General features: G+C 44.1%; 43 protein-coding genes. 36 read left to right on the plus strand and 7 right to left on the minus strand.

Annotated features, from left to right (window positions below; translation table 11 throughout):
- From FYJ84_RS11055 to FYJ84_RS11065, 3 genes are all read right to left on the minus strand, one after another.
- Positions 1-889 (minus strand): hypothetical protein (locus FYJ84_RS11055; RefSeq protein WP_205764219.1); only part of this gene is annotated, 889 nt, incomplete at its 3' end.
- Between the two features lie 51 nt (positions 890-940).
- Positions 941-1894 (minus strand): ATP-binding protein, encoded by a 954-nt coding sequence (locus tag FYJ84_RS11060; RefSeq protein ID WP_154407669.1) that lies wholly within the window; start codon positions 1892-1894, stop codon positions 941-943.
- A gap of 4 nt (positions 1895-1898) precedes the next feature.
- A complete protein-coding gene (locus tag FYJ84_RS11065) occupies positions 1899-2174 on the minus strand; it encodes a hypothetical protein (protein ID WP_154407670.1) in 276 nt (91 codons plus the stop codon).
- A gap of 623 nt (positions 2175-2797) precedes the next feature.
- On the opposite strand from FYJ84_RS11065, the gene FYJ84_RS11070 reads away from it, so the two are divergent.
- From FYJ84_RS11070 to FYJ84_RS11100, 7 genes are all read left to right on the plus strand, one after another.
- Positions 2798-3202 carry a helix-turn-helix domain-containing protein gene (locus FYJ84_RS11070; protein ID WP_154407671.1) on the plus strand — a complete coding sequence of 135 codons (405 nt, stop codon included), beginning with the start codon at positions 2798-2800 and terminating at the stop codon, positions 3200-3202.
- Between the two features lie 114 nt (positions 3203-3316).
- Entirely contained in the window at positions 3317-4156 is an 840-nt protein-coding gene (locus FYJ84_RS11075; protein ID WP_154407672.1) for a Wzz/FepE/Etk N-terminal domain-containing protein, read from the plus strand.
- Positions 4157-4195: 39 nt separating this feature from the next.
- Complete coding sequence (locus tag FYJ84_RS11080) at positions 4196-5566, plus strand: sugar transferase (RefSeq protein ID WP_154407673.1); 1371 nt, start codon at positions 4196-4198, stop codon at positions 5564-5566.
- Positions 5567-5596: 30 nt separating this feature from the next.
- Positions 5597-6409, plus strand: a complete 813-nt coding sequence (locus FYJ84_RS11085; protein WP_154407674.1) for a glycosyltransferase — start codon at positions 5597-5599, stop codon at positions 6407-6409.
- A 107-nt stretch (positions 6410-6516) separates the two neighbouring features.
- On the plus strand, positions 6517-7599 hold the full coding sequence (locus FYJ84_RS11090; protein WP_154407675.1) for an EpsG family protein: 1083 nt from the start codon (positions 6517-6519) through the stop codon (positions 7597-7599).
- A 113-nt stretch (positions 7600-7712) separates the two neighbouring features.
- Positions 7713-8846: a glycosyltransferase gene (locus tag FYJ84_RS11095; protein WP_154407676.1), complete on the plus strand. Its 1134-nt coding sequence runs from the start codon at positions 7713-7715 to the stop codon at positions 8844-8846.
- 37 nt (positions 8847-8883) lie between these two features.
- Complete coding sequence (locus FYJ84_RS11100; RefSeq protein ID WP_154407677.1) at positions 8884-9945, plus strand: glycosyltransferase family 4 protein; 1062 nt, start codon at positions 8884-8886, stop codon at positions 9943-9945.
- 94 nt (positions 9946-10039) lie between these two features.
- On the opposite strand, the gene FYJ84_RS11105 is transcribed toward FYJ84_RS11100, so the two are convergent.
- Complete coding sequence (locus FYJ84_RS11105) at positions 10040-10399, minus strand: hypothetical protein (RefSeq protein ID WP_154407678.1); 360 nt, start codon at positions 10397-10399, stop codon at positions 10040-10042.
- 114 nt (positions 10400-10513) lie between these two features.
- Positions 10514-11017 carry a PD-(D/E)XK nuclease family transposase gene (locus tag FYJ84_RS11110; protein ID WP_154407679.1) on the minus strand — a complete coding sequence of 168 codons (504 nt, stop codon included), beginning with the start codon at positions 11015-11017 and terminating at the stop codon, positions 10514-10516.
- A 397-nt stretch (positions 11018-11414) separates the two neighbouring features.
- On the opposite strand from FYJ84_RS11110, the gene FYJ84_RS11115 reads away from it, so the two are divergent.
- From FYJ84_RS11115 to FYJ84_RS11155, 9 genes are all read left to right on the plus strand, one after another.
- Positions 11415-12275 (plus strand): glycosyltransferase family 2 protein, encoded by an 861-nt coding sequence (locus FYJ84_RS11115; RefSeq protein WP_154407680.1) that lies wholly within the window; start codon positions 11415-11417, stop codon positions 12273-12275.
- Between the two features lie 562 nt (positions 12276-12837).
- Positions 12838-14577 carry an ABC transporter ATP-binding protein gene (locus tag FYJ84_RS11120; protein WP_154407681.1) on the plus strand — a complete coding sequence of 580 codons (1740 nt, stop codon included), beginning with the start codon at positions 12838-12840 and terminating at the stop codon, positions 14575-14577.
- A gap of 74 nt (positions 14578-14651) precedes the next feature.
- Positions 14652-15371, plus strand: coding sequence for a hypothetical protein (locus tag FYJ84_RS11125; protein WP_154407682.1), 720 nt, complete (start codon positions 14652-14654; stop codon positions 15369-15371).
- A gap of 118 nt (positions 15372-15489) precedes the next feature.
- Positions 15490-16689 (plus strand): nucleotide sugar dehydrogenase, encoded by a 1200-nt coding sequence (locus FYJ84_RS11130; RefSeq protein WP_455423410.1) that lies wholly within the window; start codon positions 15490-15492, stop codon positions 16687-16689.
- A gap of 30 nt (positions 16690-16719) precedes the next feature.
- Positions 16720-17700, plus strand: a complete 981-nt coding sequence (locus tag FYJ84_RS11135; RefSeq protein WP_154407683.1) for a glycosyltransferase — start codon at positions 16720-16722, stop codon at positions 17698-17700.
- 47 nt (positions 17701-17747) lie between these two features.
- Positions 17748-18836 carry a DegT/DnrJ/EryC1/StrS family aminotransferase gene (locus FYJ84_RS11140; protein WP_154407684.1) on the plus strand — a complete coding sequence of 363 codons (1089 nt, stop codon included), beginning with the start codon at positions 17748-17750 and terminating at the stop codon, positions 18834-18836.
- 24 nt (positions 18837-18860) lie between these two features.
- Complete coding sequence (locus FYJ84_RS11145; protein WP_154407685.1) at positions 18861-19475, plus strand: NeuD/PglB/VioB family sugar acetyltransferase; 615 nt, start codon at positions 18861-18863, stop codon at positions 19473-19475.
- 49 nt (positions 19476-19524) lie between these two features.
- A complete protein-coding gene (locus FYJ84_RS11150; protein ID WP_205764220.1) occupies positions 19525-20763 on the plus strand; it encodes a glycosyltransferase in 1239 nt (412 codons plus the stop codon).
- A 50-nt stretch (positions 20764-20813) separates the two neighbouring features.
- The gene (locus tag FYJ84_RS11155) at positions 20814-21671 is read left to right on the plus strand and encodes an AraC family transcriptional regulator (protein WP_154407687.1); all 858 of its coding nucleotides are present in this window, start codon (positions 20814-20816) and stop codon (positions 21669-21671) included.
- A gap of 153 nt (positions 21672-21824) precedes the next feature.
- Here FYJ84_RS11155 and FYJ84_RS11160 read toward each other — a convergent pair whose 3' ends face one another.
- The gene (locus FYJ84_RS11160) at positions 21825-22538 is read right to left on the minus strand and encodes an Rpn family recombination-promoting nuclease/putative transposase (RefSeq protein ID WP_154407688.1); all 714 of its coding nucleotides are present in this window, start codon (positions 22536-22538) and stop codon (positions 21825-21827) included.
- A 183-nt stretch (positions 22539-22721) separates the two neighbouring features.
- Between FYJ84_RS11160 and ftsZ the strand changes: the two genes are divergently transcribed.
- From ftsZ to FYJ84_RS11205, 9 genes are all read left to right on the plus strand, one after another.
- Complete coding sequence (gene ftsZ, locus FYJ84_RS11165) at positions 22722-23888, plus strand: cell division protein FtsZ (RefSeq protein WP_328596386.1); 1167 nt, start codon at positions 22722-22724, stop codon at positions 23886-23888.
- Positions 23889-24021: 133 nt separating this feature from the next.
- Positions 24022-25068, plus strand: coding sequence for an ABC transporter substrate-binding protein (locus tag FYJ84_RS11170; protein WP_277007568.1), 1047 nt, complete (start codon positions 24022-24024; stop codon positions 25066-25068).
- A gap of 118 nt (positions 25069-25186) precedes the next feature.
- The gene (gene rimO, locus FYJ84_RS11175) at positions 25187-26515 is read left to right on the plus strand and encodes a 30S ribosomal protein S12 methylthiotransferase RimO (RefSeq protein ID WP_154407689.1); all 1329 of its coding nucleotides are present in this window, start codon (positions 25187-25189) and stop codon (positions 26513-26515) included.
- A 104-nt stretch (positions 26516-26619) separates the two neighbouring features.
- Positions 26620-27369, plus strand: a complete 750-nt coding sequence (locus FYJ84_RS11180; RefSeq protein WP_154407690.1) for a hypothetical protein — start codon at positions 26620-26622, stop codon at positions 27367-27369.
- Between the two features lie 207 nt (positions 27370-27576).
- A complete protein-coding gene (gene htpG, locus FYJ84_RS11185) occupies positions 27577-29532 on the plus strand; it encodes a molecular chaperone HtpG (protein ID WP_154407691.1) in 1956 nt (651 codons plus the stop codon).
- 514 nt (positions 29533-30046) lie between these two features.
- Complete coding sequence (locus FYJ84_RS11190; RefSeq protein WP_154407692.1) at positions 30047-30520, plus strand: hypothetical protein; 474 nt, start codon at positions 30047-30049, stop codon at positions 30518-30520.
- Positions 30521-30605: 85 nt separating this feature from the next.
- A complete protein-coding gene (locus FYJ84_RS11195) occupies positions 30606-31367 on the plus strand; it encodes a hypothetical protein (RefSeq protein ID WP_154407693.1) in 762 nt (253 codons plus the stop codon).
- A gap of 158 nt (positions 31368-31525) precedes the next feature.
- A complete protein-coding gene (locus tag FYJ84_RS11200) occupies positions 31526-32431 on the plus strand; it encodes a substrate-binding domain-containing protein (protein WP_205764221.1) in 906 nt (301 codons plus the stop codon).
- 58 nt (positions 32432-32489) lie between these two features.
- Positions 32490-34181, plus strand: a complete 1692-nt coding sequence (locus FYJ84_RS11205) for a Na/Pi cotransporter family protein (RefSeq protein WP_154407694.1) — start codon at positions 32490-32492, stop codon at positions 34179-34181.
- A gap of 203 nt (positions 34182-34384) precedes the next feature.
- Here the strand turns inward: FYJ84_RS11205 and FYJ84_RS11210 are convergent, their stop codons facing one another.
- Positions 34385-35227, minus strand: a complete 843-nt coding sequence (locus tag FYJ84_RS11210) for an AraC family transcriptional regulator (RefSeq protein WP_154407695.1) — start codon at positions 35225-35227, stop codon at positions 34385-34387.
- A 203-nt stretch (positions 35228-35430) separates the two neighbouring features.
- On the opposite strand from FYJ84_RS11210, the gene FYJ84_RS11215 reads away from it, so the two are divergent.
- The 11 genes from FYJ84_RS11215 to FYJ84_RS11265 form a co-directional block, all read left to right on the plus strand.
- Positions 35431-35775 (plus strand): hypothetical protein, encoded by a 345-nt coding sequence (locus FYJ84_RS11215; protein ID WP_154407696.1) that lies wholly within the window; start codon positions 35431-35433, stop codon positions 35773-35775.
- Between the two features lie 600 nt (positions 35776-36375).
- Positions 36376-37869, plus strand: a complete 1494-nt coding sequence (locus FYJ84_RS11220) for a putative sulfate exporter family transporter (RefSeq protein WP_154407697.1) — start codon at positions 36376-36378, stop codon at positions 37867-37869.
- 83 nt (positions 37870-37952) lie between these two features.
- Positions 37953-38144, plus strand: a complete 192-nt coding sequence (locus tag FYJ84_RS11225; protein WP_154407698.1) for a hypothetical protein — start codon at positions 37953-37955, stop codon at positions 38142-38144.
- Between the two features lie 320 nt (positions 38145-38464).
- Positions 38465-38953, plus strand: coding sequence for a 5-(carboxyamino)imidazole ribonucleotide mutase (gene purE / locus FYJ84_RS11230; RefSeq protein ID WP_154407699.1), 489 nt, complete (start codon positions 38465-38467; stop codon positions 38951-38953).
- A gap of 157 nt (positions 38954-39110) precedes the next feature.
- Positions 39111-40553 (plus strand): amidophosphoribosyltransferase, encoded by a 1443-nt coding sequence (gene purF / locus FYJ84_RS11235; protein WP_154407700.1) that lies wholly within the window; start codon positions 39111-39113, stop codon positions 40551-40553.
- An 88-nt stretch (positions 40554-40641) separates the two neighbouring features.
- A complete protein-coding gene (purM, locus tag FYJ84_RS11240; protein ID WP_154407701.1) occupies positions 40642-41691 on the plus strand; it encodes a phosphoribosylformylglycinamidine cyclo-ligase in 1050 nt (349 codons plus the stop codon).
- On the plus strand, positions 41684-42298 hold the full coding sequence (purN, locus tag FYJ84_RS11245; RefSeq protein ID WP_154407702.1) for a phosphoribosylglycinamide formyltransferase: 615 nt from the start codon (positions 41684-41686) through the stop codon (positions 42296-42298). Before purM ends, purN begins: the two co-directional genes overlap by 8 nt.
- 36 nt (positions 42299-42334) lie before the next feature.
- Positions 42335-42928 carry an IMP cyclohydrolase gene (locus FYJ84_RS11250; RefSeq protein WP_154407703.1) on the plus strand — a complete coding sequence of 198 codons (594 nt, stop codon included), beginning with the start codon at positions 42335-42337 and terminating at the stop codon, positions 42926-42928.
- Positions 42928-44208: a phosphoribosylamine--glycine ligase gene (purD, locus tag FYJ84_RS11255; RefSeq protein WP_154407704.1), complete on the plus strand. Its 1281-nt coding sequence runs from the start codon at positions 42928-42930 to the stop codon at positions 44206-44208. Before FYJ84_RS11250 ends, purD begins: the two co-directional genes overlap by 1 nt.
- 787 nt (positions 44209-44995) lie before the next feature.
- Positions 44996-45298, plus strand: a complete 303-nt coding sequence (locus tag FYJ84_RS11260) for a type II toxin-antitoxin system MqsA family antitoxin (RefSeq protein ID WP_154407705.1) — start codon at positions 44996-44998, stop codon at positions 45296-45298.
- A 36-nt stretch (positions 45299-45334) separates the two neighbouring features.
- The coding region (locus tag FYJ84_RS11265) for a helix-turn-helix domain-containing protein (protein WP_154407706.1) at positions 45335-45542 on the plus strand (208 nt) is incomplete at its 3' end.

Raw genomic sequence — 45542 nt, forward strand, 5'->3', positions numbered from 1 at the left:
TGCCGTATTCAGCCAGGAAGCGGAGCAGCTTCACCTTGTCCGCAGAAGGGGGCTCTCGTTTGAAGTAGTCCATGTAGGCATCCTGGCAGAGCTGGTAATCCCCGCTGTTCTGACAGAATTCATTGACAGTCATAGGCACTTTTGCATTAGCCATATTATTGCCAATGCTATGGCAATTGCTATTACTGCTGCCGTTGTTTATATTTTTCTTTTCTGCCTGATCTGTCACTGTAGTAACGTGGGTAGTATTTCTTTTCTTTTCTTCTTCTTCTCTTATAGGGGAGTTTTCAGTTTTGTTTTCACTCAGTGAACACTCAACTGAAAACTCGGCTGAATTTTCAATTTTTGAATATTCATTTTCTGAAAACAAAACAGGTTCAATATGGTGATTTTCCAGGACTTTTGGCTGGGATTTTGCCTGCGAGTTTTCACTATCTGAACATTCAGTTATTGAACGTTCATTTTTTGAATATTCATTTATTGAATGTTCACTGGCTGAATGTTCATTATTTGAATGTTCAGTTATTGAATATTCACTGACTGAATGTTCATTAGGTGAAAAGCTGGCAGCTGCATTGCCGGGCAGGGGCAGCAGGCGGTATTCGGTCTGGCTGCGGTTGCCGTTCTGTGCCGGGCGGTAGTCAATATACCCAAGTTCCTTCAGGAGGCGGCGCATGTTGTACACGGTGTTGGGGCTGCCTACGTTGGCAAAAACCATCAGCTGCTGGATGGTGAATTTCAGCCATTCCTGCCGCCAGCAGGTACGGTTGAAGCTTTTGAACAGCATCAGGTAGAGCATCACGGCATTGGCCGGCAGAGTATCCTCGCTCATGCGGTCCAGGAAGCCGTTCATCTGGTTGATATAAGAAATTTTCTGCATAGTCTGCATAGTGATATTATCTCCCTTCTATGGCACATGGTATATGTCACATGTCACATATCATGCGATAACTGAAAATACATTCTTTCCCCGCAGGCTGGCGCAGTTGTGCTCCAGCACCAGGCAGCGTTCCCGGAGCCGTTCCATGATGCGGCCCGGGTACAGCTTGGCAAGCCCGGCAGGGGACAGGTTGGTGGTGATGATGAGGGCTCTGCCGTTGGCATGGCGCTGGAAGATAATCTGCTCCAGCTTGCTGCGGACGAAATCCGCATGGTGCCCCTCTGCCCCCAGGTCATCCAGCACCAGTATAGGCACGCTGCACAGCTTCTGCATGGTGCGGCAGTATTCGTCCTTGTTGCTCTTTTCCAGCATTACCAGCTTGTCCAGCATGCTCATCACCAGCTCAAACCGTGCCTCGATGCCGTGGGCAAAGGCTTCCAGCATGATGCTGCAGGCAAAGGTGGTCTTCAGGGTGCCGCAGGGACCGGTGAGAATCAGCCCGGTGCCCAGGTCGCAGCATTTTTCGATATTTTCCAGATAGCTGCATATCCGCATCCGGGGATATTCCAGTGCTTCCGGCAGTCCCTGCCGGATGATGTTCTCCATGGTGGCTGAATGAAACAATCTTGGGATGCCTGCCTCGGTGAGCCCCTGCTGGCACAGGAATTTCTTCTTGACCGCTTCCCGGTCACGCCGTGCCTGTTCCGCCATGGCAGCTTGCAGGTTTTTGGCATTCCGTTCTTCTACGGCATCATGCGGAGTTTTTACACCCAGCAGCTTGTTCAGCTCCCTGGTCTCTGCCTCCTGCTCCCGTTCCTGCTGGCGGCTGTGGATGTTCCTGCGGAGCCGGAGCAGGGCATCCCGTAGCTCCGGCGCCATTTCCTGCAGCCTGCGTACCTCATCCTGTGACAGTCCGTCATAGCTGCTGTCGGCATTGGCTGCATGTTTTGTGCTGTTCTCCGTAAGGCTGTCATCATAGCCCTTTTGGTTGGTAATAGAATTTTCTGTGTTCATGCTTTCATCCCCTTGTATTGCTTGTATTTTCTGTGTTATTCATGTTGCGGATATTGCTCATATTGCTTTTGGTATCCTGTGCGGTTGTAGCTGCAACCAGGTAATGCGCCCTGCGGTTAGGGTGGGTGACTATCAGGCGGCGGTCATCAACCAGTATCTTCCGCAGCTGGCAGAACTGCCCGTGGGAAATGCCCATGTGGCGGAGAATATGGTGCTCCGCCAGCTCTCCCTGTCCCAGTTCCCTAATAGCGTTCAGTAAATCATCGGGTGTGGCCTTCATAAAATCCCTCTCAATCTTTGTTTTCAATGTCTTTTAGTTTTTTACTTTTGCTTTGCCAATCCAGCTCAATCAGGTTGTAAAGGGGCTGAATTGTGCCTGTTTTTACGGAATTGGCGTCAATCAATACCCGAAAAACGTTAAAATACTGCCGAAATATGAAATTTTGTTCAATGCCTATTCAAACCTCCTCAATTTTGCGAATATTTTTCATAGCAGCAACAGATTGCATTTTACAGCGTATTGGCAAAAAAGTAAAGAGCAAAACTAAAAAATATGCCAATTCGATAAAATTTGCGAAAAAAGTTTTCAAGAATAGCTGATAATATTTATATAAATTAATATATCAATATAAATATATATATTTATATATAATGGCGTACTATAACCGGCAGGGAAAATGCATATACGTACCCGGCATGAGCTGTGTTTCGGGTTTTAGGAGATTCTTTAACGATTTAGAGCGAATAGAGCAAATGGTAACTTCCGCAAGACATGAGGGCCCCCGAAAAATTTTAATTTTTTGGGGTTAAATGTCTTGCGGGGGGGGGCGTTTGTGGTACTATAATGGACAGGAGAGTTACCAACAGGGTTAATTTGATTTAACAGGAGCGTGGGGATAGATCATGACTAGGTTCAGGGAGCTGCGCCTGCAGAAAGGATATACCCAGGAAGCCTTTAGAAAGATTTACAACGAAAGGTATAACAGGAACTATACATCGGCGGCTATATCCATGATAGAGCATGGGAAAAGGATGCCGGAGCTAGGGGCGCTGATAGATTTTGCAGATTTTTATGATGTGAGCTTGGATTATTTGCTGGGCAGGGATATGCCAGGCAATCAGGATCGCCAGATTTACAGGCAGCTGCGGGATATTATGGAGCGGCTGGACAGCATCAGGGTGGATGAAGGCAAGTCGGAGCTGCCCGTGGTGAAGGAGGATATTGAGATGCTAGGGTGCCTTTTGCAGCAGTCGGCTGTACTGGCAAAGCGTGTGGAGCTGGAGGACAACGCCTGGTACAGGTTTTAGCTGATGCGGTATGGCTATGGAGCGTGCATTGCAAGGCTGATTTATGCATAATGCGTTATGTGTTGTGGATTCTGTGCTATGTGTTGATTATGTTGTGTGTGTAAGGGAGAGCTTATGAAACAGGAAGATGTAAGGCAGGAAGATGCTATTGATTTGGGCAGGCTGCTGTCCATTGTTGTTGCCAAGAAAAAGGTTGTGGTGTGCATTGTTGCAGTGTGTACGGCAATAGCGGCCATAGTAGCCTTTGCTTTGCCTAAGGAATATACGTCTCAGGCGACAGTGCAGGTTGTGGACTGTGATATGGGACTGGGGAAAACAGCGGGTATTAATATTTCGACCGATATGGAGCTGGCAAAAAGCAATGAAGTGCTCAAGCCTGTTATAGAGCAGGTATTTACTGATTTAAATCCTGAGGACAGGCCTAATGTGGAAAATTTTGTCAAAAAGTATCTTGAGGTTACAAATCCTAAGGGAACTAGAATCATAAAAATAGTAGCAAGGGGGCGTACACCGCAGGATGCAAAGTATATAGCAGAAAATGTGTCAGCTAATTTTGTAAAGATTAAGGCTAAATCCAATGAGGATAAGAAATCTGTAGTTGTGGCTGCCTTTGACGAAAGCATAAAAAATGCAGTGAAGGAATCAGATGAGGCAACTGCTGCTATGGGAAAGTACATTGCTGAATATGGAAATAATACTGATGCGCTGGAATATCAGAGGCTAATCCGGGAAGTGGAAGCAAAGAAGGCAGCTTACGAAGCTTTGGTGGTGCAGGCGGAACAGGCAAAAATCCAGCAATCTGGTAATGTTATCCAATTGGTGGATGCAGCAAATATGCCGGATGAAAATAATCTGTCCGGCCCTAAAAGAAAGCTGATTATAGCTATCGGCTTTGTGATTGGCTGCATGATTGCTCTAGGATATGGGTTGCTGCTTTACAAGAAGGATGCATAATGGATTGGATGATTTTGGGAAATGGGTAAGGGTGGTTCAATGCATGCAAGTAATTTCAAGACATCTCGTAAGGCTATGATGCTGCTGGGGGATATTGTACTTATCAGCATGGCATATATATTGGCTACAGCCATGTTTTTCAACAGGGTGGCGGCCGTGGAAAATGTTTTTCTTTATAATGGCCTGCTGCCGTTACTGCTGGTTATTACAGGACTTCTGCTGAACGTTAATGGCTTGTACAGCATCATATACAAGAAATTTGCCGAGGTGTTGCTGGGGCTGCTGGTTACTCATGCGTGTGTGCTGATACTGGTAATGTCCCTGAGCTATTTGGCAAAGGATTATACCTATTCCCGCTGGGTGCTTTTGATTGCCTTGATTTTACAGTGCATATTCCTGACGGCATGGCGATTTCTTTCATGGTACATGGGAAGAAGCATCCTGAACAAGAGAAGCATTCTGCTGGCTGGTTCTGAGGCAGAATGTAACCATGTATATAACAGGCTCAGGAGGCAGCCACAGCTGAACATGCAGCTGAAATATGTCTGCACGGATGTGTCAAACGGCTCCTGGCGAGAGCCCGCCGACAAGGTGGACATGGTGATGGTCTGTGCAGGCATGTCGCATCAGGAAAAGACAGATATTGTGAATTACTGCTATGGCCATGGCAAGGAAATAATGCTTATACCGAAATCTTTTGAGATTTTTTGCAGCGGGGCAAAGCTTGACAAGATAGACGATATTCCTGTGTTCAGGTTTCAGAGACTGCAGCCTTCCTTGGAGGTACGCATTATGAAGCGTACATTGGACATTCTGGTGGCTCTTATAGGTTTTGTTTGTGCTCTGCCGTTTATGGCAGTTACGGCTATAGCCATCAAGCTTGGAGATCCCGGGCCGGTTCTGTATAGCCAGGTGAGGACGGGCAGGGATGGCAGGGAATTCAGGATTTATAAATTCCGTACCATGCGGGTGGATGCGGAGAAGTACAGCGGTCCCATGCTGGCACAGGAACATGACCCGCGCATCACCAGGCTGGGAAGGTTTCTACGGGCAGTGCGCTTTGATGAGCTGCCTCAGATATGGAATGTGCTGAATGGTGACATGAGTATCGTAGGGCCGAGGCCTGAAAGACCGTTCTTTGTGGAGCAGTTTGTACAGAAAATGCCTGAGTATGCCTACAGGCACAATGTCAAGCCGGGAATTACTGGCCTTGCACAGGTCTACGGCAAGTACAATACCACCCCCTTTGACAAGCTGGTGTATGACCTGATGTATATTCAGAATTGCAGCCTGAGGACGGATTTGACCATTATTATTCAGACTGTCATGGTGCTGTTTACCAGGAGTGCTACTGAGGGAACCGGGATAAATCAAAAGTATATTAATTTTGATAAGTATAATGTGAATTAGTTTTAGTTTATGAAATGGGTATGGTAAATAGTGAAATTTTCAGTATTGATGTCAGTGTACAAAAATGAAAATCCAGAATGGTTCAGGGAGTCTGTAAAAAGTATTGTAGAGCAGACTGTAAAACCTGATGAAATATTGATCGTGCAGGATGGAATGTTAAATGATGACTTATATTCTGTATGTGATGAATTAAAACAATGCTATCCTGAGATTCGGTATTTGAAACTTGATAAAAATTATGGGTTAGGTATGGCACTGCATTATGGTGTAAAAGCTTGTAAAAATGAGTTGATTGCTCGTATGGATACTGATGATATCGCTGTTGAAAATAGATTTGAATTGCAATTACAGCAATTTTTAGAGCAGCCAGATTTATCTATTTGCGGTGGGAATATTGTTGAGTTCAATCACAATGTTGATGATATAGTTTCCATGCGTACTGTTCCATATAGCATGAAAGCTATTGTGGAATATTGCAAATCTAGAAATCCTTTTAATCACATGACAGTCATGTTCAAGAAAAGTACTGTATTAGCTGCTGGAAACTATCAGACATTTCATCTTATGGAAGATTATTATCTTTGGTATAGGATGATAAAAAATAATTGTCAAATGTGTAATTTGGACACTGTTTTAGTAAAAGTCAGGGTTGGCAATGGTATGTATGACAGGCGGGGAGGGTTTAGTTATTTTTTGAATGAAAGAAAATTGTTTACTGTTATGTATAAGGATGGATTTATCAGTATCAGTAAGTTTTGTTATGTAACACTTGTAAGAATGGTTATGAGAATATTACCAGATAAGTTCAGAAAAGTTATATATACATTTGCTTTACGAAAATAAGATTTCTTTCATAAAGGTAGAGCATAATGCAAGATTATTTTATGAAAAGTAATATTTTTGTGTGAGCGATATTGGTTTGTACATCCATATTATATTTAGGAGAAAATATGATATTAGAAATGTATTGGTTGTATTATCTAATCTTTTTGTGGAGTATATTATCTTTTTTGGTTATGAAGTATGTTCATATTTCTAATTGTATCAAATACTATTTAGCTATTAATTATATTCCACTAGCCTTTATTCTTGCTTATAGAGCTCCAAGCGTTGGAGCGGATACATGGGCATATATAGAGGCATTTAACTATCTGTCTGTAACACCTATTGACGGTTTTTTTGTAGAGAGTTTTGAATGTGGTTATGTTTTATTAAATAAATTAGTTTATGTTCTTGGTGGTAATGGTGTTGATGTGATAAAAATTGTGGCAATTTTGAGCGTAAGTCTTTTAGCTGGATTTTTTTATAAATATTCTAAAAGTGTCGTTTTGTCTACTGTAATTTTTATCGGATTTGGAATGATGTTTCCAATGATGAATCTGATACGTCAGGTTCTTGCTGCTGTTATAGTACTGTGGGCTATGGGAAAACTCAGCGAGAATAAAAGAACTTGGTCTGTAATATTGATTTTCTTGGCATCTACTATTCATGTTACCGTTTTTCCTTTCATTGTATTTGTAATTTTACATCCATTAAATGTGAAGAAAATATTGCTAGCAGTTACTTTAGGTATTATGTTGGTATGTGTTATAGAGGCAAATGGGTTATTTTTTTTGCTGGATTTTTCTCTTCTCAATGAATCGAAATATATAAGTTATATTGGTAGTGAATTCGATGTTTCGAAAGAGTATGGTGCATTAGTTATATGTGCATTGTTTTGTTTTTGCTTGTTTGCAAGTGGATGCTACAAATATATTTACAAGTCTTCCAATGAGCAGTTATTAGCTATATCAACACTGGCTATGTATATTTCAGCCATAGTGATTTTGCTAGGTTACAAAGTGGACATACTGGGACGATTTATATATCCTTATTTTCTGTATCTTTGTATTTTGTTGCCAGCCTTTTGTAATTTGAAGCATGGTATAGGCAAAGTATGTGTTTATGTAATTGTAGTTGTGGCTGCATTTGTGTATTTTACAAAGTCATTAGGTGTGTTACGTGACGGTTATATTTATAATTTAGGTATTTGATATGAAATTGTATGTTTTAAATTGAATAAATGTAGGATGCAACGAAAATTATTAATGAGTTACATGGTGTTTTAAATTTTTTGTAACGTTAAAACAATTTTTGGGGTAATAATATGAAAAAAATACTATATGTTATATCGTCACTAGAAAATAGTGGTCCAGTAAAGGTTTTATACAATCTCATATTTCATCTTAATAAGCAAAAATATGAGGTAAGCGTGTTAGCGTTGTCTTATGCTAAAAAGAATGATTTAACATCTGTTTTTAAATCGTTGGGGATAAATGTATATGTTTTAAATCTTTCGAGATTAATGTTTTTTATAAAAGGGAGAAGGGAGTTAAGCAAGTTTATGTGCTATATCAAGCCTGATATAGTGCATACGCAGTGCTTTAGATCAACCCTCTTTATGCAATATTTTGCCACAAAAGTTAACCTGTTCACAACGATACATTGCGTATTTTATCAAGATTTTGTATTTTCTTACGGGTATTTTCTAGGAAGTTTAATGATAAGATTGTATATAAATGCCTTAAAAAAATATGACATATGCATAGCTTGTTCTGAGACAGCGAAAAGATTACTTTTAGAAAAATATAAATTAAATTTAACATATGTAAGGAATGGTACACAAATTCCTAAAGCAGAACATATAAAAGATGAATTGTTGTTGACAAAAAAACGTAATGCACTGGGGATAACAGGATATAAGAAAGTATTTATTTGCACAGGTCGTATATGTATTGGAAAAAATCAGGCTCAAATATTAAGATGCTTAAGGAAAATCGATAATATTTGTGTAATATTTTTAGGAAATGGACCTGATTTTGAAAAATTACGCAAAAGTGCTCCTAAAAATGCTATTTTTCTTGGGAACGTAAACAATGTTTATGACTATTTATCAATGGCTGATGGGTTTATATCTGCGTCGTTTTCTGAAGGTATGCCAAATGCAGTATTGGAAGCGTTAATGATGGGATTACCTTGTATTTTATCTAATATAGAACCGCATTGTGAAATAAAAAAACTTTATCCGGAGGCATGCGATTTATATAAAGTTAATGATGATGATGATTTAGTTGCATGCTTTTGTGAAGTGATAAAGAGAGAGTTTTCCTGTGATTCATATGAAAATATATCAAGTAAATCTAGAGAATTATTTTCCAGCAGTGTTATGAGCAGAAAGTATCAGAATATTTATGATGAGTTTAGTTTGGTAAATAGTCTTAGTGTATTAGAAAAGATATAGTAAAGTTTATTGAGTAGTTATTATTGAAGAGGTTACTATGAATCTATCTATTTGTATGTCAGGGCGTAATGCTGTAGGTGATGGTTATAGGGATATAATGAATAATATAGTGAATCCTGAAGATTATATTGTTATTATTCCTAGAGGTTATAAAAAAGAAGAATTTAATAAAAATTTTCATAAAGTAATAACAGATGATGTTACAAAAACTACCTTCCAATATTTTAATGCTATTAGATTTGCTTTCAGACTTCGTGTAATGATACGTAAGGAAAAAATCAAAAATATATTTATATATTTTGATAATCAATGGTTCATCCCTATTTTTAGATGTTTTTTAATTGGCTTAGATGTCAAGTTATTATGTTGGATACATGATCCAACATTGCATATTGGCGTAAACAAAAAAGATAGATTAATTAGATGGCTGAATAAGTGTTTTTTATTTAACAGAGTTAATTTATTTATAGTTGCTTATACTGAAGGATTTGATGTTTTGGTAAGTGAGTATAAAATTCCTCATAATAAAATAAGATGTATTTATTTACCTGAAATGTCATCAATGGAGTTTCCAGATATTGCTGAGTCTAAAGAAAGTATAAAATATGACTTTATATTTTGGGGAAGGATTGAAGCATATAAAGGTATAGACAGAATTATAGATTTGTCAAAAGCTATGCTGGATAAAAAGTTTTTGATAATAGGTTGTGGAAAATGTGAGGCTATGGTTAAGGAAAAATGTTTAAATTTACACAATATCTATTTTATAAATGAATATGTAAGTGATTATGACTTGGCAAAATATATCAAAGCTTCAAAATATGTTTTGTTACCGTATATTGCTACAACTGGTTCTCAAACCGTTAGTATTGCTAATTATTATGGTAAACCTGTAATTGCTTCCAATACAGGTTGCTTTAAAGATTATATAACAGATAATATCAATGGAATAAAGCTTTCTTTTGACAAAGAGGAAGATACTATTGGCATTATCAGAAATTTGGATAATATACATTTTGATGAAAAAGTAATAAGACGATATTGTAATAAAAATTTTTCAATATATAGTATTGTAAATAGTATTGCAAATAGTATATAAGTGTCAGAGTTTATCCGGGCAAGCAGGATATCTGGCACAAAAATCAGCCAGTGCTAATCTGCGTTAGCACTGGCTGATGCGAGTGAGGAGATGGTTAATGCAGGCTAGCGGCAACCGCTGAAAGTTCTTCAGCAGTGTAGCGGCCAGTGGCCTTGAGTGCTTCGATATTAGTGAAACCATCAATTATCATATTGCGTATGGTTTCTAATTTTCCTTTGCGCTCTCCTTTGCGTTCTCCATCGAGAAATCCTTTCTCACGGATACCTGAACTTAAATTGCACATATCGTTCATCTCCTTTTCTAGTTTGATAGTCATAGGAAGATTATGTTCTTCCTGTAATTTCTTTTTCTTGGTTTCTGTATCCATCCTGGCGAGTAAGGTGTCCAGCATGGAAATGAACTGGTGGTGGCTGTGGTCAGGCTTGCCGCTGAGATGGATGAAGGTGATATTCATCAGGTCACAGTTTTTGTATAGCTTCAGTTTATCGTTGCTCTGATAGATGATATGGGGCTCAAAGGAATAATTGATGATTGAGTCCTTCTTGTCCTCGGGGCAGTCCATGCAAATCTAGATACTGTAGACCTTTTTCATATTGTCGTACTGCTCTTGGTCTGAGCCGTCGTTGGTAAACTCCACGGAAAGCTGGGCTGAAATAAGCCGGGCTGCGTAGAAGATACCGCGGTTCAGGAGGCTGTAGCCGGGATTGCTTTTCTGCTGGGCTTCGATGTTGATGATGATTTTGCTCTTGCTGCCGTCAGGCAGGGTGATGGTAAAGCGGATATCAAAGATAGCTCGGCCTTCGCCAGGAATTTTGCTTTCCAGTTCGTCATTGACGATTTTTCTGTTGGTTAGCCCCGGTTCCACAAATACTTGGCTGATTTTGATTGAGTCTGCATCAATGCATTGTTCAATCATGGGAATGGAAAAGTTTTCTAATTCCTTGACTGTGTATTTGGTAATGGGGGCCAGCAACGGGATATTGCCAAGGACACGCTTGACGCTCATGTCGTAGCGTATGTCGAGATTTTCTGCCTCAATGTCACTGGCGAGGATAGTTTTGATATCTGGCAACGTACTTCCTCCTTCATTATACCACAAAGTGATATGGATTTGTATGTGTGCAGGCCTGCATTTTCAGATAGATAGATTTCTCATATAGAGTCATATGAAGTCATACAGATAAGAAATTTCTTAACTTAATTTTATAACAATTTGTGCGTATTGCATAGCTTTAACGCATTAGGTATGAAGAAATTTTGCTAAATTTCGCGAATCTTTTTAAGTATTATATGAAATCTTGCCAATAAAATGGAAAAAGACACTGTGTGCAGATGATTTTACTTTGTATGGATACGTTTATGTCAGTGGTATTGGATTGAAGTCAGGTTCTATCAGTATTTATGAGGATATGAGATATATAGTTCCTGAGCGTTCATAAAAATATTTTATATTGTGGGGAGGAAAATGGATGTATAGACCTAAAATTACAATTATTACAGCCGTATACAACCGCGTTGATAAAATTGAGCAATGTATATCCAGCGTTGTCAATCAAACATATAGTAACTTGGAGTATATAATTATAGATGGTGGTTCAACGGATGGTACTGTAGATGTTATAAAAAAATATGCTGATAAAATTGCATATTGGTGCAGTGAGCCGGATAAAGGTATATACGATGCCTGGAATAAAGCTTTACAACATGTAACGGGAGATTATGTATTGTTTATGGGTTCCGATGATGCACTTTGTGATTATCAAACTATTAGTAGAGTTGTTAGTGAATTAAATTGCGATGTAGATATACTAAGTGGGTGCTTTTATACAGTTGTTGAGAAGGAAAATATGGATGTATATTCTACAAATGAGTACATGTTAGAACAAAAGTCGTTTCCGGGATATGGTATTCCAACTCAAGGTTTATTTATAAGAAGCAGTTTATTTCATGAAAATGAATTTGATATATCATACAAAATTGCAGCAGATTTTAAATTTACTGTAAGACTATATTATGATTCAAATGTTAAGTTCAAATATATCACACAGCCAATTCAATTTTTTGAAGATGGTGGGATTAGCAGCACTCAGGCAACAGCTTGTCGTAACGAATATGAACGGATTTATCAAGAACTTGGGTTGGTACAGTTTTTGAAGACTAAAAGAAAAGCTTCATATAAAAATAGAGTAGTTAATTGCGCTAAAGATTTTTGTAAAATGCTTGGGATATTTGATGCAATAAAAAGATTTTACCATATAACTATAAAAGGAGATTGGAAGAAGCATCATTGCAATAATAAAATATGTCGCTGGTGTGGAAGATATGAATAATAGGTATATGGCATATATTTCTTAATAAAAAAAGCCGCAGGTTTGCGGCTTTGAGACATATTTTATATTAGATTAGTTGTAGAGCAAAGCAAGATAGCGGGGGTATTCGGAGTTTTCAATGCCCATAGTAGCCATAGCTTCTTCAGCAGACCAACACTTGTTTTTCATGAGGTTTTTGATGATACTGATAGTGCCACGTTCCTCGCCGAGTTAGATGAGGGATTTTCTTTCCTCGTCTTTGTTATATTCGAACCCAAACATGTTGATAACCTCGCTTTCGTTGTCAGTAAGATAGTCAGTCATAATGTCATTTTTTAGGCAGTAGTCGATGGCCATACGGCCTGAATCATTTGTTGAATTGTTCTGACTGCGATATTCCTTTAATTTATTGGAGAATTTCTAGGGTAGGCATGTAAACCGGAATGCTACAACATAAAAGTTTTTATACATTAATTTTATAACACTTCTAGTGAAAAAGATAGATTGAAGCACTTTAATTATGAAGGAATTTTCTAAGTTTGATTGGATTTCTTTAATACGAAATATTTTATAAGGAGGAAAAATGGAGTCTATATTGCAAATATTTACGATATTTACACCTAAACAGCTAAGGTATTGCGGATTCATTGTTTTTACTATGATAATTGGTGCCATTCTGGAAGCGGTGGGCATAGGAGCTATTTTGCCGCTGATATCTGTTATGGGACAACCTGATTTTCTGCAGAGACATGGCGAGATTGCTAACATTACAAGTGAAATTGGTATTGTGGATCATAAAGGTTTTATAGTATTTTGTGCCTGTGGGCTAATTTTGTGGTATTTACTAAAAAACATGTATATCGCTTGGCAGACTAAATTGCAGATTGATTTCTCCATGCATAATCAGTTGAAGTTTTCAAAAGATCTAATGGAAAATTATCTGACTAAGCCATATGTTTTTCACTTAAATCATAACTCTGCGACGCTTTTGAGAAATGTAACTAATGTCGGGCTAGTAATATTTGCTGGTATGCTGGTACAGACTTTTACACTGGTGACAGAAATGATAACAGTTATTATCATTTGGTTAATGCTGGTGATAGTTGATGCTTTTACGGCGATTGTTGTTGCTGGTGTTATGGGAGCTATGATGTATGGCATTATAAAGTCATTTCGCAAGCGTATCTCCAAGCAGGGACAGGTGCAAAATCAATACTCATCACAGTACATCAAGTGTGTCAAGCAAAGCTTGGGTGCCATAAAAGAAACAAAAGTGTTATGTAAGGAGGCATCCTTCTTAAGTGAATTTGATAGGACATATACGCAGTATGGCGAGGCTAATCGCAAGTTCATGTTCCTCAATCAGGTTCCACGCATGATGATTGAAACATTGGTAGTTAGTGGTTTGCTGGTCTTAATTGTGGTGAAGTTGTTGATGGGAAACAGCCCTATGGATATTGTTCCGTTGCTAGGAGTATTGGCTTTAGCGGCATTCCGGCTCATGCCTAGTGCTAATCGCATTGTTAATCTTTACAACAGCATCAAATTTCAACAGCCTTTCTTTTATGAATTGTATCCTGAACTGATGGACATAAAGGAAAGAGCAATAAAAAAGCAGGATTCTTACTACCTGAGTGAACAGCCTAAATTGGAATTTTCAAATTGTATTCAGATAGACAACCTGCATTTTTCTTATCCAGAGAGCAAGGATGAAGTTTTGCATGGTGTTTCATTTGAGATAAGAAAAGGTGACTTTGTCGGGATAGTAGGAGCATCCGGTGCAGGCAAGACTACATTTGTGGATATTATGCTTGGACTCTTACGGCCAACGGCTGGATATATAAGCGTGGATGGCAAGGATATTTTTCAGAATATTCGTAGTTGGCAAGCGAATTTGGCTTATGTCCCTCAAAGTATCTACCTTGTTGATGGCACAGTGAAGGAAAATATCGCACTTGGGGAGTCGTTGCAGGATATTGATATCAACAGGATGGAAAAAAGCCTGAAGATGGCAGAGCTTTATGACTTTGTTATGGATATGCCTGATGGATTGGATACCATAGTTGGCGAAAGGGGGGTGAAGCTATCTGGTGGACAGCGGCAGCGTATCGGTATCGCCAGGGCATTATATCAGCAGCCGGAGGTGCTTATACTAGATGAGGCTACCTCGGCATTGGATACTGAAACAGAGAAAAGTATTACAGACACTACACTGAAATTCAAAGGACATATTACGATAATTGCTATAGCTCATAGGTTGAGTACATTGGCAGAGTGTGATTATAAGATTGATTTTAAGGATGGTTTGGCTAATAGGCTGTGAACGTAATATTTTTATATGTATTTAGTAAGTTACGTTATTATGCTCATTAAATTATGATTACAAGGAGTGTTTTTATGTTTAAAAAAATAAGAAATTTTAAAGGATATTTAAAAAGTTTAGGAGGGGTAAGCAGGGAACTTTTGTGGGCTCAGATATGGCATGATACTGCAAAGGGATGTGAATGGCTTGGAGAAGATTTTGGCGTTTCGCCTGGTAGATGGGCTGTTGGATATGATTATTTATATGTAATGACACGAGTACTAGAAGAACTTAGACCTAAAAATGTATTAGATATAGGTTTGGGAATTTCTACATCTTTGCTCTCAAGGTATTTTGATTATTATAAATATGATAATGGTAAGCATGTTGTTATAGAGCACGATGAAAGCTGGATTAATTTTTATACACAGAGGCATAAAATTTCCGATTGTACACAGATAAGCAATAGTCCTTTAATAGAAAAAAACGTTGAAGGTTATAATTTTAAAGCATATAAAGATTTTTCTGACATAGTTCATAATAGAAAATTTGATGTGATTTCTATTGATGGGCCTTTTGGTAGTAGCGGAAAATATTCAAGGCGAGACATTTTGAGTGTTATACCTACTATCTTAGGTGATAGTTTTGTAGTTGTTCTTGATGATATGCATAGAGTTGGTGAGCAGAATACATTTGAGGAGATTAAGCGAATACTATCCTCAAATGGGATTGCATATGAATTTGGCCTATATACTGGTGAAAAATGTTGTGGTGTTATTGTATCAGAGGATAACAAATTTATATGCAGTATGTAACTAAAATGGCGTTTCTTTAGGAAGGCATGGATTATGCAGGTAAAAGTAGTGCGTAAATAAGTGATTTTATATGCATGTATTTTATTTGTATAGCGTGAAAGTCTAAGAGGTGTAAGTGATGATGAAAATTGCAGTGGCAGGTACCGGCTATGTGGGCATGAGCTTAGCAGTGTTGCTGGCGCAACAGAATCAGGTGACTGCTGTGGATGTAGTATCAGAAAAAGTGGAACTGATCAATAATAGAAAATCTCCTATACGGGATGATTATATTGAGAAGTATCTGAGGGAAAAGCAGCTGCATATTACAGCAACGTTGGATGGTGATACAGCTTACAGGGAGGCAGATTTTGTAATTGTGGCGACACCTACCAACTATGACAGTAAAAAGAATTTTTTTGATACTTCGGCAGTTGAGTCTGTTATCCGTCAGGTTACGTCTGTAAATAGAGATGCAGTCATCATCATCAAGTCCACCATCCCAGTAGGATTTACCCAAAAGATTAGAAAAACTACTGGCAATAAGAGGATTCTTTTCAGTCCGGAATTTTTGCGTGAGAGTAAAGCTTTGTACGACAATCTCTATCCGTCTAGAATTGTTGTAGGAACTGACAGGCAGGATGAGGAATTGACCAGGAAGGCGGAGATATTTGCTAGGCTGTTGCAGTCTGCAGCACTGAAGTCTGAAGTTGAAACATTGATTATTGGCTTTACGGAGGCTGAGGCAGTGAAGCTGTTTTCCAATACATATTTAGCTTTGCGAGTAGCTTATTTCAATGAATTGGATTCTTATGCGGATGTACGTGGTCTTAATGCGAAGGAAATTATTCAGGGGGTTGCTTTGGATCCGCGAATTGGAGATTTTTATAATAATCCATCATTTGGTTATGGAGGTTATTGTCTGCCGAAAGATACAAAGCAACTTCTGGCCAATTATGAAGATGTGCCTCAGAATTTGATTAGTGCCATTGTAGAAGCAAATCGCACACGTAAAGATTTTATTGCAGATGAAGTGTTGAGTAAGGTTTCTGAAATAAAAAATCCAGTGATTGGAATTTATAGACTGACAATGAAAACATCATCTGATAATTTCAGGGCAAGTGCAATTCAAGGTGTGATGAAACGCTTGAAGGCTGAAGGCATAACCTGCATCGTTTATGAACCTACTTTACATGCTGATTATTTTTACAATTCATTAGTTGAAAATGATTTGGTTAAATTTAAGAATGCTAGCCATGTTATTTTAGCCAATCGCTGGAACAATGAATTGTCAGATGTGGAAGGAAAAGTTTATACGAGGGATTTATTTGCGCGCGATTGATGATAGTTTTGGAGAAAGGATGATTTTGTGATGCAGCAAGAGCAGTATGCAGATTTATATTGGGATAGAGAGCCTGCTGAAAAAGAAAAGTTTATAGAGCAGCTGGCGCCTATAGTCTTATTTACATATAATCGCTTGCAGCATACAAAGCAGACGATTGAAGCTTTGCAGAATAATGTATATGCGGCAGACAGTGAATTGTTTATATATTCAGATGCACCTAAAACTGAGAATGCAATTTTGGATGTACAGGCTGTTAGGGATTATTTATATTCAATCAATGGATTCAAGAATATTACTATCATTGAACGTGAGGAAAACTGTGGGCTTGCAAAGAATATAATTGATGGCGTAACCAGTATAGTGAATAAATATGGGAAAATAATTGTGCTGGAAGATGACATTGTTACATCAAAATATTTCTTGAAGTATATGAATGATGCTTTGAAGATTTATGAAACTGAATCAAAGGTCATTATGATAAATGGTTATCTTTATCCAATAGACAATAAAGATTTGCCTGAGACATTTTTTGTTAAAGCAGGAGGTTGCTGGGGATGGGCTACGTGGGCAGATAGATGGAAACACTTTTCTCGAGAACCTCAGAAAATAAGAGATAGTTTTACGGATGAAGATATTTATAGATTTAATTTTAATGGTAAAACGCAAGACTTTTTTGATCAAATTATTGCTAATTGTGATGGTCGCTTATATACCTGGGCTATTTTTTGGGCTGTTGTGATTTATAGGAGAGGATATTCATTATTTCCAGCTTTGCCTCTGAGTAAAAATATTGGACATGATTCTAGTGGTGTGCATTGTGGAACTACTAATTATTATGATGTTGATTTGGGAGTCAATAAAGTAAAAAAATTTTCTGTTCGTATTATAGAATCGAATATTGCATATATACGAATAGGGGAATTTATGGAAAAAATATCGTATGTACCTTTGAGTCGTAAGATTTTGCATTACATTAAAAAGTTTATTTTATCTAAAATAATTAAATAAAAATGATAATGTCTTAACAGTAATATTTTTTATTGGAGGAAGTTTTTATGAACATTTCAGTGTACAAGCCATCTTTAAATGGCAATGAGAAAAAATATGTAAATGATTGCCTGGATACTACATGGATTTCTTCAAAGGGCAAATATAATGATATGTTTGCAGAGCGTTTTTCTGAATATATCGGAACGCAATATGGTACAACTGTTACTAATGGTACTTTGGCATTGCACTTAGCATTGCTTGCATTGGGAGTGGGCGAAGGCGATGAAGTAATTGTTCCATCTTTTACCTATATAGCATCGGCTAATGCTGTTAAATATACTGGTGCGGATGTTGTTTTTGTTGATTCGTTAGAAGATAGTTGGCAAATGGCTCCTGATGATGTAGAACGGAAAATTACTAAAAATACAAAGGCGATTATGCCAGTACATTTATATGGGCATCCATGTGATATGGACGCTATAATGGCAATTGCTAGAAGGCATGATGTTTTTGTGATAGAAGATTGCGCCGAAGCCATTGGTTCAGAGTACAATGGGAAAAAAGTTGGCTCATTTGGTGATATAGCTGCATTTAGTTTTTTTGGTAATAAAACTATTACCTGCGGTGAAGGCGGTATGGTACTTACAAACAATAAAACATTGTTTGAACGAGTAGTGCATATAAAAGGTCAAGGATTAGCTACTCATCGTGAATATTGGCATGATATTGTTGGATATAATTATAGGATGACTAATATAGCTGCTGCTATTGGATTGGCACAATTGGAACAGATTGATAAATTTATTGATAGAAAAATGCAAATTGCAGCGTTATATACAGATAAATTATATGGGTTGCCAGTCACTGTTCACAAGTCAGTGGGGAATGTTAAGCACACCTATTGGATGGTTTCCATTTCTTGCCAAAATATTGAAGACAGGGATTCATTGCGCAATTATTTAAAGGAAAATGGTATTGAAACCAGGCCGACGTTTTATCCAATTCATACTATGCCGATGTATTCACATAAATATCAGAGTCATCCGGTAGCAGAAAAGTTAGGGTGGTCAGGTATAAATTTGCCGAGCTATCCTGATTTAAAAGATAGCGAGATAGATTATGTTTGTGAATGCATAAAAAAATATTTTTCTTGAGGTTAATATGAGGTTAATAGCGACATGAGAAACATTTCTATAATTGGTTGTGGTGGGCATGCACGTTGTGTAGCTAATACTATTTTTTATAATGAAAAAGATGTTCATTTAACTTTTTATGATGAAAATGCAAGAAGTGGTGAGAAAATCTTTGGTGATATAGATGTTTTGGGGATGCCATTAGATTTTGATGGTGAACAGCTATTTATTGCTATTGGCGATAATATGGAACGCATGAAATTTGCTCAAAGATATGAACATTATTTAAATTTGCATGGAATTAGTATTGTTTCACAATCAGCACATATTGGGAAATTTGTCGATATTGGCTTAGGGAGTTATGTAAGTGAAGGTGCATATATTGGCCCAGAGGTTGTTATTGGTAAATTTTCCATTATAAATTCCAATGCAGTTGTGGCACATGAGGCTCGTATAGGTAATTTTTCTCATATAAGTGTTAATGCTACTGTAAGCGGACGTTGTAATATTGGGAATAATGTATTTTTGGGAGGAGGAGCTGTAGTACGCGATAAAGTATCAATTTGTGATTCTGTTGTTATTGGTGCTGGTGGTGTGGTATGTAAGGATATATCAGAATCGGGAATGTATGTTGGATGTCCCGTTAAAAAAATCAAATAAATATAGATGTTTATTCTTTGCGTTATTAGGAAAGTGCAGGTTATTTAATGTGAATGAAAAAATATTGGTGGGGATAGATGGTAATGGTTTTAAGACTTGGGGCGGGGGGATAGATTTTATTGCTACTATCACTGAGGCGCTGGAGTCTACAGGAAAAGTTCGAACATATTTGTTATTGGATGAAATGAGCGCTGCAGATAAAATTTTTAAATCCATTAAATTTTTTATAAAGTCAGGATTGAATTTATGTTTAACTATTGAGAATTTCAAAAAATATAAATATGAAAACAGAGAAATAATTGATGGATTTAGAATTTGTACGCCTAATACAAAGGTTGTTTGTTATAAAACTATCGCTAATAGGTTTTATAATAATTTACAAAAGAAACAGGAACAGTGCTTGGATGAAAATAATGTAAGCATAATATTGCCGTCTATACAATGCAAGAAAAGGGATGGAAGTATTGCAAGGATAGGTTATATTTATGATTTTCAACATAAGTATTATCCTGATCTTTTTTCTAAAGAAGTTTGTGAACAAAGAGATAGAGATTTTGGAGAACAACTTTCTGATAATGATTATGTAATTGTTAATGCAAATGAAGTAAAAAAAGATATATTAAAGTTTTATCCTAATAATCGTTGCAAAGTTATAGTATTGCCATTTAAACCTTTCCAAAAAGTGGAAGTACCAGCGAATATTGATCTAAAAAAATATGATTTGCCTAATAAATACTATGTGATATGTAACCAGTTTTGGTTGCATAAGTCACATATAACAGCATTTGAGGCATTAGATGCTTTATATGAATCAGGTACTACAGATATACATATAGTTTGTACTGGAAAAATGGAGGATGTTCGCTCTGAAAACTATATAGCAAATTTGAAGGAAAAAGTTGCTAGGATGAAATGCAGAGAGAATATTCATTTTTTAGGATATATACCTAAAAATGACCAGATTGGAATTATGAGAAATTCTATAGGCCTTATTCAGCCTACGCTGTTTGAAGGGGGGCCTGGCGGGGGAGCAACATATAATGCTTTAGGATTAGGTCTGCCATGTTTGTTGTCAGATATACCAGTCAATAGAGAGGTTGTTGGTTATGAAAATGTTTTCTTTTTCGAGAAAGAGAACTCTAAGATGCTTGCTGAATTGATGTTGGCGCACCAAAATGATTCTCATGTTGAGGAAAAAGATATAAATATAAAACTAAGTAAAAATAAAAAAGAATATGGAGAATTTCTTCTCGATGTTATTAACTCGGTGATTAATACAGGTAAATAATAAAACATGGCAAGTAAAGAGAACTGACAACGCTAGAAGGGGGAGTAGGTATGCCAGAGGATATGTCAGCTTTTTCAACTGTTACCTCATCCAGGATATTGTATACTCCTTCTTCTTTTGCGCGGTTTTCGCTGCTGCATTTGCAGGAAGCCGGTTCTTTGCAGGCTGTGCAGCCACATACCAGCAGGCGTGAAAAGTTGCAGTCATATTTGTGCTTTGTGGTGTGTCAGGGGAGTGGCAGGCTGTTTTATGAAAATACGGAGTATTGCTTGTCTGCCGGGGATATGGTGTTTATTGATTGCCGCAAGGGATACAGCCATGTGACTGAGGATGATTTGTGGTCTCTGCGGTGGTGCCATTTTTATGGCCTTTCGATGCCGGATATTTATGCGAAGTACAGGGAGCGTGGAGGCAAGGCTGTTTTTCATCCTGATGATGCCGGGGCGATTGAGGGCATTTTGTCCGGTTTATATGACCTGGCTTCCTCGTCTGACTATGTCCGTGATATGCGCATCAATGAGAAGCTGAATGAGCTTTTGACTATTCTGATGGAGCAGTCATGGCATCAGGAAGTGGCTGTTGCCTCTAAGAAGCGCATGGAGCTGAACGAGATAAAAAAGTATCTGGACGAAAACTATGGCAGGAAGGTATCGCTGGAAGACCTGGCTAATAAGTTTTTTGTGAGCAAGTGCTATTTGTCCAGGATTTTTAAGGACAGCTATGGCTTCACCGTAAACAAATACATTTTATTTAAGCGGATTACGGAAGCAAAGCGGCTTTTGCGGTTTTCGGCTAAAAATGTGGATGAGATTGCAGATTCCGTGGGGATGAATGATGCAAATTATTTTAGCCGGATGTTTCGCAAGGTAGAAGGCATGAGCCCCAGTGAGTACAGGAAAAGATGGTAAGTATTATTTAGCGTAAAAATGGCTGCAGCTTGATGAATAAATCATCAAGCTACAGCCATTTTGAACAAATATAGTGTTGACTTCATCAGTTATAAAACTTCTAAATCATGCATTGTTCTATATTTGATATAGTTAATCATCGTTTCGCTGTTGTTATAATGGTTTTGCGATGGCAGCCAGCTCCTCTTGTGAATAATATCCAGAGGACTGCAGTGCTTGCAAGGTCACAATGCCTTGGGTGAGCAGTTTGCGTGCAGAGTTAATTCGTTCACGAGCCTCGCCAATGGTTATGCCACGGGCCTCGCCGGCTTCCAGCAGGGCTTCTCGTTCTTCTTTTTCGTTCCATTCAAAACCAAACATATTGATCACCTCACTTTCGTTGTACTGAAGGTAGTCTTTCATAACATTGTTGTCAATGCAGTATATGATGGTGTCCCTGACAGCCTCATCAATAGCAAGCCCCTGCTGCCTAAGCAGCTTGTAGTGGTTGGAAAAAGTGCTGTACTCCCTGAGGGGCTTGCAGATGCTTTTCAAGGCTTCGCTTTTGCCGGTTGCCAGGTTGTAAACATGGACAATGAGTTCCAGTTTGTTCGAGGGAGCCTTGAAGGCATCACTTAATTTCAGGATTTTGCGTTCAAAGCTGGTATCGTCACCATCATAAAATACGTAGAATTCAGGAGCAGGAATCTGTATCAGCGAGCTGCTGTACATTTTCCGCTTTTCAGGTTCCAGATAAATCTTGAAAAGTTCAGTCACATAGTTCAGCAATCTGACTGGCATGTTGGGGTTGAGGGTGGTCTGGTGCTCAAATAATGATTTTTGAAAAATGCTTTCAATAATACAGACGAAAAAATATTCTACAAACATTATATCACTTTTTAGACAGAAAGGGAATATTTTTTTGGAGAAAATATGATCATTGCGTAGCAAAGTTTGTAAAAAATCATAAAATATGTAGAAAATTTTATGGAATGATGTTATAATGATGAAATGTAATAGGTGAAATGGGCTATTTTTACATAAATAAAGCTTGTATGTGGAGGTATACTTGTGGGAATTGATTTTGCAGATTTAGATGAAGGCCTTGATGCCGTAATTAAAGTTGTTGGTGTGGGCGGTGGCGGCAACAATGCCGTAAACTGCATGGTCTCCTCTGGGGTACAGGGGGTGGAGTTTATCGCCATCAATACAGATGCAGAAGTGCTGGATGAGTCGCTGGCTCCTGTCCGCCTGCAGATTGGCAGGAAGGCAACCGAGGGCAAGGGCGCAGGTGCCAGGCCGGAGGTAGGCGAGAAGGCTGCCGAGGAGAACCGGGACGAGATCAAGGCTGCCCTTGAGGGAGCTGATATGGTGTTTATTGCTGCCGGTATGGGCGGCGGTACTGGTACAGGTGCGGCTCCTATCGTGGCGGAGTGCGCCAAGGAGCTGGGGGCTCTGACTGTGGCAGTTGTTACCCGTCCTTTTGGCTTCGAGGGCCTGATGCGCAAGCGCCGTGCCGAGGCCGGTGTGGCGAAGCTGGCTGAGCGTGTGGACAGTATCATCACCATCCCGAATGAGAAGCTGCTGGAGATTATTGACCGCAGCACTCCTTTTACCGAGGCATTCCGCATTGTGGATGATGTGCTGCGCCAGGGCGTACAGAGTATTTCTGACCTGATTAATGTACCGGGCTTTGTAAATCTTGATTTTGCTGATGTGCAGGCTATCATGAGCAATGCCGGCCCTGCCCTGATGGGTATCGGCGAGGCTTCCGGCGATGGTGCGCCTCTGTCTGCTGTGAAGGCAGCTGTGGAGTCCCCTCTGCTGGAGGTTTCCGTGCAGGGTGCCCGTGGCGTTATCATGAACTTTACCGGTGCATCTGACCGCCTGAGCATGGCGGAGCTGAATGAGGCCAGCCTTGCCATTACGGAGGCTGCCCACAAGGATGCCAACATCATCTGGGGTGTGGCTACGGATGACAGCCTGGGGGATGTGGTTCGCGTGACTGTTATTGCCACTGATTTTGAGGGACGTCAGGGTGCTTCCGCACCGGCTCCTTCTGCCAACCAGTTCTTTGGCAGCCCCGCCGGTAATGCCGGTGCAGCAGCAGCCCAGCCGTCCGCTCCGGGAATGCGCAGCTCCACCTTTGGCAACGACCCGAACCGCGGCATGCCAAATCAGGATTTCTTTACTGTTAATAACATTGATATTCCTGTCTGGATGCGCAAGAATAACTAATTCATTACTTTGAGCAATCTGAAAATCCTGTAGGGGTGCCTACAGGATTTTCTTTTAAAAGCATTGCGTATTTATGATTGCATATTACTATAGTAATATGCTGGTTTGCAGGTGTTCAGGCTTTTTGATTGAGGTGAGGCTGATGCGGAGATATACGGTTTTGCTGGTGGTTTCCTTTGTAATAATGTTGCTGGTGATTACCGGTACTATGTATATATCAGGAACGGGCAGTGACAGGGACAGCGGCAGGAAGCTGCTGGGGGAGATTACGGTCTATACGACGCTGCCGACGGAAAACGTGACTTATCTGGCAGAGGAATATGAGAAGCTCCACAAGATACAGGTGAATTTTGTGCCTTTGTCCGAGCAGGAGCTGGAACAGCGGCTCAGGGAGCCGGGCAAGGCTGATATGGTGCTGGCGGATAGCAGGCTGCTGCGCCGGGCGGCAGGCCAGGGCTGGCTGGTGCCGTATGTGTCGGAGCATAGTGATGCGGTAGCCGGGAATCTCAAGGATGCCGGGGATTTTTGGATAGGTACCTGGTATGACCCGGTGGTGTTCTGTATCAACAGGGACTATATGCAGCGGAATGCCCGTCTGCCCCTGGGGTGGCGTGACTTGTCGGAGGCAAAGGGGATGCGCATCGGGATTACGGATTTTCTGGCGGCGGACAGCTCCGCCAACCTGTATTTTTTCCTGATTGCCCAGTTTGGGGAGCAGGGAACGCTGGATTTGCTGAAAAAAATCCATCCAAACGTGGTGCAGTATGCCAAGTATCTGTCCACGCCTGTCCGCATGGCAGGCATGGGGGAGGTTGACCTGACGGTGGCGGTGCAGAGCGAGGTGCTCCGCTATATAGATGATGGCTATCCGCTGAAAATCATCCAGCCGGAGGAAGGCACTGCCTATACCCTGATTGGCACCGGCATTTTGCTGCATGCCCCTCATGGGGAGCAGGCCAGGAAGTTTGCTGACTGGCTGCTGACGGATGAGGCGCTGCTGGTGCTGCAGAGCAATAAATTTTACTTTGTGCCTGCCAATCCTGCCACCCTGGCCTACAAGCGGCTGGCGGTGAGGAATCCTGTGCTGTTCAACCAGCTGGCGGATTTTCCAAAGGAAAAGCGGCAGGAGCTTCTTGACAGGTGGGTGAAGCAGGTGCGCCTTGCCAGCGACAGCAATTAGTAGTTGTTGACAATAACTGGCTGCTGGCGTATGAGCAAGCTGCTGGCGAATAAATACATTGCGGATGAATGTGATAGTGAGCATATAACCCGGCACAGCCGGGGAAGGAGGATATAGATTGAAAGCAGGTTTTATTAGTCTGGGCTGTTCCAAAAATCTCGTGGATACGGAGGTTATGCTGGGGATTTTGCGGCAGAATGGATATGAGCTGGTGAATGAGGCGGCGGAGGCGGATGTGCTGATTGTCAATACCTGTGCCTTTATTGAGTCTGCCAAGGAGGAGTCCATCACTACTGTCCTGACCATGGCGGAGTACAAGGAGCCGGGCAAGGGCAGGTGCAAATCCCTGATTATTGCCGGTTGCCTGGGGCAGCGGTACGGGCAGGAGCTTTTGGATGATTTGCCGGAGGCTGATGGCATTATCGGTACCGGCTCCTGGCATCGCATTATGGAAGCCATTGAGGAAACGCTGGCTGGCAACCGGGTGGTTATCAACAGGGAAAATGAGATTATTTATGATGCTTCTGTGCCCCGGATTCCTACTACGCCGTCTTATACTGCCTATGTAAAGATTGCGGAAGGGTGCAATAACCGCTGTGCCTTCTGCGCGATTCCCCTCATCAGGGGCAGGTACAGGAGCCGCAGCGTTGAGGATATCCGTCAGGAAGTGGAGGTCCTGGTGGCAAAGGGCGTCAGGGAAATCGTGCTGATTGCCCAGGATACTACCAACTACGGCCATGATATCTATGGTGAGCCAAGCCTGGCGCGGCTTTTGAAGGAGCTTTGCCGGATTGAGGGCATCAAGTGGCTGCGTACCCTGTACAGCTATCCGAAATTCTTTACGGATGAGCTGATTGAGGTGATTGCCAGTGAGGAAAAGCTGGTGAAATACGTGGATATTCCTTTGCAGCATGCCAATGATGAAATCCTTCGTGCCATGCACAGGCCTGATACCAAGGCGGAGGTGACTGCCCTTTTGCAGAAGCTGCGGGAGCGTATTCCGGGCGTGGTTATCCGCTCTACCTTCATTGTGGGCTTTCCGGGGGAGACCGATGCCCAGTATCAGGAGCTGAAGGAGTTCTTGCAGCAGCAGCGGTTTGACCATGTGGGGATTTTTACTTATTCCCGGGAGGAGGATACGGCAGCCGCAGAGATGGAGGGCCAGGTGCCTGAGGAGGTCATGCAGGACCGCTATCATGATTTGAAGGCTACCCAGAGCCTGATTTCCCAGCAGCTGAATGAGGCGCTGGAGGGCCAGGTGCTGGAGGTGCTGGTGGAAGGCCGCACGGAGGACGGGATGCCTTATGGCCGCTCTTATCGTCAGGCTGATGATGTGGATGACAGCATCTATATCGAGGATGACAGGACCAGCCAGGTGGGTGATATGGTGAAGGTGCGGATTTTGCAGGGCTTTACCGAGGACCTGGTGGGCGAGCTGGTGCGATAAGGTTTTTTAATCTGATTTTAACTTGTTTCTCAGCATTTTTTCATGGAGGAACTGTATAAATATACTCGTCAATGGATATTGATAGAGAGAGGATGATATTGACTATGAACGTAAAAAAATATCTTTTGAATGGAATATTGTCTGTATGCGTGGCATCGGCACTGTTTGGTGCTGTGCCGGGGGTGGCAGGTGCCGAGGAAGCGGCAGCTGGCGGAGAGCTGGTGCCTCAGACGCAGCAGGAGCCGGTGGTGTTTACCTACAAGCATACCAGCGCCCGCTATGGATATAGCATTCTCTGCCCGGTTCAGCCGAAGATTATTCCTGCCAGTGCCTACAATCCGGGGGATAAGGGAGAGGTAATGCTCTTTGCCGGCACCTATGACAATATCAAAAAGGGCTGGATTATCTGCATTAATGGCTATGATGACAAGGTGATTCCTGAGAATATCGGCACCATGCCTGAGGAGGAGGCAAAGCCGTTTTTGCAGAATTTTGCTGCTACCTACGGGCTTGCCTATGCCCAGATTGTGGAGATTCCGAACCGCAACGATGATGGCAGCGAGGCTGAGGGATGCCGCTACGGTATCTGCGGCCCTACGGCAACTGAGGTTGAGGTGGACAGCGATGGCGATGGGGTGATGGACTCCGTGGCTGTGGCTGAGAACCAGATGATGAAGCTGTTCGTGCCTGGGCAGTATGGCGGCCATTTTGTGCTGGGGCTGATTGAGGAAAAGGGACTGACCAAGAAGAATGTGGAGGAATTCATGAATGCCGGGCTTTATACCCTGCAGCAGTGGCCGACTTCCGGCTATGATAAGGCAAAGGCTGATGCCGGGAAAAAGGACAAGAAGTAAACATAATAGTGATGATGCTGCTGCCGTGGCCATGATGTGTATTTGTATTGCATGATGGCTGCGGCAGTTTTTTTTAGTTTGCCTATTGATTTTTTTGACTTTTTGATGTATTATACTTTTTGTAGCTTGGCACTCACCATGTCAGAGTGCTAACAGGCTATAATAACTTGTTTAAAGTAAATTTACATAAAAAGGAGATAATTTTTTATGGCAAAGACAACCCATGAATTTCAGGCAGAGACTAAAGAGCTGCTGAATCTGATGATTCACAGCATTTATACCAATCACGAGATTTTTCTCCGTGAGCTGATTTCCAATGCGTCTGATGCTATTGACAAGCTGCATTTTGAGTCCTTGCAGAATCGGGATATTTTGGAGGGCAACGAGGACTATGAGATTTTCCTGGTGCCTGACAAGGAAAGCCATACCCTGACTATTTCCGATAACGGTATTGGCATGACCAAGGACGAGGTAGTAGAGAATATCGGTACTATTGCCAAGTCCGGCACCAAGGCGTTTCTGGAGCAGCTGCAGAAGGCAAAGGAGAACAATGCGGAGCTGACTGACAAGGAAATGATTGGCCAGTTCGGCGTAGGCTTCTACTCTGCCTTCATGGTGGCAGAGAAGGTGACCATCACTACCCGCAAGGCAGGCACCAGCGAGGCAGTTCGCTGGGAATCCACTGGTGACGGTTCTTATACTTTGGAGGACTGCGAGAAGGAAAGCCGCGGTACTACCATCACTATTACTCTCGGCAAGGAATTCTATGGGGATGAGGCGGAGGAAAACTTTACTGATACCTGGAATCTCCAGAATCTGGTAAAGAAGTATTCTGATTATGTGCGCTATCCAATCAAGATGAATTTTGAGACCGAGGAGATGCCTCGTGACGATGAGGGAAAAATCATCGAGGGCGCGGAGAAAATCAAGAAGATTGAGCTGAAAACCCTCAACTCCATGCAGCCGCTGTGGACAAAGAGCAAGAATGACATCACCAAGGAAGAATACACTGAGTTCATCAAGAATCAGTTCCATGAGTGGGAGGAGCCCATGGAGGTTTTTCACAACAAGGCTGAGGGTGGCGTAGAGTATACCTCACTGCTGTATATCCCTGCCAAGGCTCCGTTCAACCTGTATCATACTGACTACGAGCCGGGGGTGCAGCTTTACTCCCGTCATGTGTTCATCATGGACAAGTGCAAGGATTTGCTGCCTGACTACCTGCGTTTCGTCAAGGGCCTGGTTGATTCTCCTGATTTGTCCCTGAATATTTCCCGTGAGCTTCTCCAGCAGAGCCGCGAGCTGAAGACCATCGGCAAGAATCTGGAAAAGACCATCCTCAAGGCTTTGGAGCGCATGCTGAAGAATGACCGTGAGAAGTACGAGAAGTTCTGGCAGGAGTTCGGCAAGTCCCTGAAGATTGGCATTTACAACAGCATGTACACCGGCAGCAACGTGATTGACAAGCTGAAGGAGCTGCTGCTGTTCGCTTCCTCCAAGGAGGGCAAGGAGGTTTCCCTCAAGGAGTACGTGGAGCGTATGCCGGAGAGCCAGAAGAAGATTTATTATGCTACTGGTACTGACAAGGCCACCATTGAAAAGCTGCCTCAGATGGAGCTTCTGAAGGAGAAAGGCCTGGAAGTTCTTTACCTGCTGGATCCTGTGGATGAGTTTGCTATTGAGACCATCCGCACTTATAGCGATAAGGAGTTCCAGTCCATCAGCCGCGGTGATTTGGATTTGGATGATGCCGAGTCCCAGGAGGCCAAGAAGGAGACTGAGGAAATCGCCAAGAACAATGATGATCTGGTGAAGGATATCAAGGAAGTGCTGGGGGACAAGGTTGCGGAGGTAAAAATCAGCTCCCGCCTGAAGTCCGGTGCTGTGTGCCTGGTGGCTGACGCCATGGGGCCGAGCCTTTCTATGGAGCATACTTTTGCCGCTATGGACAACCCTATGTTCAAGGCAAAGAGGATTTTGGAAATCAATCCGAAGCATGACCTGTTCAGCAAGCTGCAGATTCTCCACGCCAACGGCAAGGATGATGCAGATTTCAAGGATTATTGCGATCTGCTCTACACCCAGGCTCTGATTATCGAGGGCATTATGCCTGAGAACCCTGTGGATTTCGCCAACAAGATTGCCAAGATGATGGCGAAGTAAGCAGTGGCTAGTATCACAATATAATATCGCATAATATAGTGCAAATACATGGTGCAGGCAATAACTGGCGCAGGGGCAAATTGTGTCAGGAGGTTGTCTGCATTTTTTTATTGATATTGCAGAGCTTAGGAATAGTACGGAGGAGGCAGTTTTTAGGCCAAAAGAAAATTCTGAGAATATGGTTGCATCGTAATTTGAGAGAGGCGTTTGTGTTTATTCGCAAATGCTTTTCTTATTTTAGTTGTGGTGGATGCCTAGCAGTTCTTGACAGTACGCACAAGAACTGCTGGGATTAAACTGCTGACGGTAAAGCACTTAGCAATAGTTATTTTGTGTATCTATGTGTTGAGCTATTTTGAATTATAAAAACGGGTAGTTTTTGGCACTACCAAATTGACAGTAGAGGGGGATTTATGTGATAATGAGAATGGTAGATAGATGGACAACTATTAATGTGTTTCATGATAGTAAGATGTCATTATCTGCGATATACTATAGAGGAAGGGGGGATAATATGTTTTTAGATGATCAAATACTTGTTTATATAGAAGATGGCGGATCTGAGTTTGATTTACTGGAATTAGAATGTGAAGATGAGGCAATTTATGAACTTCTAGCGGAAGATTTGATAAAGGATGCCACTAAGTATAACGGTCGGTGGTATGTGTTTAAAGTAAATTCTAATGATAATGGACCGTTGCCTCATTTTCATATAGATGCTCAAGATGGTAATGGAGCTGAGTATCATGGGGCATTAATGCTGGATAGAAATATGGATTTTAATCATAATAAGAGCATGAGGCTTGATTTTACAAAACGTAAATTTTCAAGACAGATCGATGAAGCTTTGCGTAATGAGTATAAGAACACAGGAAACAGTTGTTGGAAAACATTGCAGTCATGGTGGAATAAGAGCAATGCTAGGTTAGGATGTTCTCATGCAACATCTCAACCGGATTACAGTATCATAGAGCGGTATCGTGATTAATAAGTAAACAATCCCCCTTCCATTGATTTGGGAGGGGGTATATAATTTATATGTGAAAATTATGTTCACATAAGGGGGAACGGTGATGATTGATTATCTGAAATCAAAGGCTCTGAAAGAATATCACAAGAAGCTGAATTTTGTCCTGCCTGATGAGGCTGTTGCAACCTTGATATACTGCTCACGGGTAACGCTGGAGGAAAAATATGCTTCTTTGCAGGAACTGGCGGATAAAACGCAGGATGAGAATTTGAAACGGTGTATTGCTGCCAGGCTGGCATCTGATAGGGAAGATTATGATAATCTGGTCAGGCAGGAAGCTGGTATTGTATTTGCCGTGGAGGATGCTAAGGAAGTCTCCTTTGGTAAATTTCCTTCCTTTGAGGAAGCTTATGAAGCTGGCAGGAAACTGGGAAAGAAATTTCGCATTTTAAAGGAGTATATTTTGTCCGCTGGTTCTGGCGAAGATGATGAGGATGAATATGATAATGTCATAGGCGGTGTCAGCTACAATGCAGAAGCACAAATGACATGGTTCACCTATGATGCTGATAAAGAAATCAATAGCTTGGAATATTGTGTCAATAGTTTTGAGGGCAAGCCTTTTTGGATGCCGCATCCTTTTCGTACAGGAGACAAGGTTAAGTTTTGTTATGAGGGCGGAGAGGAGCAGGCAGGTATAGTTGGCAATCAGGACACTGACCAGTGGAATGAGATGATTTTGGAGGGCATTAAGGAAGGTACTATAGATGTGGAGGAAACGCTGAATGTTTTAGTGGAGTACCCGGAACTTTTTTCAGGTGCTCATAGCCATGTCCTGGTTATGGATTTGGAATACGCGGATTGATAATGTGAATATATGGTGCAGGCAATAACTGATGCATGAACAGGTGGTGTCAGGATATTGCCTGCACTTTATTTTTTACAAAAAATTAACAAAAACTGTCAAAGAGATTTTACATAAAAATCGTATGATAAAGTCATATTTAGGACGGGAGTGATTTCATGCAGATTAAGAGGATGGAGAACAGGCTGTGGCTGGCGGTGCTTTTGCTGGTGGCTGCGTTATCCCTTGCCGGATGTGGCATGTCGGCAGGAAATAGCGGAGGGCAGCTGAGTCAGGAGCAGGTGGACGGTCTTGAGAAGCTTGGCAAAATCAAGGTGATTTCTAGGGAGGATGGCTCCGGGACGCGGAGCACCTTTGCGGAGCTGGCAGGCTTTGCCGGAGAAGGCAAGGGGGCAGATCTGACCAGGGAGGATGCCGCCGTAGCTGACAATGCGGAGACAGTTGTCCAGCAGGTGGCAGGTGATAAAGCGGCTATCGGCTATGCATCCTATGGCACAGTGCGCTCTGCTGCCGATGTGAAGATTTTGACGGTGAATGGCTTTGATGTGTCCTCCGGCAAGGGGAGCTATCCTCTGCGGCGGTCTTTTTATCTGGCCTACAGCGGTCGGCTGAGTGATTTGGAGCAGGATTTTCTGACCTATGTTACCGGGGCAGGCCAGGAGCTGGTGGGTAAATCCTTCGGGGCTGTTGCCAAGGCGGACAGATTCCTGTCCAATCAGGCGGCAGGGGAGTTGAAAATCGTTGGCTCCACCTCGGTGGCACCTTTGATGTCAGAGCTGGCAGCTGCCTATGAGGGCATCAATACCCATGCCGATATAAGCGTGGTGCCGTCAAATTCCGCAGATGGCCTGACCAGGACCATGCAGGGGGAGTGTGACTTCGGCATGGCTTCCCGGGAGCTGAAGGATTATGAAAAGGAGCTTTTGAATTACCGGCTGATTGCCAATGATGATATTGTGGTGATTGTCAATAAGGATAATCCTCTGACCAATATCACCCTTGAGCAGCTGAAGGGGATTTATACGGGAGAGCTGGCCGGCTGGCAGGAGCTTTCCGGAAAATGATGTCAGGAAGAGTTGGCAGAAAAATTACCACTGTGAAGTGTGATATGGAGGAGAGATAATGGAAGGAATGCAGATTGCATTTGGTCTGCTGGGCGGACTGGCAGTCTTTATCTATGGCATGAATATGATGAGCGAATGCCTGCAAAAGGCTGCCGGGGAGAAAATGAAAAGCATCCTGGCGATGCTGACGCGAAATCCTTTGCTGGGTGTGCTGGCAGGTGCGCTGACTACAGCGGTGCTGCAGAGCAGCAGCGCCACCACGGTTATGGCTATCGGCTTTGTCAGCGCGGGGCTGATGAGCCTGCCACAGGCGATTTCGATTATCCTGGGTGCCAATATCGGTACGACTATGACAGCCCAGATTATCGCCTTTAAGATTAGCGATTATATTTATCTGATTGTATTCTTGGGCTTTGCCATGGCTTTTGTCAGCAAGTCGGAGAAGGTCAAGAATATCGGCCAGACGATTTTTGCCTTTGGTCTCTTGTTCCTGGGAATTGAGACTATGGGACATGTGATGAAGCCGCTGGCCTCCAGCCCGGTGTTCACCAACATGATTGCGGAGGTAAGCGATATTCCTGTGCTGGGTGTGCTGGTAGGTACCCTGATGACACTGGTGGTGCAGAGCAGTAGTGCTACCATTGCGGTGCTGCAGAATTTTGCGGCCCAGGCAGGCCCTGATGGCGTAACCAGTATCCTGGGGCTGGCAGGGGCGATTCCTGTGCTGCTGGGTGATAATATCGGTACTACCATCACCGCATTGTTCGCAGCCGTGGGGCAGTCGAAGAATGCCAAGCGGACGGCAGTGGCTCACTGCGTGTTCAATATCTCCGGCTGCCTGCTGTTTATCTGGTTTGTAAATCCCTATGCGGCATTTATTCAGAGCATTTCCCCATCCGGGCCGGAGGTGGAGGTCATCTCCCGGCAGATTGCCAATGCCCATACTATTTTCAATATCACTATGACCTGTGTCTGGGTAGGCCTGATTAACAAGGTGATGGTGCCTATCGTCATGCGGATTGTGCCGGATAGCGAGGTAATTGCAGAGGAAAATCCTATGGAGCCGCAGTATCTGGACAGCAATCTCATCAGCCAGCCTTCTGCTGCCTTGCAGCTGGTGGCCAAGGAAGTGGTGCATTGCAGCGACATTGTGCAGGGGCTGATTGGCAATACCCGGGAGCTTTTGAAAAAGGATGATGCCGGGCTGCTGGCCAGCATCTATGAGCAGGAGGCAGTTGCCAGAAATTTGCATGAGAGGATTACGGAGTACCTGGCAGACCTGTTCTCAGCCGGTGTGCTGACGGAGGAACAGGCAACCCAGACGGCAGGGCTCATGTATGTGCTGAGTGACGTAGACAGGATTGCCATCCTCTGCGGTGATGCGGCACGGGCTGTACAGGAGAAGATGGACAAGAAGTATAAGTTCTCCAAGGAAGCTAAGAAGGATCTGGAAAAGAGCCTGCAGCTGGTGGAGGAAATGTACCATAATGCCCTCAGTGTCATGGAGACCGGCAGCAAGGAGGACGTGAAGGCCATCTTCAAGAAGAAGATTTTGATTCGCGACCTGGATATCTCCATGCGCAAGGCGCATATGTCCCGTGTCAGCAAGGGCAAGTGCGCGGCCAACCTGACTGTGCCGTACAACAAGCTGCTGCATATTATTGACCGCATGGGCAATAACTGCGTTAATATTGCGGATACTGCCCTGAAAAAAGTAAATTTGCAGTATTTTAGTGCCCTTGAAGCATAAAAATTGACGAACCCGGTATGACTGTACCAACGAAAACGCGCTCTCGCTCCTAGTTGTGCCTCGCGTTACTAACATTCATCTATCGCCTTTGGCTCTGATGAATGAAGTAACGAGGCGCAACAAGGGTTTTCTTATGGTACATGTCATACCGGGTTCTCGCTTCCTGCCTGTATGTAAAAATCATTAACTATATTTCAGGTGATTTATGTGCTGCTGTTGCGGAAGGCGGTGGGGGTGGTGCGGAAGCTTTTCTTGAACTCCCGGGAGAAGGCGGAGTAATCCGTGAAGCCGCACTGGTAGCAGAGCTCCGTAATGGGAATGTCGGTGGTGGCCAGCAGGCTCTTTGCCAGCAGGAGCCTTTTGCTGTTGATGTACTGATGGATGCTGAAGCCGGTGTCAGCCTTGAACTTGCGCATCATGTAGAACTTGCTGAGATAGGCTGTTTCTGCCAGGGTGTCAATGGACAGGTCATCGGTGAGGTGGCTGTTGATGTAGGCAAGGATTTGCTGGATTTTCCTGTCGCAGGAAACGCTGGAAAGCTCCAGCTCGTTGTCCAGAATGGCCCGGTTCAGGAGTATCATAAATTCCATGAACAGCAATTCGGTGTACAGCTCGTTGCCGTAGCCCTGCTGGTGGGCAACTGTTTCCAGCTTGTCCATGTGAAACAGCAGGTCGTGGCTTTTGCCGGGCGGCGCATGCATGACGCTGGAGGCCTCCCTTGCGGCGTGAAAGCATTGGGCAAGGTCGCATTTACCCTGTCCGCACTTGGCGAGAAAATCCGGCGAGACGTAGATGACAATCCTTTCGTAGCTTTTGCCGGGCACAGTAACGGGGCGGTGGATTTCACCGGCACTGACGAAAAGAATATCCCGTGGTTTCAGGGGATAGGTCCTTCCTTCGATGATGTAGGAGGCTTCGCCCCCCAGGAACAGGATGATTTTGTGGAAATCGTGGTAGTGGAAGGGGATTTCTTGCAGGGCGGCATCTTTGAGGCGGAAGACGCGGAAGCCCTGCAGGAGATACCCTTTTTTATTATATTCATTCATAATTATTGCTCCTTGGTTTTTGTGAAGCTGGTTATCTGCTCTGTTAGTGACTTTAAATATTATAGGACATTTTTTGCAATATTGACAGCACTTTTTATATATTCAATGTAAATATTGCCTGCTATAATGTACACAACATGAGATGTGAAAGCCCTATAAATTAATGATTTAGGGCTTGATGTTATAGGAAGGGGAAATCAAAAATGCTGCAGATGGATATTTTTAATTTTCATAGAGTTGAGTATATCGTTGTGGATACCGGGATGGCGGTTTTTGATCGGGAAGGCATTGCAAAGCTGGCCAGCTATCGTCAGGGGGTAGGGGCAGACAGGGTTCTGCTGGTGGACAAGTCCCTGGGGCAGCTGGTGGCGGCGGCAGACGGCAAGGGCTGCTGGCAGATGGTGTCCGCCTATGACTGCCAGGTGGCAAGGGCGGCGCTGGGCAGCGTAGAGCTGCCGGAGGGCATGTACCGCAGTGAGCTTCGGGTGACGGATTATTTCCTGAGCAGGCTGCTGGCAAAAGAGGGCGGCATGAAGATTGCCGGCTGAGGAAAATTGCATACTGCGATATACAATATGTGATGTGTGATATGTGATATGTGATATGTAATACGTAATATATGATATGTGATGGATGCTTGCTTTTATAAATTTTTGAAACGCTGCAAGGATGGCTGTGAGCCTTTGCCTTGCGGCGTTTTTTGTGTGGCAAAATAGGAATTGTTACAAAACATATAAAAAAAGTATAAAATTTTATATTAAACATATTGACAAAGTATGTGAGCGAGGCTATACTATCAATATCACCTGATTTACATACCAAAATGATAGGTGAATCGGTTTTTGGAGTTGGTTCTCCTCTGAAAGGGTATACAAAGGATATTTTCATAAGAGGTTCCGAAAACTGCACGCAGGATGAAACAGGCAGGAGTGACAGGGCAGCGAAAAACACAGGGCTGCCGGGGCGGCCTGCCAGTGCGTGAAGTAATATGCAAAATGGCTTGCGGGCCGTTTTCGGAGCTTCTTATCTCCTAATGGTGCCGGGGGAGGACAGCTGGCAGGAATTATAAAATATTTATTTGGCAGCTGGCAGACGCAATTATCATCATTTATTTTTTGTCAGTGTGCCGGGAAAGGACGGTGCTGAGTATGGCAGTATTAGCAGCAGAGCCCCATGAGCTTCTGGTTCAGAAGAAGGGCTTTTTGAAGAATGAGGATTGGTGGGCCGTATGGCTGGGACTTTTGATTTTCAGCCTGGGCGCAGGGCAGATTGCAGGAGTTGACCTTTTGGGCTGGGTGGCCAAGTTCGGTGTCTGGTCTGATGTGACCAAGGCGGTTGCCCCTAACAGCAAGGCATTTGCCTTTTTGGGGGCAGGGGGTTCCCTGATACTGACCTATGGTTTCCTTTTGGCGTTGACTACCTTGGGGGCATGGTTCATGGGCAATTCCGTGAAGCGGTTTGCGGCAGGCTTCACCGTGCTGTTCTGGGTGACGGTGGCAGCCAATACTTTGGGCAATTACGCTTATCTGGCAGCTACCCCTAACACCCTTGAGAAGTTCGGCATTTCCTGGTCTTTGGGCCTTGGTGAGCTTGGCTTCGTCATTGCTTTGGCAGTGGGGCTGATTATCGGCAACTTTTTCCCGAAGGCAGCAGCTTTCTTGTCCGTGGCGGCAAAGCCTGAGTGGTATATCAAGACAGGCATCGTCATTCTGGGCATGACTATCGGCATCAAGACCGTTGGTGCCATGGGGCTGGCCAGCACCGTTATCTTCCGCGGCATCTGCGCGGTTATTGAGGCTTATCTGATTTATTGGCCGGTGGTGTACATTCTGTCCCGCAAGGTGTTCAAGTTCACTCCTGAGTGGGCGGCGCCGATGGCCTCCGGCATTTCCATCTGCGGCGTGGCAGCAGCCATTGCTACCGGCAGCGCTATCCGCGCCAGGGCGATTGTGCCGACGATTCTTTCTTCCGTAATCATTGTTTTCGTGGCTGTGGAGCTTCTGGTTCTGCCGTGGGTGGCCAGCACCTTCTTTGCCGATGATCCGCTGGTAGCAGGTGCGTGGATGGGCCTGGCTGTCAAGAGCGACGGCGGTGCCATTGCTTCCGGTGCCATTACCGATTCCCTGATCCGTGCCAAGGCACTGGCTGAGTACGGCATCAATTATCAGGAGGGCTGGGTGCTGATGGCAACCACTACAGCCAAGGTATTTATTGATGTGTTTATAGGTATCTGGGCCTTTGTGCTGGCAGTTGTGTGGTCTGTATTCCCTGTGCTTTTCGGCCGCAAGAAGGGTGAGAGCTACAAGGTTTCTGTCAGGGAGATCGGTGACCGCTTCCCGAAGTTCATTCTTGGCTTCCTGGCTACATTCCTGATTTTGTTCACTTGGGGCCTGTCTGATGAGTCCATTGTCAAGGCAGCCACCGCAGGTGCCGGTCAGGCAAATCTGCTCCGTGCTATTTTCTTCGGCCTGTGCTTCTTCTCTATCGGCCTGATTACTGATGTGCGCAAGCTGTGGGCAGAAGGCCTGGGACGCATTGTAGGCGTTTATTCCATCGCCCTCTTTGGCTTTATCCTCTGGGTAGGCCTGGGGATTTCCTATCTGTTCTACCACGGCATCCTGCCGCCGGTAGTGGCAGGGTAATGTATTGAACGGCCGGTATCTGGCTGTTCTGAGAGAAGATAGTGGGCATTTTGGCAAAGGGTATTTAAAAGGAGGAAAATATTATGGCAAATCCGGCAGTTACTTATGAGGATTTTAATGCAGAGGAAACCACAGCTCATGAGGAGCATATTGAGATTATCCGTCAGGAAGCAGAATGGTTTGACCTGACACCGATTGAAAAGAAGCTGTGCGGTGCTTCACTGGGACTGGGGATTGCGCTCCTGGCAGTATTTCTGGTGGCTTTCCGCCTGTAATATATGAATATATGCAGCATTTTAGGGCAGGGTGAAATATCCCTGCCTTTTTGCGTGGAAATTTTCCTGTGCGTTGACAGCTTTTTATAGTTTCTGCTATCATGTAATGGGTGCTTAGCGAAGATTTTCAGTATTTGTCGCTAGGCAATTTAATGTTCCTATGGTAGAATAGGAGTGTGCGCGTTGGTATGCTTATCTTTTGATAAGTTATATCCTATTATTTGGTTGCTCTTGCCACGCTGCCGTCAGGCAGGGCTGGCAAGGAATTTTTGGGAGAATTAGCATAAGTTTGTGATTTGCGAAGGGAAAGTGATTACGCAATGAAGGTATCCATTGTCATGGGCAGTGATTCTGACTGGCCAATTTTGAAGCCCGCTTATGAATTGTTGAAGAAGTTTGACATTGAGGCAGAGGTAGTAGTTGCTTCTGCACACCGTACTCCTGCCAAGGTCAGGGAGCTGGTTACGACTGCTCCTGAGCGAGGTATAGGTGCATTTATTGCTGCTGCCGGTGCCGCTGCGCATCTGGGGGGCGTTATTGCCAGTTATACCACTCTGCCTGTTATTGGCGTGCCAATCAATGCCACTCCGTTAAACGGCATGGATGCCCTTCTGAGCACGGTTCAGATGCCGTCCGGCATCCCTGTTGCCACTATGGCTGTCAACGGTGCCAAGAATGCAGCGATTTTTGTTGCCCAGATGTTTGCCCTCTCTGATGAGGAGCTGGCCAAGAAGCTGGCAGATTATCGCGCCAAGATGGTAGAGGAAGTGGAGAAGAAGGCTGCCCGGGTTGAGCAGCAGCTGGGCTGATCAGCTCTATAGGAACAACTATATAAAAAATCAAAAGCTCTATAAACGATTATATTAACAGACTGCTGCCTATATTGAAAAAGTATAAAGTATAAAGTACGAAGTACAAAGTATGGGAGAAGCGGTTCACAATAAGGTTAGGAGAAAAAGAACAACAATGTATAGTGTAGAAGTTGAAGGAAACAAGTGGAAAGAGGAATGCGGCGTCTATGGCGTGTATTCCCGTTCTGCTGAAGCTGATGTTTCCGGTATGACCTATCTGGGGTTGTATGCCCTGCAGCATCGCGGCCAGGAAAGTGCCGGTATTGCCATTACTGATGGTGCATGGATGGATGTAACCCGTGGCATGGGGCTGGTAAATGAGGTTTTCCGCCATCAGGTGCCTCACATGGACAACCAGTACATCGCCATCGGCCATGTGCGTTATTCCACCACAGGCTCCAGCATGCTGGCCAATACCCAGCCTTTGATGGTGAACTATTCCGGCGGCAAAATCAGCCTTGCTCATAACGGCAACCTGACCAACGCCACGGAAATCCGCCGGGAGCTGGAGGAGACAGGTACTATTTTCCAGACTACCATTGACTCCGAGGTTTTTGTCAACCTGATTGCCCGTTCCCGCAAGGCCACCGTTGAGGAGAAAATCAGCGAGAGCCTGAATAAGATTGAGGGTGCATACTGCCTGACCATCATGACGGAGAACAAGCTGATTGGTGCCCGCGACCCGCAGGGCTTCCGTCCGCTGTGCCTTGGTAAAATCGGTGATGATACCTGGATTTTGTCCTCCGAGAGCTGCGGCCTGGATGTAGTGGGGGCTGAGTTTGTCCGGGATATTGAGCCGGGCGAGATGGTTGTCATTGACGATGACGGTGTAAAGAGTTACAAGTTTGCTGAGCCGAAGCTGAACATGTGCGTGTTTGAGTACATTTACTTTGCCCGTCCGGATTCCGTGCTGGACGGCCTCAGCGTACACGAGGCCCGCTTTGAGATGGGCAGGGTGCTGGCCAGGGAAACCAACTACAAGGCAGACATTGTTATCTCCGTGCCGGACTCCGGCAATACTGCCGCTTCCGGCTATGCTTACGAATCCGGCATCCCTTATGTGGAGGGACTGGTGAAGAACCGCTATATTGGCCGTACCTTTATCCAGCCAACCCAGAAAAAGCGTGATACGGCAGTAAAGCTGAAGCTGAATGCCATTTCCTCTGCTGTCCAGGGCAAGTCCGTGGTGATGATTGATGACTCCATCGTCCGGGGCACCACCAGCGGCAAGATTGTCCGTATGCTGAGAAATGCCGGTGCCAGGGAAATCCACATGTGCATCAGCTCGCCGCCGATTGTTTATCCTTGCTACTACGGCATTGATACATCTGTCCGCAAGGAGCTGATTGCCGCCACCAAGAGCGTGGAGGAGATCTGCGAGTATATCGGGGCTGACTCACTGCATTTCCTGTCCCTGGATGGGCTGAAGCACTGCATGAGGAAGCTGGGGCCTGACCACATGTGCTATGCCTGCTTCGACGGGGGCTACCCTATCGAGCAGAAGTCCGCATCTCCTGCGGAGCATGACAAGTACGTTTTTGAGCAGCGCAAAAAGTAAGCATGGCCTGATGAGAGCAGAATATTTCCGGGGCTGTGCGCCACGGGGGATATTGTGCCGCGTGTGATAAATTGTTTTGGAGGATTGTATGGAAAAGAAACTGACTTATCGAGATGCAGGTGTGGATATTGATGCCGGTAATCTGTCCGTAAAGCTGATTAAGGACAGCGTAAAGGCTACCTATCGCCCGGAGGTGCTGGGTGATCTTGGGGGCTTTGGCGGCCTTTTTGCCATGAGCACCAAGTACAAGGAGCCTGTGCTGGTATCCGGCACTGACGGCGTTGGCACCAAGCTGCGCTTTGCCTTTATGCTGAACAAGCACGATACCATCGGTCAGGATGCTGTGGCAATGTGCGTAAACGATATTCTGGTGCAGGGTGCGGAGCCTTTGTTCTTCCTGGATTATCTGGCTGTAGGCAAGCTGGAGCCGGAGCAGGTGGCTGATGTGGTCAAGGGCGTGGCCAATGCCTGCAAGGAGTCCGGCTGTGCGCTGATTGGCGGCGAGACTGCCGAGATGGCCGGCTTCTATGCAGAGGGCGAGTACGATATTGCCGGTTTTGCGGTAGGTGCTGTGGAGAAGTCCAAGATTATCACCAGCGAGAAGGTAAAGGCAGGGGATGTGATTCTCGGCCTGCCATCCTCCGGCGTGCATTCCAACGGCTATTCCCTGGTGCGCAAGATTGTCTTTGATGTAAAGGGCTTCAAGGGTGATGAGTACATTGATGAGCTGGGCAAGACCATTGGCGAGGAGCTGCTGACTCCTACCCGTCTCTATCCGAAGTCCTGCCTGCCGCTGATTGAGAAGTTTGATATTCACGGCATGGTGCATGTGACCGGCGGCGGCTACTATGAGAATATTCCTCGCGCCCTGCCTGAGGATATGGGTGCCGAGATTGATGCTACGGCATGGCCGGTACCGCCTATCTTCAAGCTTTTGAAGGAATGGGGCAATGTGGACTGGCATGAGATGTACCGTACCTTCAACATGGGCATCGGCATGATTATCATTGCTGCTGCTGACGAGGCGGAGAAGATTAAGGCTGATTTGGAGTCCCGTGGCGAGGCTGTTTATGAAATCGGCAAGGTTACCCAGGGAAGTCATGAAGTAATTGTTAAGGGCGGCGTATTTGATGAGTAAGCATATTTTAGGTATTCTTTGCTCCGGGCGGGGCTCCAACATGCAGTCCATAATGGCGGCTATTGAGTCCGGGCAGATCAAGGCGGAAATCGGCATCGTCCTCACTGACAAGCCGGAGGCTCGCGCTTTGCAGGTGGCCAGCGAGGCAGGTATCAAAAGCGTCTGCGTAAACCGCAAGGCCTGTGCCAGCCAGCAGGAATTCGAGGAAAAGCTGGTGGCGGAGCTGAAGGCGGCCAATGTTACATTGGTGGTGCTGGCAGGCTTTATGCGCATCCTGAGCCCGTATTTTGTGGATGCCTACAGGCATCAGATTTTGAATATTCATCCGTCCCTGCTGCCGTCCTTCGGGGGCGCTCATGCCCATCGTGATGTGCTGGCCTACGGCACTAAGGTGTCCGGCTGCACTATCCACTTTGTGGATGAGGGCATGGATCACGGCCCGATTATTTTGCAGGACACTGTGCCTGTGCTGGACGGGGATACGGAGGAAACTCTGGCGGCCCGTGTGCTGGAGAAGGAGCATATTCTTTATCCGAGAGCTATTGAGCTGTTCGTCGATGGCAGGCTGGAGCTTCTGGATGACCGCCATGTTCGTATAAAAGAATAATTTTTCATATATAAAGTGCAAAAGGAGATAACTACTATGAAAATCAAGCGTGCATTAATCAGTGTATCCGACAAGACAGGTGTAGTAGAGCTGGCGCAGAAGCTGCATGCAGCAGGTGTGGAAATCGTTTCCACCGGCGGCACCATGAAGGCTCTGAAGGAGGCAGGCATTCCCGTTACCTATGTCAGCGATGTTACCGGCTTCCCTGAGATTATGGATGGCCGCGTAAAGACGCTGAATCCTTATATTCACGGCGGCATCCTGGCTGTTCGTGATAACCCTGCCCATGTAAAGGCTATGCAGGAGCATAAGATTACCGGCATTGATATGGTAGTAGTAAATCTCTATCCGTTCAAGGAGACTATCTCCAAGCCTGATGTTACTCTTGCCGAGGCTATTGAGAACATCGACATCGGCGGCCCTGCCATGATTCGTGCCGCAGCCAAGAACTTCAAGTTTGTTACCGTTGTCACCAATCCGGCCCGCTATGACGAGGTTGCGGCTTGTGTGGCAAAGGACGGCTGCGTAGGCGGCATGCTCCGCATGCAGCTGGCACAGGAGGCTTTCCAGCATACTGCCGAGTATGATAATTGCATTCAGAACTATCTGATGGAGCAGGTGAACAAGTAATGAATATTTTAGTAGTAGGCAGCGGTGCCCGTGAGCATACCTTGGTGTGGAAGCTGGCACAGAGCGAAAAGGCTGATAAGATTTATGCTGTGCCGGGCAATCCGGGCATGGCGGAGCTGGCTGAGTGCATTGAGGGCGTGTCCATTACGGATAATGCTGCCCTGGTAAAGCTGGCGCAGGAAAAGAATGTGGAGCTGGCAGTGGTAGGGCCTGAGGTGCCTTTGACTAATGGTGCTGTGGATGCCTTTAATGACGCAGGTATCAAGGCATTTGGCCCGGTGCAGGCAGCAGCTGAGATTGAGGGCTCCAAGTCTTTCTCTAAAAATCTCATGAAGAAGTACAACATCCCTACTGCCAAGTATGAGGTATTTACCGAGGCTGAGGCAGCCAAGGCATATATCAGGGCAGAGGGTGCGCCTATCGTCATCAAGGCTGACGGCCTGGCAGCAGGCAAGGGCGTTATCGTTGCCATGACGCTGGATGAGGCTCTTGGTGCCATTGATGAAATCATGGGTGACAAGGCATTTGGCAGTGCAGGCAGCCGGGTGGTTGTTGAGGAATTCATGGCTGGCGAGGAGGTTTCCGTGCTGTGCTTTACCGACGGCAGGACTATCCTGCCGATGGTTCCATCCCAGGACCACAAGCGTGTCTTTGATAACGACCAGGGACCTAATACCGGCGGCATGGGTGCTTATGCACCTGCTCCTGTAGGAACGCCTGAGCTTCTGGCCCAGGTGCAGAAGGAAATCCTTGAGCCAACCATCAAGGCTATGGAAGCAGAGGGACGCCTGTACAAGGGTTGCCTCTATGCCGGGCTGATGGTGACTGAGCAGGGACCAAAGGTTGTTGAGTTCAATGCCCGCTTCGGCGACCCGGAGACTCAGGTGGTATTGCCGCTTCTGGAGAGCGATCTGGTTGAGGTTATGCTGGCATGCATTGATGGCAAGCTGGCTGAGACCGAGGTGAAGTGGAGCAAGGGGGCAGCTGTCTGCATCGTTATGGCAGCCGGTGGCTATCCAAAGTCCTACAACAAGGGTGACGAGATTACCGGCCTTGCTGATGTGGCAGCTGATGGAAGCATGGTGTTCCATGCCGGAACCTCCGCCAAGGATGGGAAGATTTACACCAACGGCGGCCGTGTGCTGGGTGTTGTTTCTAAGGCAGAGGGCATCAAGGAAGCTGTTGACAAGGCTTATGCCGGTGTAGCAAAGATTTCCTTCAAGGATGCCCACTTCCGCCATGACATTGCTCACTGGGCATTGGAAAGACTGGCGAAGTAAACGGCAACTAGTAAAAGAACAAAAAGCAATTAGAAAAGTAAATTAGATTTGTGATAAAGCACTTATGAGAACTGTTTCATTGGTTTTCATAAGTGCTTTTGTTTAATTTCAGTTTGTTGTAGTGGGTGTTTGTTACTTCGTACATATACTGACTGAAATAGTTTGGTAGTTCGTGGACTCTGTTCAGACATTTTAAAGGGACAGGTAGTGGCAGTACCCATAGAAAACTCGCTCTCGCTCGGAGGGGTGACAAAACCCTATCTCCATGATTATTTTCGGTCTAAATCCTTGTCTGCGTTGTTGTCGTCGGTCGGCATGGAACCACCATGCCTTCCTCCTCCGCCTAGCATACAAGGATTTATCCTCGAAACTAATTCATGTCAATAGGGTTTCGTCATCCCCTGCGCCTCGCGCTTCTAAGCTCCTGCATCGCTTATGCTCGCACTCGCTAAGAAGCGAGGCTGCACTCAAGGTTTTCTTTGGGTACATGCCACACCTGTCCTTCTTTTTGTCTGAACAGATACAACAAAATAATCCAACTGCATTCAATTATTATGCAACTGTAGCAACTAATCTGACTTTACCCTGGAATCCACTAGTTTTAGCCATTGGGAGTATGTCAAAACTACCTAAAGTGACTATGCTTTGCTATAATATTTATGGGGAGTTGCATAATGGAAAGAAGGGTGCTGAAGATATCATGGGCACAAGATTTTAAAATATGAGTCAAAGAATATATATATCAGAGCACTTATTGATTTTTTGGCAAGGAAGGTTGGTGGATGAGATGCGGTGCTTGATTTGCAGGAATGGTATCATGAATAAGGATGTAGGAACATATTTTACTCAGATGCAAGGCTGCTATGTGATTATTGAGAATGTTCCTTGCTGGAAATGTGACCAGTGCGGAGAGATTGTATATTCAGCATCTGTATTGGAAAAGATTGAGGAGATTTTGGAAAAGGTGGAAAAGGTTGCCAGTAAGATTTTTATCTTAATGTGGCAGAAAACTCCCTGCCTCTATAGGCGGGAGATGAATGCCACGTCCACCGAATTTACGCAAGTAATTGAGGTGGACAATAGAACATAGTGGTGATATAATAATAAGTGACAGGAGGTGAACGATGTGTTACAGCAAAAAGGCTATCAGTATCGAATATATCCCACTAAACAACAGCAACAGCTAATCAATCAGACACTGGGATGTGCCAGGTTTGTGTATAACAGGTTTTTGAATATCCGTAAAGAAGCATGGACAAATTCAAAAACAAGCGTGACTTACAAGCAGACCAGCAAAATGCTGACCGAGTTAAAATGTGAGCCGGACTATGTAT

It is taken from the genome of Anaerovibrio slackiae (assembly GCF_009695585.1).
GTDB lineage: Bacteria > Bacillota > Negativicutes > Selenomonadales > Selenomonadaceae > Anaerovibrio > Anaerovibrio slackiae.

Excerpts from the sequence above, each read along its gene's own strand:
- purF (WP_154407700.1), top strand. The coding sequence starts at position 39,111 with ATGTATAGTGTAGAAGTTGAAGGAAACAAGTGGAAAGAGGAATGCGGC.
- FYJ84_RS11260 (WP_154407705.1), top strand. The coding sequence starts at position 44,996 with ATGCGGTGCTTGATTTGCAGGAATGGTATCATGAATAAGGATGTAGGA.
- FYJ84_RS11195 (WP_154407693.1), top strand. The coding sequence starts at position 30,606 with ATGATTGATTATCTGAAATCAAAGGCTCTGAAAGAATATCACAAGAAG.
- FYJ84_RS11140 (WP_154407684.1), top strand. The coding sequence starts at position 17,748 with ATGAACATTTCAGTGTACAAGCCATCTTTAAATGGCAATGAGAAAAAA.
- FYJ84_RS11095 (WP_154407676.1), top strand. The coding sequence starts at position 7,713 with ATGAAAAAAATACTATATGTTATATCGTCACTAGAAAATAGTGGTCCA.
- FYJ84_RS11145 (WP_154407685.1), top strand. The coding sequence starts at position 18,861 with ATGAGAAACATTTCTATAATTGGTTGTGGTGGGCATGCACGTTGTGTA.
- FYJ84_RS11105 (WP_154407678.1), bottom strand. The coding sequence starts at position 10,399 with ATGAATATCACCTTCATCCATCTCAGCGGCAAGCCTGACCACAGCCAC.
- htpG (WP_154407691.1), top strand. The coding sequence starts at position 27,577 with ATGGCAAAGACAACCCATGAATTTCAGGCAGAGACTAAAGAGCTGCTG.
- FYJ84_RS11220 (WP_154407697.1), top strand. The coding sequence starts at position 36,376 with ATGGCAGTATTAGCAGCAGAGCCCCATGAGCTTCTGGTTCAGAAGAAG.
- FYJ84_RS11250 (WP_154407703.1), top strand. The coding sequence starts at position 42,335 with ATGAAAATCAAGCGTGCATTAATCAGTGTATCCGACAAGACAGGTGTA.
- FYJ84_RS11135 (WP_154407683.1), top strand. The coding sequence starts at position 16,720 with ATGCAGCAAGAGCAGTATGCAGATTTATATTGGGATAGAGAGCCTGCT.
- FYJ84_RS11130 (WP_455423410.1), top strand. The coding sequence starts at position 15,490 with ATGATGAAAATTGCAGTGGCAGGTACCGGCTATGTGGGCATGAGCTTA.
- FYJ84_RS11115 (WP_154407680.1), top strand. The coding sequence starts at position 11,415 with ATGTATAGACCTAAAATTACAATTATTACAGCCGTATACAACCGCGTT.
- FYJ84_RS11090 (WP_154407675.1), top strand. The coding sequence starts at position 6,517 with ATGATATTAGAAATGTATTGGTTGTATTATCTAATCTTTTTGTGGAGT.
- FYJ84_RS11215 (WP_154407696.1), top strand. The coding sequence starts at position 35,431 with ATGCTGCAGATGGATATTTTTAATTTTCATAGAGTTGAGTATATCGTT.
- FYJ84_RS11225 (WP_154407698.1), top strand. The coding sequence starts at position 37,953 with ATGGCAAATCCGGCAGTTACTTATGAGGATTTTAATGCAGAGGAAACC.
- FYJ84_RS11100 (WP_154407677.1), top strand. The coding sequence starts at position 8,884 with ATGAATCTATCTATTTGTATGTCAGGGCGTAATGCTGTAGGTGATGGT.
- FYJ84_RS11065 (WP_154407670.1), bottom strand. The coding sequence starts at position 2,174 with ATGAAGGCCACACCCGATGATTTACTGAACGCTATTAGGGAACTGGGA.
- FYJ84_RS11070 (WP_154407671.1), top strand. The coding sequence starts at position 2,798 with ATGACTAGGTTCAGGGAGCTGCGCCTGCAGAAAGGATATACCCAGGAA.
- purN (WP_154407702.1), top strand. The coding sequence starts at position 41,684 with ATGAGTAAGCATATTTTAGGTATTCTTTGCTCCGGGCGGGGCTCCAAC.
- purE (WP_154407699.1), top strand. The coding sequence starts at position 38,465 with ATGAAGGTATCCATTGTCATGGGCAGTGATTCTGACTGGCCAATTTTG.
- FYJ84_RS11180 (WP_154407690.1), top strand. The coding sequence starts at position 26,620 with ATGAACGTAAAAAAATATCTTTTGAATGGAATATTGTCTGTATGCGTG.
- FYJ84_RS11190 (WP_154407692.1), top strand. The coding sequence starts at position 30,047 with ATGTTTTTAGATGATCAAATACTTGTTTATATAGAAGATGGCGGATCT.
- FYJ84_RS11205 (WP_154407694.1), top strand. The coding sequence starts at position 32,490 with ATGGAAGGAATGCAGATTGCATTTGGTCTGCTGGGCGGACTGGCAGTC.
- FYJ84_RS11160 (WP_154407688.1), bottom strand. The coding sequence starts at position 22,538 with ATGTTTGTAGAATATTTTTTCGTCTGTATTATTGAAAGCATTTTTCAA.
- FYJ84_RS11125 (WP_154407682.1), top strand. The coding sequence starts at position 14,652 with ATGTTTAAAAAAATAAGAAATTTTAAAGGATATTTAAAAAGTTTAGGA.
- FYJ84_RS11075 (WP_154407672.1), top strand. The coding sequence starts at position 3,317 with ATGAAACAGGAAGATGTAAGGCAGGAAGATGCTATTGATTTGGGCAGG.
- purM (WP_154407701.1), top strand. The coding sequence starts at position 40,642 with ATGGAAAAGAAACTGACTTATCGAGATGCAGGTGTGGATATTGATGCC.
- FYJ84_RS11080 (WP_154407673.1), top strand. The coding sequence starts at position 4,196 with ATGCATGCAAGTAATTTCAAGACATCTCGTAAGGCTATGATGCTGCTG.
- FYJ84_RS11060 (WP_154407669.1), bottom strand. The coding sequence starts at position 1,894 with ATGAACACAGAAAATTCTATTACCAACCAAAAGGGCTATGATGACAGC.
- FYJ84_RS11155 (WP_154407687.1), top strand. The coding sequence starts at position 20,814 with ATGCCAGAGGATATGTCAGCTTTTTCAACTGTTACCTCATCCAGGATA.
- FYJ84_RS11210 (WP_154407695.1), bottom strand. The coding sequence starts at position 35,227 with ATGAATGAATATAATAAAAAAGGGTATCTCCTGCAGGGCTTCCGCGTC.
- purD (WP_154407704.1), top strand. The coding sequence starts at position 42,928 with ATGAATATTTTAGTAGTAGGCAGCGGTGCCCGTGAGCATACCTTGGTG.
- FYJ84_RS11120 (WP_154407681.1), top strand. The coding sequence starts at position 12,838 with ATGGAGTCTATATTGCAAATATTTACGATATTTACACCTAAACAGCTA.
- FYJ84_RS11200 (WP_205764221.1), top strand. The coding sequence starts at position 31,526 with ATGCAGATTAAGAGGATGGAGAACAGGCTGTGGCTGGCGGTGCTTTTG.